The sequence below is a fragment of the Staphylococcus sp. 231237_7MaSpsaltlick genome, from assembly GCF_043107035.1.
This window is the reverse complement of sequence record NZ_JBICNX010000006.1, coordinates 288,358-346,028: the sequence shown is the minus strand read 5'-3', so window position 1 is coordinate 346,028 and position 57,671 is coordinate 288,358. Positions and strand designations below refer to the sequence as shown.

The window sequence follows — 57,671 nt, the reverse complement described above, 5'->3', positions numbered from 1 at the left end:
GTAATCCATAGATTGCAGAAGTATAGGTCCAACCTTGTTGGTGCTCTCCAAAATTCATAACGAAAAACGTTGTAAATGTCGTAATACATAAAACACTAATATTTGAAAATATAAATCGAATGCTCCCTAAGGACACTCTATCTTTTTCGTCATTAGTCATAAATGATACTAATGATGAATAAGCTACGTTATTTGCTGTATAAAAAATAACAGAAATCAAAAAGTATATAATAAAAATATATGCAACTTTACCGGAATAGCCAATAAAATCAGGAACATTGAATAGCATAAATGTTAAGACGCCTAAAATTGGAGCTGTCCAAAAAATCCATGGTTTTGCTTTACCCATTTTCGTATTTGTATTGTCTATTATGCTACCCATAAAAACATCGGAAAAACCATCTGCAAATCGGCAAATCAGTATAATAGTTCCAATTACAGAACCAGCAATTCCTACAACATCAGTCATATAGATAATGATAAAAGATGCTATAAAAGTCCAACTATAATTTGCCCCAAAATCCCCTACACCAAATACAATTTTTTCAGTAGTTCTTAACTTTGTCGTACCATTCGTTTGAATTTCATAAGTATTAGAACTACTTTCTGTACTCACGATTTTATCCATTAAATTCCCCCTTTTTATGAAAAATAGTTAGTTTGTTTAATAAACTAACTAACTTTAAGTGGAATTTTACCATTTTAATCACTTTTTGTAAACGCTTTCTTTTTATGCTATAACTTCTTTTTATTTACTACACAAAAAAACGCACATCTTATCAAAGATGTGCGTCAATTTCATTATATGTCTACTACGAGAATTTTAAACTTTGCAATTTATCTCTCACGACACTATCACAAAGCTTATTCTTCAATAATTTTTGGACTATCTGAGACTGCCTCGACGTAGTAGGTCTTAATTTCGTCTTTATGTTTTACTTTAATTTCCCAGTTGGCTTCTAATACTTGAACGTTCGGTTCTTTAACAACGGTATAGTAGCCTAATCTTGCATTGGTTACTTCGTCATTACGTTTCAAGTAACGATTATAGTACAAGGCTTCTATTGCGCTTCTAGCTGTAATAACTTGTTTCTTATCGTTATTTGCACCTTTCGATGGCTCAATTGATTTCATAGCTGTTTGTGTATAACTAGACGCTTTGCCACTATCATTCACGTTAAATTTCAGGCGTGCTCGATTATTGTTCATAATAGGATAATTATCATACGTTTGTTCAAAGGTTACGCTATCGTCATCAATCTTACTCATTTCGTAATCTTCGCCTTTATATATATGATCTTTAGCGTAGGTCTTTAATCCTGTATATTGATCATTACTAACGTCTATTGCATCACTAATATCGCCTTTAAGTGTACCGCCAGACTTAGCGCTAGAAACGTCAGAATGTGATTTAACGTATGAACTGAAATCGTATGAGCGCGCAGTGAGTAACTGCATTTTCAAGTCTTTAACGCTAGGTAAGTGTTCTGGGATTTGAATTTCTTCTTGTTTAAAGTTTACTGCATTTTCGTCATCACTATCATTAATATGTGATTTATTAACTTTATCAACATAGATAATCACGAGGCTAATGTTAACTAGAATAAAGACGAAAATAAAGAGTGTTTTTGCGCGTTTCCAGTTCATTTATTCTAGCCTCCCATCTGTATATGGTCGCCATTTTCCTTCGTATTCGATGTACCATTGTGGTTTGAACTCACTATTACGTTGAATTTCAATATTGCTTTTATCTGGTTGATTTTCCATTTTGTAACCAATCGTCATATCGGTTACCTTTTCAAAATCAATACTAGGATTGTTAGCTAATTCTGAACGTACGGTTTCAGCACCAGGTAACCGCTTCTCAGACTCACCACTATCAATGGTTACATTGGTCTTAAGCAATGCACGTGCATAACTAAAGACACCTTTGTCGCCCCATGCAATCTTGATATTGTTCAGATCATCATCGTTAAATGTTGGACGTCCATTGAGGAACATTTGATATGTTAGGTCACCTTTCTTGTTATCTGTACTAAATAGTCTAAAGTCGTCGGTGAAACCTCCGTGATTGTTGAGGTAATCAAATGTACTTGGAATGCTGTCTTTCATGTTTGTTGAACGATTTTCATCTTCTGACAAGTTAGTATAGCGATATTTTTCAGTTTCATCGTTATAATTGGCCACACCGGTATTATTATTGTAAGTCGTAGTACCGCTTTTCGAACTGCGCACGACAACGGAATCATTAAATAGGATGGCATTCATTGTATCTACACTAATATGATTATAGATTGTATGATATGATTTCATCTTTTTCGGTGAACTTGGCGCAAAGATATGTGTTGCCTTATCTATCGTGTCTTTGTTGGTGATAATTTCTGTATAAGGTTGTAGACTCGACTGCATTGCTTTCAATTGTTTAGTGAATTTGCTTTGCTTAGCAGTCGTAGCCATACGTACGACGTTGTGTCTATCTTTGCTTATCGCATATAGTTTCACTTTACCATCTATACTCTTATCGATTAGTAAACGGTTAAATTTGAAATTATTTGGTACTTTAGCGTTTACGTTTAGTACTTGACCTAAGTAGGTCGCTAAAGGCATGTCGTATGTGAAATCTAACACGAGAAAATCATCGCTTAAATCTGGAATAATCAGATTGTGATTACTATGCATTTGTTCTGATTGTGTCACGCGTTGATTCTTTAATGGTTTAATAATGTCTTTGATGTTTTGTCTTGTTGCTTCCATGCCTTTGGTCTTTTCACCTTGTGAATGAATCACTTGGTAAGGTGTGACTACTTGTTCCATACCATCTTTCATTGGTTTCCCAATTGTATGTGGTCTATCTTCGCTACTGTCTTCTTGTTTATCGACATTCGTCAAATCAGGTGAGAAGTTCCAGGTCATATAAGTGAGCACGGCACTCATAAGAACAAGGATTAGTAAGATAATGGATTTAATGAACTCTTTACTCCGCATCCCAATCACCATCTTCTAATACTTCACATGGCAGTGTAATAAAGATAGATGTACCTTGTCCTTCTACACTGTTAGCCCAAATACGTCCATGATGCGCTTCTACTATTTCCTTGGAAATAGCTAGTCCTAAGCCTGTACCACCCATCTTACGTGTACGTGCTTTATCCACTCGGTAGAATCGATCAAAAATCTTATCTACCTTATTGATTGGAATACCAATACCGTTATCCTTAACTCGAATAGTCATACGGTTATACAAGGCATTCTGTTTCACGTGAAACTCTACACGCTTTTCGCCACGTGAGTATTTCATTGCGTTAGTAATGACGTTGTCGAACACTTGGGTCATCTTATCTGGATCAATTTCTGTGAAGATTGTTTGATTTGGAATTTCTCTAATGAATGTCGTATCTTTAGCTGCCATTTCATGTCTATTAATAATCTTATTAATAAACATGTTAAAGTCGACAATTTCTTTCGTAATTTGATCTGATTCATTATCCATTTTAGACAATTGTAGTAAATCATTTACTAAACGAATCATACGTTCTGTTTCTTCTCTAGTAACTGAGAGGAATTGTGGTGCTAAGTTATCGTCTTTCCACGCGCCTTCTTCTAATGCTTCAATGTAACTATTCATAGATGTCAATGGTGTACGTAATTCGTGTGAAACATTGGCTACGAATTCTCGACGTTCGCGTTCTACTTGTTGTTGTTCAGTAACATCATGTAGCACGGCGATGTACCCCGTTACAAAGCCAGTCTCTTGCACGATTGTACTGAAGTTAACACGCGCAATAATACCTTCAGCCTCATTAATATCTAATAAGAAGCTGTCGTTATTTTCATGAATTTCATCTAGTGAAAAGTCTTCCTCTAACTTTAAGACATTTAACATATAATGTCCGATAATATCTTCTTTAACGGTGCCCATCATTGTCAGTGCCATATCATTAACGATACGTACACGTCCACGACGGTCGGTCGCAATAATACCATCACTCATGTGAGTAATGACTGAATCTAGACGACGTTTTTCACTTTCGGTATTGGCTTGTGCTTCTTGTACTCGTTTTGACAAATTGTTAAATGCGAGTGCTAGTTCACCGATTTCGTCATTACCGTAAATCTTCACACGTTGCGTGTAATTACCTTTCGACATTTCTACCGTTTGGTTTCTCATATCAGTAATTGGCTTGGTAATCGTTCTCGCGATAAAGAATCCAAGAATAACTGTGATTAACAACGAAATACCTGTACCGACAATAAAGATTTGCGTAATGTTACTCAGTTGATTAAATACGTCGTTAATATCTGCTTCTATATAGACGTCACCTATCGTACCATGATTGGATGTCTTAACAGGTAAGTTATAAACCCATACACGTTGTTTACCATTACCGTAATCCTTTAATACTTGGTGGCTATTGATTTCTCCTAAAGAAAGTGCTTTTTGGATGGAGCTATCGTTCGCTTTTTGATTAATTAGACTGTGGGTAGACTGCTTTGAAGTGGCCATAATAATTTGATCTTTATCAATAAAACGGATTTCTTCTATTTCTTGTCTATTAGCGTACTCGTTTAATAAGTTTTGAACTTCTTTTTGCGCATTGACGCCGTTACCACTGTCTGTGTCATATACTTTTTCTATATTAATCTCAATTTGTTTCGCATATTGCGAGATATTGTTTTTAAATGTTTGTGTTAATTCTTTTTCTAGACTATTGGTAAAGTATAGACCGATAATTTGCATACCGATAATTATCAGCAATACATAGACGATAACAAGCTTCGTGTGTAAGGATTGAAAATGTTTGAGCCAATTCATCGATGACGTCCTCTAATCATGTTGTTGTAAGAAATACCCGACACCACGACGTGTCACGATATATTCAGGATGAGATGGATCGTCTTCAATCTTCTCACGTAAACGTCTAATCGTTACATCCACTGTACGTACATCACCAAAATAGTCATAGCCCCATACGGTTTGTAAAAGGTGCTCACGTGTCATAACTTGTCCCATGTGTTTAGACAAATAATGGAATAATTCAAATTCACGATGTGTTAATTCAATATCATCGCCACGTTTTTTAATAGAATAAGCATCTGGGTATATGACGATGTCTTTGATGACGATTTCGTTTGATGTATCATTCACCTCTTGTGCTGGTTGTGAATAGTGTCGGCGTAAATTGGCTTTAACACGAGCGATTAATTCACGTGTACTAAATGGCTTCGTCACATAATCATCTGCGCCAAGTTCAAGACCTAACACTTTATCTATTTCTGAATCTTTTGCTGTTAACATAATGATTGGCATTTCGTATTTCTTACGCACTTCGCGGCATACTTCCATACCATCTCGACCTGGTAACATAATGTCGAGTAATACGATATCTGGTTCTTCATCATATATTAGGTCTACCGCATCATTTCCGTCGTAGGCGCAAAATACTTCGTAGCCTTCTTTTTTTAAATTAAATTCAAGAATATCTGCAATTGGTTTTTCATCATCGACTACAACAACTTTTCTAGCCATATTTATAAACCTCATTTCTAAATTGTAGTACTTTTTATTTCAGAATCTACACAGTTCCTTATTATATAATTTACCATTTATAAAGGTCTAATTCTATTGTTGTAAATAAAAAGTTATATTTGTAGATTGTAAAATTATAACATTGTTATGAACAAATAGATATTTTCCGTCTATTCATAAGTAAATACAGTCTATATAATTATCAATCTTCCTTCGAGTTTATTGCTTATAACCAAAAATAAGGGCATGAACACACAGTATTTAACGTAGTCGTCGTTACTGTATATTCATACCCTTAAAATTGAGTCATTTTCAAAATATTAAGCTTGTGGTGTCTTTCTTACAAACAATGAAAGTATCCAGCCAATTATGGTCAATATTGTAATGAAGATGAATGTAAATTGGACGCCATGAGCTAATACCACTTCTTGACCTACACTTGGATGCGCTAACCCAAATGACTTCATTGCAGTAGTGTAAATTGTAATGGCAATTGCAGTTCCTGCTGAGCCACCTACTTGAATCAATGTTGTAATCGTCGCTGAACCATCTGCGTATAAATCATGTGGTAACTGGTTTAACGCATTGGTTTGTGCTGGCATCATCACCATAGTTATACCAAAGAATAGAACCATAATTAATAAGATAATCAGCCAAACAGGTGTATGTACAGTAATAGTTAATACAAATGTGAGCGCTGCTATAAACATCAACAAGTAGCCTATAATGCCGAAATAGCGTGCACCGAAGCGGTCAAATAGTGATCCTACAATTGGCGAAAGCACTAAATTCACTGCGTTGCCTGGTAATAAAATTAATCCGGCGATTACAGCACTAAAGAGTAATGCCCCCTTCAAATAGAGTGGTAGTAAAATCCCTGTCGATAAAATACATAGAGTGGTAATAAATACCATTGCCGCTCCAAGCACGAACATCGGATATCTAAATACATTCAAATTGAGCATCGGTGAATCAATCTTGAATTGACGTATCACAAACAGCGCGAGTGTCATCACACCAATGACTAATGGTAAGCAGACGATGAGTTCGGTAAATGCTGCTTCTGCCATTGAACTTAATGCAAAGATTAATCCTGCGAAACCTATTGTCGATAAACAAATGGATAAAATGTCAATTTTTGGCTTGGATATTTCACCCACGTGTTCTGTTTTGGAAATGGCTAAGACTAACACGATAAGATATAACACTGCGCTTATCCAAAAGATATAATGCCAGCTTGATGCGGAAATAATAATTCCTGAAAGTGTTGGTCCTAGTGCTGGTCCTGCTGTAATCACAAGACCCATAATACCCATAATGGCACCACGTTTTTCAATAGGGAAAATTAACATTAAGACGGTCACCATTATTGGTAGTAATATACCTGTGCCTAAAGCCTGAATGATACGTCCAAGTAATAGTAAAGTGAAGTTGGGTGCCATAGCACCAATCACAACGCCTAATAAAGATAAGAGAATGCCGAAAATAATAAGTGATTTCGTGCTAAACCACTTAATGAGATAGGATGAAGCTGGTACAAGACATGCCATGACGAGCAAATATCCTGTCGTTAACCATTGTACTGTTGCTGCAGGGACTTGAAAGTCTTCCATAATGTCGGTAAGTGCCATATTAAGTGCTGTTTCACTGAAGAGTCCCATAAATCCACCAATCATTAAGACAAGTGCGTACATTTTGGGATTTTTTACGTTAACTTGTGTTGCCATTTGATATACTCCTTTTTATGGTAAACGAAGGTACAAGTATACATGTGCGTATGTAAGTTTTATATTCATGTTTGCGCAGTCAGCATTAGTTTAATTTCACATTTTACTTCTGACTTTTATTTAGAATATACATACACTACATAAATTATGACTTATTCTATATTTCCATTCATTTATTCATCGTGCTATGAATAGCATATATAATAGAAATTCTATGCTGGCGGTTGTGAAAATTTGTCATACCGATATTTATTATCATTTCTAATCGAGACAATCACACTTAATCTACACTTTAGTGCGTAGTTTCACACATAACATAAAATTTCATAAATGATCTATGTATTCATCAGACTGACCTACTTACTTTAGCAAAATTTCGTATTTTTTGTCAACCTAGTTGACAAAAATAAAATAAAGAAAATGAGCATGTCTAACAGGTTCAAATTCTGTTAAATATACTCATCGCTATTCTGTATCAAATGATTGTAATTGCCAATCTTGTTGTAATAAATCTTGCAATTGGGCTAATTCTGATATACCAATCACTTTGCCAATATGCATGATTAATCGTTCTTTATTTGCTATATATTGCTCATAGTATGTGACACCCAGTGGCGTCAAAGTTACACGCTTTTCCTTTTTATTATTAGGTACAGCTTCAATTTGAACGACTGCCTTCTGCTGTAATTGCTTCACTACTTTATGAATAGCTTGTCGTGTTAAATTAATGGTACGTGTAAGTTCTGCTAAGGATGGACTACCATATTGGATAATTGTAATTAAGTACCACTCTGAACTGCTAAAATGGATTTTAGATAATTGTTGTGTCGTCAGATACTCAACCTTTTGTCGAACCTCATTGTGTCGATCACTAATGAGATTAATCAAATCAGTATTTGTTGATCGTTTATGTTGATTCATATGTACACACCTTTCCCTCATCTTTAACTTATAGCATTAATAATCTATTCTCTCATCATTTTAGGGATTTTCTCGTTTAAGTTCAAATCAAATTTTATGATTATATAAAAAAATGCCCATCCTATTGGATGGGCAATACGGTCTCGACGGGAATCGAACCCGCGATCTCCTGCGTGACAGGCAGGCGTGTTAACCGCTACACTACGAGACCTAAAAAAATGGTGACTCCTACGGGACTCGAACCCGTGTTACCGCCGTGAAAGGGCGGTGTCTTAACCGCTTGACCAAGGAGCCTGTCTTAAGCACAAAATAAATTATAGCAACTCTCATCATGAAAGACAAGCTCTTTTTTAAACTTTTTTAAGTATAATTTTCTAACTTAATTGTATAAAGTGTGCAAAACGTATTTTTTACTGGTTATCGTCTTTAATTCAACGACTTCCAAGCTTTTTTGACAAGCATTTTCTAACTTATTAACAATCAAGTATGTACTGATTACATATCTCTTACATATGATATAACATACAATACATCAAATTGTGCCGTCATCTATCATCAATGCATAAACGATGCTTAATAATTTATTTTTTAAAATTAAAATTACTAAATGAATATAAATTATTAGAAAATAAAATTTATTTCATCTAGAATTAATACGGTAACAAATTAAAGCTTTTTAGGAGGAAATTAAATGGCACGAGTATTATTTATTAATCCTGGTCCTTCTGGACATATTAATCCAACTGCTGCGTTATGTAAGGAATTGGTGGCACGTGGTGAAGAAATTGTATATTATGCGAGTGATCAATTTCAAGATAAATTGAACGACACTGGTGTAGAGATACGTACATTTAATACGGATGAAATGATTGAAGCGTTTAGAGAATTTGGCAAGGATAATTTATACCAAGTAGTGAATGGTTTATTAAATACTGTTGATATGATGTTACCTCGCCTTATTGAAGAAACTAAAGATGAGCATTATGATTATATGATTTATGACTCGATGTTTGGTTGTGGTAGATTATTAGCTCAGAAGTTAAATATTCCTGCAATTTCATCAGTGACATCATTCGCACATAATAAAGAAAGTTTCGACCAATTTTTAAATGCAATTGCAGCTACAATCGATTCAGAAGATATCGCGAAATCTGATGCACACTTTGAAACTTTAAGAAAGCAAATTGAAGCTAAATATGATGTTTCTGTACCGAATCGTTTTGAAGTCATGTATAATCCAGGAGATTTACACCTATCTTATATTATGAAAAAATTCCAACTCGACTATCAATCATTTGATAATTCTCAATTTTACTTTGCTGGTCCTTCTGTTTTAGAACCTACAGATTCAGGATTTATGGATGAACTTGATACAAGTCGTCCAGTTATTTATATTTCATTAGGTACAATTTTTAATCAAAATATTCCATTCTTTAATAAATGTTTTACAGCTTTAAAGGATATTGACGCTACTGTAGTCGTTTCAATAGGGAATGAGAACAGTTTGAATGATTTCAATGAAGTACCATCCAATTTTATTATCAAGCCAACAGTGCCTCAAGTAGAGCTCTTACAGCATACCTCATTATTCTTAACACATGCGGGTATGAATAGTACAAATGAAGCCATGAAAATGGGTGTGCCGATGTTAGCATTTCCTCAAAGTGCTGACCAACCCGTCGTTTCTAAGCAAATTGAAGATTTAGGATTAGGACAACGTTTAGATGCTGAAACAATGACACCTGCTGAATTACAGCAAACGGTACAAGCCATGTTAGAACACCTAGAACAATATAAAGCAAATATCGCTAACATTAAGGATGATCAACACAGTGATAAACCAGGTTATGTCTTGGCTGCTGATCGTATTTTTGAATTTCGCAATGAGTTTTGTCCCCAAGTTTAATTATTAAAAACTAAAAACACCTTGTAATTTCCATAGGCACTTTACTTTATCAAGTGACTGGATACTACAAGGTGTTTTCTTTATTATTTAATGATTTATGCTTCCCATAAATCTTCTAATAAGTTTGTTTGATTACGGTCTGGACCTACTGAGAAGATTGAAATCTTCACGTTACATAGTTCAGAAATGCGCTCTAAATATCTGCGTGCATTATCTGGTAATTCATCTAGTGAACGACAGCTTGTGACATCTTCTGTCCAACCTGGTAATGTTTCAAAGATTGGTTTACAACGTTGTAAGTCCTTTAAGTTTGCTGGGTATTCAGTGATTTCTTCTCCATCTAATTCGTATGCAGTACAAATCTTAACATTTTCAAGACCTGTTAATACGTCAATAGAGTTGATAGATAAATCTGTGATACCACTTGCACGGCGTGAATGACGTAATACAACAGAGTCAAACCAACCCACACGACGTGGACGTCCTGTTGTTGTACCATATTCGCGGCCAACTTCACGGATATGATGTCCATCTTCATCAAATAATTCAGTTGGGAATGGGCCGTCACCAACACGTGATGTATAGGCTTTACATACGCCAATTACTTTTGATACGAATGTTGGACCAACACCGCCACCTACAGTTACGTTACCTGCAACTGGATTACTAGAAGTAACAAATGGGTATGTACCATGGTCAATATCTAACATAACGCCTTGTGCACCTTCGAATAATACCTTTTCGTCTGCGACAAATGCATCATCTAATACTTTTGCTGTATCTGTTACGAATGATGCTAAACGTTGTCCCGCAGCATAATATGCTTCGAAAATTTCATCAAATGAAGGACATGATTTACCAAACATACCTTTGAAATATGCATCTTTGTATTCAATATTCTCTTTTAATAATTTTTCAAATGTTTCTTTATCTAATAAATCAGCAACACGAATACCGATACGTTGTGCTTTGTCTACATAAGCAGGACCGATACCTTTTTTAGTTGTGCCGATTTTATTATCTCCGCGGCGTTCTTCTTCATATTCATCTTGTTTTAAGTGATAAGGTAAAATAACTTGAGCACGATTAGAAATACGTAAATTATCTGTAGAAATACCTCTTTCATTTAAACCGTCTAACTCTTTTAATAAAGCAACTGGATCTACTACAACACCGTTACCGATGACTGCAAGTTTTTCTTTATAGAAAATACCAGATGGTACTAAGTGCAATTTGTACGTTTCTCCACCAAATTTAATTGTGTGGCCTGCGTTATTACCGCCTGAAAAACGTGCAATAACGTCTGCTTGTTCTGCTAAGAAATCTGTGATTTTACCTTTACCTTCGTCTCCCCATTGTGTCCCAACGACTACGATTGATGACATATGAGCACCTCCAAGTTTTTCTCAATTAACCACTAAGTATTCTACCAATAGCATAGTTATAATGCAAACAAAAATCGAACATTGATTTTTTGTAATTTTCAAAATTCTTTGTTGCAAGTAATTTTATTTCTATATAGCTTAATCATAGTAATACCAAGGTTTCAACTATCATTTTTAATATTTTACGACACATACTTCCATAACTTTAATATGAATAAATACAAACAAAAACCGTACGATTAAGAACAAAACTAATTTATCGTACGGGAAAATATTTTTTATAAAATTTTGTTAGCCCATTTCTGCATGGGCGTAATCGATGTCGGTAAATTTATTATATTGCTTCATAAAGTGTAATTTCACGGTACCCGTTGGGCCGTTACGTTGCTTGGCAATTATAATTTCTATTTCACCGTTTTCATCATTTGTCTGTGGTTCAAAGTTTGCATCGTCATCGTCGTCTTCATCCTCGCCACGATTATAGTAATCATCACGATATAAAAAGGCTACGATATCGGCATCTTGCTCTATCGAACCAGATTCACGAATATCACTCATCATTGGACGTTTATCTTGTCGTTGTTCAACACCACGTGATAACTGACTCAACGCAATAACCGGACATTCAAGTTCTCTGGCAATCGCCTTTAATGTACGCGATATTTCAGATACTTCTTGTTGACGATTATCTGAAAATCGTGAACCACTACCGGAAATTAATTGTAAATAGTCAATTACAATCATATCTAAGCCGTGTTCTTGTTTGAGACGGCGACATTTTGAACGTATATCGGTAATACGAATCCCTGGTGTATCATCGATAAATATCTTCGTTCTTGATAGTTTACCAACGGCAATCGTAAATCGATTCCAGTCCTCTTCGGTCATTGAACCTGTTCTTAAGCGGTTCGAGTCTACGTTACCTGAGCTACAAATCATACGTGTGGCCAATTGATCGGCACCCATCTCGAGTGAAAAGATTCCAACTGAATAATGATCTTCATGTGTCGCAACTTTCTGCGCGATATTCAGTGCGAAGGCAGTCTTACCAACTGATGGACGTGCCGCTAAAATAATTAAATCGCTGCGATTAAACCCTGCAGTCATCTGGTCTAGGTCACGATAACCTGTCGGGACACCAGGTGTTTGACCACTGTTTTGATCTAATACTTCGGCATTTTCATATACTTCACCAAGTACATCACGTATATCTTTAAAACCATCACTTTCACGTGAAGATGATAGTTCTAAGATTCTTCTTTCTGCATCATTTAAAATTGCATCTAATTCAAGTTCGTCATTATAACCATCATTCGCAATACTATCTGCAGTTTGTATTAACTTTCGTTTGGTAGCATGCTTAAACACAATTTCTGTATAGTATTGTATGTTTCGAGTGGTCGGAACGCTACTGGATAGCTCGGCAAGATACTGCGGACCACCCGCTTCATTCAATCGCCCTTCTTGTGACAATTGATCCATGATTGTTACGACATCTATATCTTTATTATCTTCGTTGAGGTTCATCATCGCTCTAAAGATGTGTTGATGTGCGCCTCTATAAAATGACTCAGGAAGTAAGACTTCCTGAGTTGTGTTAATCAATTCTGGATCTATGATAATGGCACCTAATACAGACTGTTCAGCCTCATTGCTGTGCGGCATTTGATTTTGTTCATACATTCCATCCATTACGATTACACCTCATATTTCAATTCGTTATTATTGTTCAACTGTGTGCACACGAATTGTACCTTCTACTTCTTTGTCTAGCTTCACAGGTACGTTGGTATAACCTAACGCGTGGATACCGCTTGGTAGATCCATTTTACGTTTATCAATTTTGATATTGTGTTGGTCTAGTAAGGCTTGTGCGATTTGCTTTGTACTTACAGAACCGAACAATTTACCACCTTCACCTGTTTTAGCTGATACTTTAACTTCGATTTCAGTTAATTGTTCTTTTAGCTTTTTAGCGTCTTCAATTTCTTGTTGGCGTTCAGCTTCTGCTGCTTTATTCTTTTGTTCTAATTGTTTTAAGTTTCCTGGTGTTGCTTCAATTGCGTAATTTTTCTTCAATAAGAAGTTATTTGCGTAGCCTACTGGTACTTCTTTAACTTCGCCTTTTTTACCTTTACCTTTAACGTCTTGTGTGAATATTACTTTCATGTATTCTCACTCCTACTCATTTGTTCTGTTATTGCTTCTTGAAGTTGATCGATTGCTTCTTCTACAGTTACACCTTTAATTTGTGTTGCAGCGTTTGTTAAGTGACCGCCACCACCTAAGGCTTCCATCGTTAATTGAACGTTAACTGCACCTAAAGAACGGGCAGACATACCGACGACGTCATCTTCACGTTTGGCTACTACATAAGAAGCATCTACGCCATCTAAACTTAACAGCTCATCGGCAGCTTGTGCAACCGTGACGGGATGATAAATTTTATCTTCCGAACCATGTGCGATGGCAACACCATTGTCTTGTAACTTAACTGTTTGAATCAATTCAGTTCTATTAATATATGTGTCGATATCATCTTTCAAGAAATGCTGTGTCAGAATTGTATCCGCACCATGCGCTCTTAAATAACTTGCTGCATCAAAGGTTCTAGAACCTGTACGCAACGTAAAGTTACGTGTGTCAACGATGATACCGGCAAACATAATTGTCGATTCGAGACGTGTTAAACGTTGCTCAGTTGGTTGATATTCTAATAATTCTGTCACTAACTCTGCAGTAGAACTTGCATATGGTTCCATATACACTAGTAACGGGCTAGAGATAAAGCTTTCACCACGTCTATGGTGATCAATAACCACTTTACGATTGGCCTTGTTTAGAATGTTTTCATCTAGTACCATCTCTGGTTTATGTGTATCGACTACAACAAGCGTTGTCTTAGAGGTCATGATATCCCATGCTTCATCAGAAGTAATAAATCGCTCTTTAAGTTCAGGCTTTTCATTGACCGCTTCCATTACACGTCGTAAGGTTGGATCGATATCTGATTCATTCAATACTATGTAGGCATCTAAGTTATTCATCATTGCAAAGCGTGACACACCAATTGCACCACCGATTGCATCTAAATCAGGTCGTGTATGACCCATGATAATGACTTTGTCACCTTCCATTAAGATATCTTTCAAGGCATGTGAGATAACTCGAGCTCTAACACGCGTACGTTTTTCCATTGGGTCAGTCTTACCACCGTAGAAACGTACATTACCGTTCATATTTTTAATTGCAACTTGGTCACCACCACGGCCAAGTGCTAAATCTAAGCCGGATTGCGATAGTTCACCTAAGTCGATAAGATTTTCAGAGCCTTCACCGACACCAATACTCAATGTCAGTTGAGCACGATAACCCACACTCTTCTCACGGAGCTGTCCTAAAATGCTAAAGTTAGCATCTTCAATTTCCTTTAAAATACGTTGATTTAAATAAGCGACAAATTGGTCTGAACTATAACGTTTAAAGTAAACATCATGTTCCTCTGCCCATCTACTGATTACACGTGTTACCATCGAGTTGATTTCAGAACGCTGTGTATCATTCATATTCTGTGTAATTTCATCGTAGTTATCTAAGAACAATGTCGCGATAATTGGTTTAGATTCTTCATATAAATCATTTGTCTGTACTTCTTCAGTTATATCGAAGAAATACAATACATGTTCACTTTCTGAATAACGCACACGATAGTGGTATTCATTCTCTTCAATTTCTACTTCTTGTGTTTTTTCTAATTGCTTTAAAATATTTGGATATACTTCATTAACTGGATCCGAAATCACATTACGACTCAAACGATCCGACATAAACTGGTTCATCCACTCTATGTTTTCATTTTCATCTAAGATAATCATACCGATAGGTAACGTCTTAATAGCAATGTTGTTACCTGCAGAAATATGTCCACTGAGATTATTGACGTAATAGTCTAATTTCCGAAAAGCTTGTCTTACCATCCAGGCTGTCGCTATGATGACAAACACTAAAACAACGGTCGCAATTCCTGCGACTAATTGGTTAAAGATAAACCAAACAACAACGAGTGCGATTGCTGTGAGTGCCAAAATAATAAATGGTAAAATCAACGCTTTTTTAGTGGATTGACGGTTCATTTTTCCACCCCAAATCATTTTTTAATGATGCTTTTCAGGTTAAAGCATAAATCTACCAATCCAATGAGTCCCACGATATGTGTAAATGGCGTTAATATTGTCCCAATCACCATTAAAATAATCGTAAGTGCAAGCGGCATTGATTTTGCTTTTCCAAAAAAGTGAATAACACTCAACCCTTGAATATACATACATAATGATAACACAATTTCAAAGTTTAATACGACACTTTGAAAAGTACCCGATTGGGTAGCAAACATAACACAAAACAGCACAATAATATAGATGACTAATATCGAGCGTTTCATCTGCCATGCATATAATGGTTTGAAGATTGGTGTAGCAACTTTGAATTTACGTAAGATTGGAAATGTAATAATAAGATTAATCAATATAAGTAGAAAAACTGCAATCACAATATAACTCGGTAATTGTACTGCAAATTGGCGGAAACCTTCTTCAAGAATCATTTTAGAATCTCCGGAGACTGCCGACTCTGTTATAAGTTGATGCATTTGTTGTTTCACTGGATTGATGATTGCAGAGGCTTTTGGTAATTTATCAAAAGTCTGTAATAACATAATCGCGATAAGTGAAACGATACTCATAAATGTAGTTGTAACATATAAAATACGTTCTTTTGACGTACGTTCTTTTAACAATTGGCCTACGATAAAGCTCAAGAAAATAATGAGGACCAATATACTTAGCACAAATATATTACCTAATAATGTTGTTAAGACAACCGATATAACCGCTGCTAAGCCAAACGACTCGTTTGATTTGTGCCATAAGATGATACCTGGTATCGTAGCAAATAATGCGAGTACCAGTCCTAGCGGTGGTAATATATGTAAAGCTAAAGCTACTACTATGAAAGCAATTATGCTAAGAATAGTTGCTTTAGGATATATTTTTGAAAACAAGTTCGCCACTCCTATACTATTTTTGACTATAACTACCATTTTAACCAATTTAAATCTTTTACACAATTTTACCGACCCATTTTATATAGAAGAATTAATGATCTGATAACATCTTTTAACATCCCCTTTGATTTACTGCAAATTCAGAAATCGTCTCTATCAAACTAGATTACTGATTACATGGATTAATGATTATTCCATCATTGCTTTTTGCCTTCTAAATTCCATACTTCTCGAATCTATTATTTCAACTTTTTTAAAATCAAAAAGGGCAATGCCTAATAACAACTCACAACGAGTCAGATGTCATTATGCACTGCCCATATTTCAATAAATATTCAATAACCTCAATATTATTTACGTTTAAATTTAGATAAGTTTAAGAAATGATATAAATTAGGTGCCCAATCATTAAAATTAAGCAAGAAACCATCGTGCCCAACATTATCAGGAACAAAGAAATGTTTATGGTATTTAAAGCGTTCTCCTACTGCCTTAACTAAATCATCTGGGTAGAGTAAATCATCGGTGAAACCCATTGTCATGACCTTTGTATCAAGTGAGCCAAACACAGCATCCACGTCATCTCTTCCTCTATCTAAATCATGGCTATCTAAGACGTCGAGCAGTGTTAAGTAACACTCAGACGCGAAATGTTGTTTAAATTTATCGCCTTGGTGTTTCTGATACGCAACTACTTGATCAGGTGTGAAACGTTTGTCATAACTTTTTGATGAACGATAGGTTAAGAATCCTAACTGTCTTGCGATACTCATTCCTTCTTTGTTATCAAGCAGAATAGCCTGTCTTGCGATTTCATTGAATGCACGACTATAAGATGACGTTCGATCAGTAGCAGCTAGGATTACTGCTTTCTCTACTTCAAATTTACGGTTATACAAAAGTTCCATCGCCTGCATGCCACCTAAAGAGCCACCGATTAATATATTAATCTTTCGATACCCTAGTGTTTCGATACCTAGTTCAATAGCTTTGACAATATCTCTCAACGTTAATTGTTTAGGAAAATCTACATCATTGAGTGCAGAACTTGAACCATATGGACTACCAATAACATTAAATGTTAAGAACTGATAATCATGAATTGGCATGTATCCACCATCAATAATTTCACGCCACCATCCAGGATCTTCATTCGTACCATATGTCAGATGATTGCCTGTTAATGCATGGCAAACTACTACAAGCGGTTGCCCTTGAAAACCCACATGCTCATAGCGTAACTTCAAATTTGCTATCGTTTCACCAGATTCAGTCGTAAATGGTCCCAATTCTAATGTATCAACCGTATAATTTGTCATTTTTTACCTCCTACTTAAATAAAAAAACTCCTCACTCTAAAAATAAGTAAGAAGTTTAACTATACTTATCATTCGAGTATCTCGTTGGTATTAGCACCGTACTACATCTTATATAGCCGGTTGCTGAAGCTTCAACGGGCCAAGTCCCTCTGCTTCTCGAAATAAGATTTTATTTTATTTATATGCATCTCATATAAAAGATGTCATAATTTTCTAATTATTGTCATTCTAACGGATATTAACTCTTACATCAATGAATTATTTAAAATAGCCATCTTAAGAGTGCCATTATTAAAATGCCCCCAATAATTGTAAAGGTTAGACTACGTGTGATAACTGCAATTAAGATTGTAGGTATCATCGTTATAATAAATGGGAAATTTAATGTGTAGCCAAGCCCATTGTCATGTTGCTCTATAACGCCATCTATAATTAATGCCGTGAATAGTGTAATTGGAATAAATGAGAGCCATTTGACGACCTTTTCAGACAACTGTATTTTCGTGATTAATATAAAAGGGATAACCCTTGTTAACCATGTAACTAACCCACACAACAAAATGATAATAAGCATATGTAGAGAAGTCGTCATTTATCCATCACCACCCCAAGCATTGCCGCAACAACTGAAGCTAAAATAATCGCTAAGTATGACGGCATAAATAAACTGAACAACAACATCATAACTACAACACAGATAATTAAGACAAAGTAAATTCTAATATGTGAGCGCTTTACCGCTTCAAATTGAGATACCGCTAGAAAGATAAACATTGCTGTGATTGCAAAGTCTAACCCTAAAGCATCCGGATGTTGTATGTATTTGCCAAATATAGCACCTGCAACAGATGACACTGTCCAAAATAAATACGCTGTAATATTTAAACCGTGTAGCCATCTATCATTTATCTTCTCACCTTTTAAATGTGGCGTGATAGCTACACCAAATGTCTCATCAGTTATAAGCGAAGAAAGCCCTAACCGATTTAACAATCCATAATCTTTATAATTCGGAGCTAATGTCATGCTTAATAAAAACATTCTCGAGTTAACTATGAATGCTGTAAGTACAATAGCCGTTATGGGTGTCCCTGAGATGACCAATGTGCAAATTATAAATTGAGCAGCACCAGCGTAAATCACTAAGCACAATAATATAATTTCAAGAATACTAAAGCCAGAGGCTACAGCAACAATTCCAAATGATAATCCAACACCAGCATAGCCTAACAAAGTGGGGATACATTCTTTAACGCCTTGTTTAAATGTGATATGTTCTTTCATCATCTCACCCCTTGTTGATGTATTTTGATATTCACATTCTATTACAAACATTTAAAAACAACCATATCTTTTAGACTTCGGTATGTGTGACGTAAGACAAACCACCGTCTAAAAACATTGCTATTCCTTCAATTTTAAATTATTTTATAGACTCGAATTAATTTAGACCAACTGGCAGAAATAGGTCTAACAACCCTACTATTTGTTTGATTTTTAACCTTTTTTATATCATTACACCTCCCCTACCCTCTTATGATAATGGAAAATTGCTTAGTTCCTATATTTTAAAAAATAACTAACTAGACCAAAAGTTGGTTCAATATTTTGTATTAGTGTGGTTCGTCTATATAAAAGCTTGGTCGATATGTCTTATTGCTAAATCACCATACTGACAAAACGCAAATTGTATAAATCATGACAAATAAAAAAGGCAATCTCAAAAGAAATTGCCTTTTCATTTGTCAGAAAACTGTACATCTCCGACGTTTCATTTATTATTTCATTTTAATTATTTAACTGGTCTAATTACAGTCTTGCCACCCATATAAGGAACAAGAGCTTCTGGAACAGTTACTGAACCATCTTCATTTTGATAGTTTTCGACAATAGCAGCAAAGGTTCTACCTACTGCTAAACCACTACCATTTAACGTGTGTACTAATTCTGGCTTGGCATTTTTATCACGTTTAAATCTAATATTCGCACGTCTTGCTTGGAAATCAGTAATGTTTGAACAAGAACTGATTTCTTTATAATCATTATAGCTTGGTAACCATACTTCTAAATCAAATGTCTTACTTGAACCAAAGCCAATGTCTCCAGTACATAAGATTACACGTCGATATGGTAAGCCTAATTCTTCGAGAATTGCTTCAGCGTGTGTTGTCATTTCCTCTAATGCCTCAAATGAATCTTCTGGCTTTTCAAAGCGAACCATTTCAACTTTATCAAATTGATGCAAACGAATTAAACCACGTGTGTCTCTACCTGCTGATCCTGCTTCACTACGGTAACATGCTGACTGTGCAGTAAATTTCGCTGGTAATTCATCTGGACCAATAATTTCATTACGGTAGTAGTTCGTTAATGGTACTTCCGCAGTTGGAATTGTGTATAGACCTTCCTTTTCAACTTTAAATAAATCTTCTTCAAATTTAGGCAATTGACCTGTACCATACATTGAATCAGCATTTACTAATTGTGGCACCATCATTTCAGTATAACCATGTTGTGTTGTATGCTTTGTGACCATATAGTTCATTAACGCACGTTCTAGTTGCGCACCTTCGCCTGTTAAAAATACGAAACGGGCACCTGATACTTTTGCAGCACGTTCAAAGTTAACCATTTTTAAATCTTCTACTAAATCCCAATGTGCTTTTGCATCAAAGTCAAATTCACGAGGTGTTCCCCAACGTTTAAGTTCAACATTATCCTCATCTGAAGCACCTTCAGGTACATCATCTTGAATTACATTTGGAATGCGTGACAATTTATCATTTAATTCTTGATCAACTTGGTTTAAAGTATCATCCAATACCTTAATTTCATCACCTAATTTACGCATTGCAGCAATGGCATCATCTGCATCTTCTTTATTACGTTTCTTTTGCGCGATTTCACCACTGACTTTATTACGCTCAGCTTTCATTTCCTCAGCTTGTGCAATAAGTTGACGACGTTTGTCATCTAATTCTAAAACATCATCCACAACACTTTCTTCCATACCACGTTTTACAACTTTTTCTTTAACAAAATCAGGTTCACTACGGAATAATTTTATATCTAACATATGATTTCATCCTCTCATCAAATTTATATCTATTGGATAGTAACAAAAAAAGACCACATCCCCTAATTACAAGGGACGTGGTCTTGACGCGTTGCCACCCTATTTAACAGTCATTATAGACTGCGCTCTCACTAAAATAACGGCTAAAACCGATTGTTCACATATAAGTAGGTAGATTCATATTAAACATGATTACTTGTTCTCACTAACCACAAGCTCTCTGAAATCACGATATTAATACTACTTGTCCCACGAACAATATCTTATTAAGTTGTTTTAAATATAGCAAATAACATTATTATTTTCAAGAGAGAGCTTATTTATAACAACTTATTTTATTCATTATATGCAGCATCACGTAAATATTGTGCAACTGCTTCAATATCTTTATGAAATTGTCGATCTTCTGTAATTGATGGACAAATATGACGTAAAGTTTGATATTTTTCATACGTTTTAGGTGACAGTTTATCGATGTCTTTATACTCAACTGCTTGCAAGCCTATAATTGCTTCAATTGCTAAGACACGTCTTGCGTTTTCAATAATTTGATATCCGTGACGTGAAGCAATTGTCCCCATAGATACATGATCTTCTTGATTGGCAGAAGAGGGAATTGAGTCAACACTAGCAGGATGGGCAAGTGTTTTATTTTCTGAGACTAAACTAGCAGCGGCATATTGCATAATCATAGCACCACTTTGCAATCCTGGTTTAGGGCTTAAGAAAGCAGGCAATCCGTTATTTAATTGTGGATTGACTAGGCGTTCTAAACGACGTTCTGAAACATTAGCTAATTCGCTCACTCCGAGCTTTAAGAAGTCTAATGCGAAGGCTACGGGCTGACCATGAAAATTACCCCCAGATATCACAAGTGTTTCATCACCTTCATCGAAGATAAGTGGGTTGTCGTTCGCAGCGTTCATTTCAAATTCTAATTTTTCCTTAACATAATTCAATACTTGGAAACTAGCTCCGTGAATTTGTGGAATACAGCGTAAAGTATAGGCATCCTGAACGCGTATTTCACCTTGACGTGTTGTCAATTCAGAGCCTTCTAGCCAGTCTAACATACGCTCTGCTACTTCCATTTGTTCTTGGAAGTTTCTAACTTTATGTACATGCTCATTATAGGCATCTACTATGCCGTTTAAAGCCTGATGTGTAAACGCAGCAATCCATTCAGATTGATAGGCTAAACTTTCCGCTTCAATATAACTGATTACACCTTGCGCAGTCATCGCTTGAGTCCCATTAATCAATGCTAAACCTTCTTTAGCTTGTAATTGTAACGGTTGATGATTCAATTTATTTAAGACGTACCGACTGTCTACTTCCTCTCCATTGAAATAAACACTACCTTCACCGATAAGTGCTAAAGCTAAATGAGATAGTGGTGCTAAATCTCCTGAAGCACCAAGTGATCCTTGTTGCGGAATGACAGGTATAATTCGATTATTGATATAAAATATGAGTTGTTCAATTAAATCGACCGTCGCTCCAGAACGCCCCTTTAATAAGGTATTTAATCTCAGCAACATCATCACTAATGCAACTTCTTCAGAAAATGGTTTACCAATACCACAAGCATGAGAACGAATGAGATTTACTTGAAGTTGATTGTATTCACCTTCATCGATACGTACATCACTAAACAATCCAAAACCTGTTGTAATTCCATATATTGTTTCTTTATTAGCGATTATATCTTCAACAGTTGCACGACTTTGTTTAACACGTTCATAGGCTGCAGCTGTCACTTCAACTTTATCTTCATCACTTAAGAATTGTTTAATATCCGAAATCGTCAATGTATCCCCAGTTAATTGTAATGTCATTTTCCCATCTCCTTTATTTTAAGTGCTATAACAATTAACACGAGTATACGCTTACAATTTTCTATAAACAATAGCTTTTGAAATATCCGTAATATGGTATTAAATTACTGATTTAATAGGGTAAAGTTTTACTTAATATTAATTTATCGTAAACAAACATTTTCTTATCACTTTAACTATTGACTAAAGGGCAAAGCAGGTTTAATATACTCTATTGTATTTATAAAAACGAATTAAAAATTAGGTCTTAGACGATATTTTTTATAAGAACAAGTGGGGTAGCAAGAATATAAAAAATAACTACATGACAACCTTCCAATTAGTGAATTAATTGGGTTATCTATATTAAATAATCTGAATGACTATATAACTCAAAAAGGAGGTTTCAATTTGGAAACTTTATCATCAGTAAACATTCCTAAAAGAAAAGATGAAACACATAAAGGTGATTATGGTAAGATTCTTTTAATAGGTGGTAATGTGAATTTAGGTGGTGCAATCATGTTAGCTGCACGTGCCTGTGTATATAGCGGCAGTGGTTTAATCACGGTAGCAACACATCCTACCAATCATGCTGCATTACATTCTCGTTGTCCAGAAGCAATGGTTATTGATATCAATGATACTAAGATGTTAACTAAAATGATCGAAAATACGGATTGTATCTTAATCGGTCCTGGTTTAGGTTGTGATTTCAAAGGAAACAATGCTATCACATTCCTATTACAAAATATTCAACCACACCAAACGCTTATTGTAGATGGAGATGCCATTACAATCTTCAGTAAATTGAAACCAGAAATTCCAACATGTAGAGTCATTTTCACGCCGCATCAAAAGGAATGGGAACGTCTAAGTGGCATTCCAATTGAAGAACAAACTTATGAGCGTAATCGAGAAGCGGCTGATCGCATTGGAGCAACAATCGTCTTAAAGAAACATGGCACTGAAGTTTACTTTAAACAAAATGAATACAAATTACCAATCGGTACACCAGCTATGGCAACTGGTGGTATGGGTGATACATTAGCAGGTATGATTACTAGCTTTGTTGGACAATTCAATGATATTGAAGAAGCGGTAACAAGTGCTGCATATGTGCATAGTTTAATCGGAGAACAATTATCAGAAAAGATGTATGTTGTTCCACCTTCAAGACTAATCAGTGAAATACCTTGCGTTATGAAATCATTAGAAAATTAATATAATCCATATACAAGGACCTATCATCTAACATATGATGATGGGTCTTTTTATTAATATCAGTGCTACCAACTTTATATTTACACATGTAAACACAAACGATTCAACACCTCTAAAAACGTTGATTAATAGCCTTTTAGCACCTTTGTCATCAACCTTTCATATTGTTGTCTACTGTAAACACAACAACATAATCTTCTTTCTATACTTAATCAGTATGACGCTATTTCATAGCCACATTCTAATTAGTTAATTGTATTGTATGTTTTTCCTAGATCCCCGTAATTGTCCTTATCTAAGACATATATAAACTGTTCTTGTAACAAACATACATGCTACATCGTTAATCACGATGCCATCTCATTTACATCAACAAAAAAAGGCAGTTCCCAAATCTGGAAACTGCCTTCTATCTTTATTTTATTTAATTAGTTATTCTGTATCGTCATTATTGTCGTTGTCAGCGTTCTCTATATCTTCATTGACACGATCCATAAAGTCTTGTCTTAATTCTTGACGCTCGCCATCTTCACCATCTACGGATTCATCACTATTGTCTGTTACTTCTGTATGAATTGTATTACCTGGTGCGTCACCTTCAATCATTGCTTCTGAGCTTACATCAGTTGCTTCATCAGAACCTTCAGCTGTCGTTGCTTCTGTATCTGCAGATTCTTCGTCATCTTCACTGACCTTAGCTACTGTTGATACATATTGTTCGTCGCTCAATTTAATCAATCTTACACCTTGAGCAGCACGACCATTTTGAGAAATATCTTGAACATCAATACGGATGATTACACCTGAATTAGTCACAACCATCAAGTCTTCCTCACCGTTGACTGTCGTAATACAAACGATATTACCATTTCGTTCTGTGATTGTTGCAGTCTTGATACCTTTACCACCACGGTTGGATAGACGATAGTCATTTACTGGTGTACGTTTACCGTAACCATTTTCCGTAACAACTAAAATTTCATCATTACTGTCCGATTTTGCCACATCTAAACCTACAACGCGATCTCCTTCTCTTAAGGTAATACCTTTAACACCAGCTGCAGTACGACCTAATGGACGCAATGCGCTTTCTGGGAAGCGAATCAATGACGCATGTGATGTACCGATAAGAATATCATCTTCACCATCAGTTAAACGAACTGCAATCAGTTCATCGTCATCTTTGAAGCCGATAGCTATCTTACCGTTTTTGTTAATATGAGAGAAATTACTCAATGCTGAACGTTTAACGATACCTTTACGTGTCGCAAATACTAAGTAATCTTCTTCACTTTCTAAATCTTTAACGGCAATCATTGTACTAATGGCCTCATCGTTATCTAATTCTATCGCATTAACAACAGGGATACCTTTAGATTGACGTGATAACTCTGGTACCTCGTAACCTTTAAGTTTGTATACGCGACCTTTATTGGTAAAGAATAACACGTTATCATGTGTACTTAATGTCACAAGTTGACTCACGAAGTCTTCTTCTAACGTATTCATACCTTGGACGCCTCTACCTCCACGATGTTGTGCTCTATACGTAGAAACTGGTAAACGTTTAATATAGTTATTGTGACTTAAAGTGATAACAATTTGCTCTTCAGGAATTAAATCCTCATCCTCAATATTGTCTAAACCACCTAATTGTATTTCAGTACGACGATCATCACCGAATTTCTCACGTACTTCAATAAGTTCATCACGAACGATTTGTAATAACTTTTCTTCATCAGCAAGAATTTCTTCCAATTCTTTAATGTAAGCAATTAAGTTATTATACTCTTCTTCGATCTTGTCTCGCTCTAAACCAGTTAAACGTCTCAAACGCATATCAAGTATTGCTTGCGCTTGTCTTTCAGTTAATTTAAAGCGTTCTTGCAAGCTAGCCATAGCTACTTTATCAGTATCAGATTCACGAATCGTCGTGATAATTTCGTCGATATGATCTAACGCAATTCGTAAGCCTTCTAAGATATGGGCACGGTCTTGTGCTTTTTTCAAATTATATTCTGTACGTCTTCTAACGACGATTTTTTGATGCTCTAAGTACTCTACTAAAGCTTCTTTCAAATTAATCAGCTTTGGTCTACCCTTTACAAGCGCAATCATATTTACACCAAATGATGTTTGTAATGGCGTTTGTTTATATAAATTATTTAAAATAACACTCGCATTCGCATCTTTTCGAATATCAATAACCACTCTTACGCCTGTACGTAAACTCGTTTCATCACGTAAGTCTGTAATACCTTCGACCTTCTTATCACGTGCTAATTCAGCAATTTTTTCAATCATTCTTGCCTTGTTTACTTGATAAGGAATTTCTGTAACAACGATACGTTGGCGACCGCCACCGCGCTCTTCAATTTCAGCACGTGCACGCATTTGTATTGAACCACGACCTGTTTCATATGCACGGCGGATACCACTTTTACCCATAATTAAACCGGCAGTAGGGAAATCAGGACCTTGGATATCTTCCATTAATTCTGCAATCGTGATATCTGAGTTATAACTTAAACTTAAGATACCATTGATAACCTCTGTAAGGTTGTGTGGTGGAATATTTGTAGCCATACCAACCGCAATACCTGATGCCCCATTGACCAATAGGTTAGGGAATCTAGCAGGTAAGACTGACGGCTCTCTTTCGTTACCATCATAGTTATCGATAAAGTCGATTGTATCCTTATTCAAATCTTTCAGTAATTCTAACGTAATCTTCGTCATACGTGCTTCCGTATAACGCATGGCAGCTGCGCCATCACCATCCATCGAACCAAAGTTACCTTGACCATCAACTAAAGGATATCGATAGCTGAAATCTTGTGCCATTCTTACCATTGCTTCGTAAATAGATGAGTCACCATGTGGGTGATATTTACCCATTACATCTCCGACAATACGTGCTGATTTCTTATATGACTTGTCAGGTGTCATACCTTGTTCATTCAATCCATATAAAATACGACGATGTACTGGTTTTAAACCATCTCTAACATCTGGTAAAGCACGTGAGACGATAACACTCATCGCATAATCTAAAAACGATTCGCGCATCTCATTCGTAATATTCCGTTCATTAATTCTTGATTCAGGTAATTCAGCCATCAAGATATCCTCCTTCAAAAATTCAGTTCATCGGTTTAGAAATCTAAGTTTGCATAAACTGCGTTATCTTCAATAAACTGTCTGCGATTCTCTACAACGTCACCCATTAACATTTCAAATGTTTGGTCTGCGTCAATCGCATCTTCTAATGATACTTGTAACATCGCTCGGTTTTCTGGATTCATTGTAGTTTCCCACAATTGATCCGCGTTCATCTCACCAAGACCTTTGTAACGTGCAATAGACCATTTTGGATTAGGATCTAACTCTGCTTTAAGTTTTTCTAATTCACGATCATTGAACACATAATATTTTTGTTTACCTTGCGTTAATTTAAACAATGGTGGTTGTGCAATATAAACATAACCCGCTTCTAATAACGGTCTCATAAAGCGATAGAAGAATGTTAATAATAACGTTCTAATATGGGCACCATCGACGTCTGCATCCGTCATGATGATGATCTTATGGTAACGCGCTTTACTCAAATCAAATTCTCCACCAATTCCAGTACCAAATGCAGTTATCATAGAGCGTATTTCATTATTATTTAAGATACGATCTAAACGTGCCTTCTCAACATTTAATATCTTTCCTCGTAAAGGTAAGATTGCTTGAGTTTCTGAGTCACGACCTGATTTCGTAGACCCCCCGGCAGAGTCACCCTCAACAATAAAGATTTCACTGCGTTCAGGATCTTTACTAGAACAGTCTGCAAGTTTACCTGGTAAACTTGAAACCTCTAATGCCGATTTACGACGTGTCACTTCACGTGCTTTTTTAGCAGCAAGTCGTGCACGAGACGCCATAATTCCCTTCTCAACGATGATACGCCCAACTTGTGGATGCTCATATAAGAATCTTTCAAATAACTCAGAGAATAGCTTATCAACAATTTGACGTACTTCAGAGTTACCAAGTTTCGTCTTAGTTTGCCCTTCAAATTGTGGATCACCGTGCTTGATTGATACAATTGCTGTCAATCCTTCACGTGTATCCTCACCAGATAAACGTTCTTTATCTTCTTTCATCACTTTGCTATTAAGACCATAACTATTTAACACACGTGATAACGCACGTTTAAATCCTTCTTCGTGTGTACCACCTTCATATGTGTGAATGTTATTTGCATAAGTTAATAAATTAGTAGCAAAACCACTATTATATTGCAATGCGATTTCTACTTCTACATCATCCTTTGATTGATGAACATAGATAGGTTCTTCATGAAGTGGTTCTTTGTTTTCATTTAGCATTTCAACGTAAGATTTAATACCACCATCATAGTGATAACTATCTTCTCTTACTTCTTCTTCACGCTCATCTCTGAGCACAATCGTAATACCTTTATTTAAGAAAGCAAGCTCTCTAATACGTTGTTGTAATGTTTCGTAATTATAAGTCGTCGTTTCAGTGAAGATTTCTGGGTCTGCTTTAAAGCGTATTTCAGTACCTGTATTTTCATCTGTTTCGCCAATCACTTTCAAGTCGAATTGTGGCGCACCTTTTTTATATGCTTGATGATAAATCTTTTCGTCTTTATGTACATAAACTTCAAGATCTTCAGACAATGCGTTTACTACAGACGAACCTACACCGTGTAATCCACCAGAGACTTTATAACCGCCTCCACCAAATTTACCACCAGCATGAAGTACTGTTAAGATAACTTCAACCGCTGGACGTCCCATCTTTTCGTGCATACCTACAGGGATACCACGACCATTATCGGTAACTCTTATCCAGTTATCCTTTTCGATGATAACCTCAATCTTGTCTGCATATCCGGCAAGCGCCTCATCGATACTATTATCAACGATTTCCCACACTAAATGGTGTAGGCCCTTTTCAGAAGTAGAACCGATATACATACCAGGTCGTTTACGGACCGCTTCGAGTCCTTCTAATACTTGAATCTGTCCAGCACCATAATCTTCCGTGTTATTCACATCTGACAATGCTTCCACCTTCACTTTCTGTTACTTTATAATTTCGCCTTGATTTATGCGATAAAGTTTAGCGTTCTTCATAATTTCATGATCTATTCCATCGACTGATGTTGTCGTTACAAATGTTTGAACCTTATGTTGTATCGTGCTTAATAAGTGCGTTTGACGCGAATCATCTAACTCACTCAAAACATCGTCTAGCAATAGAATTGGATACTCACCTACTTCGATATTCATCAACTCTATTTCTGCTAATTTAATCGATAAGGCAGTCGTTCTTTGTTGACCTTGCGAACCATATGTCTGTGCATCCATACCGTTGACATCAAATCCAAGGTCATCACGATGTGGACCGTATAAACAGACACCTCTATCTTTCTCACGTTCCATGTTGTCGTTAAGCAATGTTAAGACTTCCTCTAGACGTTCCGAATCGCTTCTGTCGTCTTCATCCAACTTTATACTAGGTAAATACTTTAAAGACAAGGTTTCACGTTCATCCGTGATTCCCGAATGAATCGGTTTAGCCAATGATTCTAATTCTCGTATAAAATGCTTACGACGCTCAGTTACTTTCAGCGCATATTCCGCAAACTGTTGATTTAAGACCTCTAGCATAGTAGTGTCTGTCTTTTGTCCATATTGCAACTGCTTAAGATAGTTATTCTTTTGCTTTAAGATACGTTGATATTGCGACAAATCATTGAGATACACTGCAGAAATTTGCCCCAATTCCATATCGATAAATCTACGTCTCACTTGAGGCGAACCTTTAACAATATTTAAGTCTTCCGGCGCAAATAATACAACGTTTAAATGACCAATATACTGAGTTAGTCTACTTTGTTCTAAGTGATTGATTTTTACTTGTTTGCCTTTTTTGGTGATGTACATCGTCAATGGCATATCGCCATATCTATAGCTAAGTTCACCCTCTATTTTAGCATAGTCATTGTCAAAACGTATGAGTTCCTTATCATTTGATGTACGGTGACTCTTAGCTAGTGCAAGTGTATAAATAGATTCTAGTAGATTCGTCTTGCCCTGCGCATTCTCACCAATTAAGATATTGACTTCAGGATGACATTCTATAGAAATGGACTCATAGTTTCGATAATGCTCTAGCTGAAGCGTCTTTAATTTCATTCTTCACCTTGTTGAATGATTAAAAACGAACCGACTTCAGGTATCTCTAGGCTATCTCGATGATTTAGTTTTTTACCTCGACGTGTTTCACGTTCGCCATTTATCATGACTTCAAAATCTTGTAAGAACCATTTTGCTTGGCCTCCAGATTCGATAATACCTTCTGTCTTTAGAAATTGTCCTAATGTGATGTCACCATCAACAATTACTTCTTCAACCAAATCAACCACTCCATTTCTTTATAAGCTCATTAATATATTATACATTTTTTAGCGCTAAATTTCATGCAAAATACAGTTGGAAATCGCTTTCTTTCAATATATTTTAACTATTTTCAGCATCTGCTTTCGAAATGTGCTTATCTCGATTGTTTTACACTTAATATTATAACAAATTTTAAGTCAGTTTATTCATTTTCTTTATAAATACTATTTATTTCAAAATGCTAATTATTTAATTTAAAATTATCTCGTTTTTATAACGAGTATTCACTTGTAATAATTCACCAATTCATAGAGGCATTTTAAGCATGTTTTTAGCTTCATTTTAATAATTAGGTATGATTTATCCATTTTATTTAGAAAATAACTCACATACCCTTTATATTGCTTTTAAAATATATCCTCTCAATAAATAACAACTTATTCTTTTATCATTCACAGTTTCAAATCTAATTTACACAAAAAACAGATCTAGACATTTTCCGTCTAGATCTGTTTGGATACTACTTATAATTTTATGCTCAAATTTAATACGTTCTGATTGGTAAAATTAATTGTGTCACAGAATCGTCTTCTTTTGGTTTTAGAATAAATGGTTTCATTGTCCCAAAGAATTCTATTTCAACATCATCATTATCGATTGCTTTTAATGCATCCATCATGTACTTAGAGTTGAATGAAATCTTCAGATTACCACCTTCAACATTGTTTGCACTTACTTCTTCTTTAACTGTACCAATTTCAGGTGAAGTTGAAGATAGTTCTACAAGTTCATTACCTGTGCTTAATTTAATAACGTTATTACCGCCTTCACGTGCCAATAACGAAGCACGATCAATGGCATGATAGAAGTCACCGTTATTAATACCTAACTTGAATTCATAGTTCTCAGGGAATAAACGTGATGTATCTGGATAATGCCCCTCTAATAAACGTGAAATAAAGTTTACATTTCCAACTTTGAATAATACTTGGTTTGAAGCAAAGAAGATATCAATGTCTTCTTCACTATCAGTCATAATTTTATTTAGTTCTGATAATGCTTTACCTGGAATAATGACATTTTTATTTTCTGAACTATCTTCCAATGCGACTTTTCTCACGGCTAAGCGATGCGAATCGGTAGCTGTGCATATTAATTCATTTTCTTGTATAAGCCAATTCACACCAGTAAGTACTGGGCGTGTTTCTGACGTGGACACTGCGAAATTTGTTTGTGCTATCACGTTTTTAAGCACTTTTACTGATAATTGAATTGCATCATCTCTTGATACTTGTGGTAGTAATGGATATTGGTCAGGATCTAATCCACTTAAATTAAATTCTGAATGACCAGATGTAATTAATGTTTGGAATTGTTCATTTGTAGAAAGTTTAACTTCCTTACCTGGTAATTTTTTAATAATGTCTACGAAGAAACGACCAGGAAGTACAACAGATCCAGTTTCTGAAATATCAACAATATCTTCTCCGTCAACTTGTTTAGGGATTGTAATCTCAATTGAAATTTCTGAATCAGATCCAGTAAGTATTACTTCGTTATCTTTAGCGTCAATTTTTATACCAGTTAAGATAGGTAATGTAGTTCTTGGTGAGATGGCTTTAAGTGTGTCATTTAATTGATTAATAAAATAATCTCTTCTAATTGTGAATTCCATCATTTTTAAACTCCTTCCAGTCGTTTATAAATAAATTATATAGGTTTTAAAACCGTAGTAATAGTAGTAGGGCTTGTGAATTAGTGGATAACCGAAATTTTTTCAATGGTGACATCGTTTAGCTACTGTGGATAACTTGTGTGTAGTGTGTATTACTTTTGCACATTATCCACATTTTAAAAAATGTCTGTTATTAACGTTATTCCTCAAATTCACATAATTAATCTGTTATATTACAGCTTTTTTATTGATTTCTAATTTCTTTTTCAAGATTTTCTACTTCTTGTTTAAACGTCGGATCATTATTAATATCTTTGAGTATCTTTTCATGTGCATGAATTACCGTGGTATGATCACGACCTCCAAATTCCTCTCCAATTTTCGGTAGTGAGAAATCAGTCAACTCACGCGATAAATACATTGCAATTTGGCGTGGGTATGCGATTGACTTGGTACGTTTCTTAGCACTAAAGTCTTCGATTTTCACACTATAGTATTGGCCAACGATTTTTTGTATATCTTGAATTGTAATTTTTTTTGATTTTGGTGCTTGAATAATATCTTTTAGTGCAGCAGCTGTTAATTCAGTCGTAATTGGTTGTCCCTGTAATTTAGAAAAGGCTAGTACACGCGTTAATGCCCCTTCTAATTCACGAATATTCGATTGAATTTGATTAGCTATATAAGTTAATGCTTCTGATGGAATATTTAAGTTTTCTTCTTCGATTTTTTTATGCAAAATCGCCATTCGAGTTTCATAATCTGGTGGTGTAATATCAACGATTAAGCCCCATTCAAAGCGTGAACGCAAGCGATCCTCTAATTTAGCAATTTCTTTAGGTGGTCTATCACTAGAAATGACGATCTGCTTATTCGCTTGATGTAATTCATTGAATGTATGGAAAAATTCTTCTTGTGTTTGCTCTTTATTTTGTATGAATTGAATATCATCAATTAGCAAAACATCGATATTACGGTATTTCTCTCTAAATTGTTCTGTTTTGTTATCACGTATCGATTTAATAAATTCGTTCGTGAATTTTTCACTAGATGTGTAAATGACCTTCGCATCTGGATTATTGGCTAATACATAATGACCAATGGCATGCATTAGATGTGTCTTTCCTAATCCTACGCCACCATAGATAAATAGTGGATTGTATGCTTGTGCTGGTGCTTCTGCAACAGCCAAACTTGCAGCGTGTGGAAATCTATTGCCCGGACCTATGACAAATGTTTCAAAAGTATTATGCATATTAAATTGTTCATCGCCAATTCTTGCTTCATCAACACCAGATTCATATGTGTCTTTAGGTTGATGCGATTGATTTGAATTTTGTTCAGAAGAACCGGATTGCATATTTGCTAATTCGTCTTCTGAATAAAATACTGGCATAATTTCATGACCAATTGCCTCATATAATGCGGTTTGAATAATCTCAACATAATGCGATTTTAACCAATTGGCTACAAATGGATCATCGATAACAATGACTGCCTCATCATTTTCTAATGAATGCAGTTTGGTATCTTTTAGAAAAGTTTGATAGCTAGGATAACTTACTTTTTCTTGAGCCAAGGTAAGGACTTTTTCCCAAATTTCATGTTCTGACATAATTAACAAACTCCATATATAGTAAATTTTAAAAGTTATACACAAAAATCAGTGCAGTGGATAAACTAAATAACAAGGTGTTGATAATTATCCACAAGTTAATCACAATCAGTGGATAACTATGTATGATGATAACTATATCCACAGCATTTTGTATATAATTTAATAAATCAAACCCTTGATGTATCAATAACTACATGACTTATCCACATAATTATACTTTTTAACATCAACCTCTGTCAAATAGCTGTGAATTTGTTATTAAACTATCTAAAAACTTGTGAATGACCTATAAATTATCCACAGTAAGAACGATTTGTACTGTGTATAAGTGGATAACTTTGCGAAAGAAATAGTATAACAGAAAATAAGCATCTTGTGGGCTTGGGAAATAATTTATAAATACTGTATGAAAAATGTATAATGGTCAAACTAATCGTTTGCGGAGTGATTTATTAAGGATAAATTACTGTAATGTCGGTATTTTTATGTAAGCTGCATCTATAATCGTGATAAAAAACTTCCATATAATAGGAGAAACAGAACAATAACTGCTCATACTGCAATTAAATTCGTGCTTGCTTTATAAAATATATTTTGTTATATTGTAGTAGTTGCTTGAATTATGACTAGGAATTTATAAAGTTAAATCAAGACTTAAAGCAGAAGCGTATATCAATTTATCTATAATAACTGTTAGATAACCGAATAAATATGGAGGTGTTTTTACATGGTAAAACGTACTTATCAACCAAATAAACGTAAACATAGTAAAGTTCATGGTTTCAGAAAGCGCATGAGCACAAAAAATGGCCGTAAAGTTTTAGCGCGTCGTCGTCGTAAAGGCCGTAAAGTTTTATCAGCATAAGATCACTGACTCATCAGTGGTCTTTTTTTTAGGTTTTAAATAAAGTAAGATACGCATTAATATCTGTAGCTAGTCAATATATTAAATGGAATGTTTGATTTGAGTTAGTTCAAAATGTTACAGAAGAAGATAAGCGAGTGATGCATTGGTGGAAAAAGCATATAGAATTAAAAAAAACAGTGATTTTCAAGCTATTTATAAAAAGGGAAAATCAGTAGCCAATAGACAATTTGTTGTTTATACCAAAGTAAATAAAGAGTTATCACATTTTAGGCTGGGTATTAGCGTTTCGAAGAAGATTGGCAATGCTGTTGTTAGAAATAGAATCAAGCGAGCAATACGTGAAAATTTCAAAGTGCATAAAGAAGACCTTATACCAATTGAAATTATTGTTATAGCGAGACACCCAGCAAAAGATATGGATACATTACAAATACAATCAAGCTTGGAACATGTTTTAAAGATAGCTAAAGTTTTTAACAAAAAGATATAATTTCATGATAGGGTAGGGGAGCATATAGAGAAAGTGATTATTTTAGACGGAAGTAAGACTTCGTTCAGACAAACGTAAGACTAACTAACTGTATATCACTAAGCAATATGTTCGCTTTTTTTCATGAAAATCATTACAATATTATAATGAAATTTTTTACTTAACTAGACTGGTAAGGGAGGCGAGATGGATGATGGATTTAGACACGATTACGAGTATTTCAACACCAATGGGTGAAGGTGCAATAGGGATTGTGCGTTTATCTGGTTCAGATGCATTAACAATTGCAGATAAGTTATATAAAGGTCAGAAATCACTTAAAGATGTAGCTACTCATACGATAAATTATGGTCATATCGTAGATCCAGAATCAAATGAAGTAGTTGAGGAAGTAATGGTATCGGTGTTAAGGGGACCAAAGACCTTTACACGAGAAGATATCGTAGAAATAAATTGTCATGGCGGTATTTTAACAATTAATAGAGTGTTGGAATTAACTATGACATATGGTGCACGCATTGCTGAACCTGGTGAATATACGAAACGTGCATTTTTAAATGGCCGCATTGATTTATCACAAGCAGAAGCGGTGATGGACTTTATTCGTTCTAAAACCGATCGAGCATCTAAAGTTGCAATGAATCAAATTGAGGGTCGTTTAAGTGATATGATTAAGCGACAGCGTCAATCCATTCTCGAAATCCTTGCTCAAGTCGAAGTCAATATAGATTATCCAGAATACGATGACGTAGAAGATGCGACGACAGAATTTTTACTAGAGCAATCAACGCAAATTAAACAAGAAATTAATAAACTATTAGAAACTGGTGCACAAGGTAAGATTATGAGAGAAGGTTTGTCTACAGTCATTGTTGGTAAACCGAATGTTGGTAAGTCTTCAATGCTTAATAACCTGATACAAGATAACAAAGCGATTGTGACAGAAGTTGCAGGAACTACACGAGATACGTTAGAAGAGTATGTAAATGTCAGAGGAGTTCCATTAAGATTAGTTGATACGGCAGGGATTCGTGACACAGAAGATATCGTTGAGCGTATCGGTGTCGAACGTTCTAGAAAGGCACTGAGTGAAGCGGATTTAATCTTATTTGTCTTAAATTATAATGAAACATTGTCGGAGGAAGATCGACAGTTATATGAAGTAATTAAGAATGAAGATGCAATTGTCATCGTTAATAAGATGGATTTGGAACAACGTTTAGATATGGAAGAAGTTAAAGCAATGATTGGAGATACACCACTTATTCAAACTTCAATGTTGAAACAAGAAGGTATCGATCAATTAGAATTACAAATTAGAGATTTATTCTTTGGTGGAGACGTTCAAAATCAAGATATGACATACGTTTCAAATTCCAGACATATCTCATTATTAAAACAAGCGAGAAATTCAATTCAAGATGCTATAGATGCTGCTGAATCTGGAGTACCAATGGATATGGTACAAATTGATTTAACAAGAACATGGGAATTATTAGGTGAAATTATTGGTGAGTCAGCAAGCGATGAATTAATCGATCAACTGTTTAGCCAATTCTGTTTAGGAAAATAATTAAGGAGGAACAATTATGGCTCAAAAATATGACGTAATAGTAATTGGAGCTGGACATGCGGGAATAGAAGCTGGACTTGCTTCAGCACGTCGCGGTGCAAAAACATTAATGTTAACAATTAACTTAGATAATATTGCATTTATGCCATGTAACCCATCTGTAGGTGGACCAGCAAAAGGTATCGTTGTACGTGAAATCGATGCGCTAGGTGGTCAAATGGCAAAAACAATCGATAAAACGCATATCCAAATGCGTATGCTGAATACAGGTAAAGGTCCAGCGGTAAGAGCATTACGTGCTCAAGCGGATAAAGTATTATATCAACAAGAAATGAAAAAAGTAATTGAAGATGAAGAAAACCTAGATATTATGCAAGGCATGGTTGATGATTTGATTATTGAAGACGATGTAATCAAAGGTGTACGTACGAATATCGGTACTGAATATTGGGCGGAAGCTGTAATTATTACTACAGGTACTTTCTTACGTGGTGAAATTATCTTAGGTAATATGAAGTATTCAAGTGGTCCAAACCATCAATTACCTTCTATTTCTCTTGCAGATAACTTAAGATCATTAGGGTTTGAAGTTGTACGTTTTAAAACAGGTACCCCTCCACGAGTTAATGCAAAAACGATCGACTACTCAAAAACAGAAATCCAACCAGGCGATGATGTAGGAAGAGCATTTAGCTTTGAAACTACTGAATATATATTAGATCAATTACCATGTTGGTTAACATACACTAATGGTGAAACACACCAAGTGATTGATGACAATTTACATTTATCAGCTATGTATTCAGGTATGATTAAAGGTACAGGTCCAAGATACTGTCCATCAATTGAAGATAAATTTGTACGTTTCAATGATAAACCACGTCATCAATTATTCCTAGAGCCTGAAGGACGTAATACAAATGAGGTATATGTACAAGGCTTATCAACAAGTTTACCAGAACATGTTCAACGTCAAATGTTGGAAACAATTCCAGGCCTAGAGAAAGCAGATATGATGCGTGCAGGTTATGCAATTGAATATGATGCATTAGTGCCTACACAATTATGGCCGACTTTAGAAACTAAAAAAATTAAAAACTTATACACAGCTGGTCAAATTAATGGTACATCAGGATATGAAGAAGCGGCAGGTCAAGGTTTAATGGCTGGCATTAATGCTGCTGCTCGAGTTCAACAAAAAGAAGAAGTGATATTAAGCCGTTCGGATGCCTATATTGGCGTACTTATCGATGACCTTGTTACAAAAGGTACAAATGAACCATATCGTTTATTAACATCTAGAGCAGAATATCGTTTATTATTAAGACATGATAATGCAGACTTAAGATTGACGGATTTAGGTTACGAAATTGGTATGATTTCAGAAGAACGTTATGCACGCTTTAATGAAAAGAGAGAAATGATTCGTAATGAACAAGAACGTCTTAAAGGTATTCGTGTTAAACCTAGTGAACATGTACAATCAATTATTGAAGCACAAGGTGGTTCACGTCTGAAAGATGGTATCTTAGCTTTAGAATTATTACGTCGTCCTGAAATGACATATGATTTAATTCTTGATATCCTTGAAGAATCACATCAACTACCTGCAGATGTTGAAGAACAAGTTGAAATTCAAACGAAATACGAAGGCTATATCAATAAGTCATTACAACAAGTTGAAAAAGTAAAACGCATGGAAGAAAAGAAAATTCCAGAAGACTTAGATTATAGTAAAGTAGATAGTTTAGCTACAGAAGCTAGAGAAAAATTAGCAGAAGTTAAACCGTTGAATATCGCACAAGCATCACGAATTTCTGGTGTGAATCCTGCTGATATTTCAATTTTACTTGTCTTCTTAGAACAAGGTAAAATTCAAAGGGTGAACAATTAACATGGGCGTAGAGTGGTTAACTAAGCAACTGAGTACACATGGGATAGAACTTTCGGAACAACAACAGCAACAGTTTCAAACGTACTATCAAATGCTTGTCGAATGGAACGAAAAAATGAATTTAACGAGCATTACAGAGGAACACGAAGTATATTTAAAGCACTTTTATGATTCGATTGCACCGAGTTTTTATGCGGATTTTTCGCAATCAATGTCATTATGTGATGTAGGTGCTGGCGCTGGTTTCCCAAGTATCCCGTTAAAAATTATTTTTCCAAACTTAAAGGTAACAATAGTAGATTCACTCAATAAACGTATTCAATTTCTTAATCAATTAGCAGATGCCTTAGGATTACAAGATGTTAGTTTCGTACATGATAGGGCGGAAACATTTGGTAAAGGAGTCTACAGGGAGTCTTATGATATCGTAACAGCAAGAGCGGTGGCTAGACTTTCAGTATTAAGTGAATTATGTATACCGTTAGTGAAAAAGGGTGGTCAATTCATCGCATTGAAATCAGCTAAAGGTGACGAAGAGTTAGAAGAAGCTGCTTTTGGAATCGGTGTGTTCGGTGGAAAGGTCATAGACACAATTTCATATGAATTACCTGAGGATGCTGGTGATAGACAGATGATGATCATTGAAAAAAGAAGTCAAACGCCAAAAAAATATCCAAGAAAACCTGGTACGCCAAATAAGTCACCATTACTAGAAAAGTAATAACAGTTAATAACAATTAATTTAGAGGGAGCGCATAAATTATGAAGAAACCTTTTTCTAAATTATTTGGTTTAAAAAATAAAGATGACATAGTTGGTTATATTGAAGAAGATTATAATAATAACGTTGAATCTATTCATATTGAGCGCATTGTGCCAAACCGTTATCAACCAAGACAAGTATTTGAGCCAAATAAGATTAAAGAACTCGCAGAATCTATAGAAGAACATGGTTTGTTGCAACCGATTGTCGTACGTCCAATTGAGGAAGAAATGTTTGAAATTATTGCAGGCGAGCGTCGATTTAGAGCTTTACAAAGCATTGGCAAGACACATGCTGACGTAATCATTAGATTTTTAGATGATGAAGAAACAGCAGTTGTTGCATTGATTGAAAATATTCAACGTGAAAATTTATCAGTTATTGAAGAAGCGGAAGCATATAAAAAGCTGCTAGAAATTGGCGATACAACACAAAGTGAATTAGCTAAAAGTGTTGGTAAAAGTCAGAGCTTTATTGCTAATAAATTACGTTTGTTAAAGCTTGCGCCAAAGGTAATTGAACGTTTAAGAGAAGGAAAAATTACGGAACGTCATGCCCGTGCATTACTAAGTTTATCAGAGGAAGATCAAGAAATCTTAGTAGAGACAATTATTAGCCAAAAATTAAATGTTAAACAAACTGAAGCACGTGTGAAACAAAAGGTTGGTCCAGAAAAGGTGAAAGCGCAACGCTTTGAGTTTGCTAAAGATTTAACTGACGCACGTGAGACTGTTGGCAAGAGTATCGAGTCTATTGAACAAAGTGGTATTCAAGTTGAGCATCAAACAAAAGATCATGAAGATTATTACGAAATCAAGATTAAGTTATATAAGCGTTAGTACACTTCAAATAGTAAAATGTTAGCAAAAAGTTTGGGATACAAATTCCAGAAAAATAGCTCTCAGATGAATTCAATTTATCTGAGGGCTCTTTTTTTATTAATTCGTATTTGGTTCGCTTTCCTAGGGGACAGCTTCAGCCTGTAGTCTTCAGCTCGTCCTGTTCCCTCAGGAGTCTCACCAAAATACGTTGTATTCATAAATGATTTTCACAGTAACATACGTTTAAATCTGTGCATTAAATTTGTCTTGTTCGTATTGGGATATAAATCATTAAATCATTAAATTGTTAATACTTCATCTGTTGGTTTTAATTAATTCGTATTTGATTCGCATTCCTAGGGGACAGCTTCAGCCTGTAGTCTTCAGCTTGTCCTGTTCCCTCAGGAGTCTCACCAACAATACTTCGTAAAGCAGCATTATGTTTTTACATTAAAATAATAAACTACATTAACATCTTCGGAATTAAATATGTCTTGTTTGTATTTGCAAATTCATCCTACCTTATTTACTGGTTATTTGATTGATATTAAGTTCGTATTGTTGGCTCGCATTCCTAGGGGACAGCTTCAGCCTGTAGTCTTCAGCTTGTCCTGTTCCCTCAGGAGTCTCACCAATATCCTTCCTATCAATATCTAAATGCATATTAAAAACACTTTGAATCAAATTGTTTATAGCTAAAGTATGATGTGATTTCAGGACATACTCATTAACCATTATTCTCTCATAGTAATTTTAACTAGTAATATCATTGCACTTTTTATTGGTAAAATAAGCATTTAAATAATCAAAATACTACAAGTTTAATTATTCCCTGGAAAATAAAATAAGGCTATTGTGTAATAATACAAACTATGATTAAATTAAGAAAACGCTTACATGTTAAAGGGGGAGTTTAATGATTACGTTTATCGTAGCTATCATTTTACTGGTTGTAGGTTATTTTACTTATGGTAAATATATTGACAAAATGTTTGGACCTAAAGAAGACCGACCAACGCCAGCATATGACCAAAGGGATAATGTGGATTATGTACCAATGAAAACTTCTTCTAATTCATTGATACAATTATTAAATATTGCGGGTGTAGGGCCAATATTTGGTCCAATTATGGGGGCATTGTATGGACCAGTCGCATTTATCTGGATTGTTGTAGGTTGTATATTCGCTGGTGCTGTGCATGATTATTTAACTGGCATGATATCTATTAGAAATAAAGGTGCACATCTTCCTGAATTGGCTGGGAAATTTCTAGGTCAAGTGATGAAACACTTTGTTAATATCTTTTCTATTTTATTATTATTGTTAACGGGTACTGTATTTGTTACGAGTCCAGCATTATTATTACATAATTTAATGGATGGACGTATTGCATTAGGTATAATCATTTTTGCAATATTTGTTTATTATATTCTATCTACAATTTTACCAATTGATAAAATTATAGGGCGTATTTATCCAATATTTGGTGCACTTTTATTAATTAGTGCAGTGGGGGTTGGTTTCCGACTAATTCAAACAGGAGCGCCAATACCAGAACTTAATTTACAAAATATGCATCCAGATGGTGCACCAATCTTCCCATTGTTATTCTTTACAATTACTTGTGGTGCATTATCAGGATTTCATGCTACACAAACACCTATTATTTCGAGAACTACGAATAAAGAAAAGAATGGTCGCTTTATATTCTATGGGATGATGATTGCAGAAGGTATTATTGCGATGATATGGGCTGCAGCAGGTATGAGTTTATTCAATGGTTATGATGGATTGAATGAAGTGTTAGCTAAAGGTGAGGCAGCTTTAGTCGTAAGTAAGGCTTCGCATCTGTTATTAGGCTCAGTGCTTGGTACGATTGCTGTATTAGGTGTTATCATTTTACCAATTACGAGTGGAGACACTTCCTTTAGAAGTGCGCGTATGATTATTGCAGATTATTTGAATTATAGTCAGAGTAGTTTACTAAAACGTATTATAATTTCTGCACCATTATTTATAATTAGCTTTGCATTAACACAAGTTGATTTCACAATCTTATGGCGATATTTCTCTTGGGCTAATCAGACGACTGCTGTCATTGCCTTATGGGTAGGAGCAATGTATTTACTTATAGCTAAGAAGAACTTCTGGGTTGCAGCGATTCCTGCTGTATTTATGACTTGGAATATATTTGTATATATTTTGAGCCAAAAAATAGGTCTAGGCTTAGATCTTAACATGAGTTATGTTATAGGTTTTGTACTAACTGCAATTTGGATTGCGTATTTCATTTACCAATATAGAAAAATGACAGCTTTAGTAGGCCAATTTGAACTTGATCATCCGATTCAAACACAACAACAAATTGTCTCATAAATTAATATTTGTGTGGCATAAATAATATTATCGAAAGATGAAGGACAATTGCTAATTGCAAAGCAGTTGTCTTTTGTCTTGTGAAATAATGTTTTAGTTAAAGCACCGATAAATACATATCTTTATAGTTAAAGATAGATGCAAATAGGACAAGATGTATAGGAAAAGTTAAAACTACCAACTATTAACTGTTATGTTTAGCCAAATCAAATACGACAAAGCATGATTTATAGCTGCAATATATTGAGGATTTTTATAGTAATGAAGTAACAAGGTTGATGTTTCACGAAAAACATCAGCCTATTTTAGGAGTAGTTGTACGATGGCTAGTATGTTATAACGTCATTCGTATTCGCTTTTGTTGAGCTGTAACTTAAGAGATGATGGATCAAATTTTAAGTGATAATCAAAAAATATAAGTGTGTAATCAGTTACTGAAAGTATATTATTAAAGTTTTTTACAGATGTATTACGTAGTAATTTCTAAAAAATTACAATTTCATTGTATATTATTTTTATGAGGGAAAATTCGTGATTTTTATTATAAAACTTGTTATGATGTTGAATCGTAAGTGATTAAGTGGAAATAGTAAATATTTAAAGGAATAATTTAACTAGAAAATAAAATTTAATATATATGATTTAAACTGAAATGTTCAAATAACGTCTTTTATAAAACAAATAGAAGTGTAATTTAATCAAATAACGTAAAATCAAGATACAAAAATTCAAACTGGTATATCAGTCATTCCTTAAATATTCATGAATATATCATTCAATGTACTGCTCATACTATATCAGACTTAATACCTTAATTATGAAAGCAGAGGTTTAAATATGTTAAAAGCTACAACAAGTATTATAGAAAATGATAAATATGAAGTGCAGGCAATTAACGCGCATTATTTGAAACGTATTGAAAAAAGTAATAAAGCAGAACGTTATTTTTGTATAGCACAAAGTGAAAAATTAACATTATCAGCACTGTCAACTTACGTTAAATCAGCGAAATCAGTGATGGCTCAATTAGGAGAAGCGAATACAAGCGCTACATTAACTGATGCAGGTAATGATATTTATCAAGCAACATTTGTCTACTTTGAAGATTCACTCGATACTTTAAAAACAGCCACTGAAAATTTAAGTCTGTTAGATTCTAAAGAAGCGAAAAATCACATTTTAACAAATGAATAATATAAATTCGTGAGCTTTGGTCGTAAAGGCCTATGCTCAATATACGAGAGCTAGTCTGTAATAATGGGCTAGCTCTCTTACTATTTGAATTCGAATTTATTATGATGCAACAATACTTTTTCTAAGTTAATGGGGAGTACGTTGGCGAATTGCCTATATTACATATAAAATAGAATAAAATTATAAACAGATTGGTAAGGTGAATAGATTATGGAAATTGCACATCTTAATGAATTTATAATATTAGCTCAGTACAAGAATTACTTTAAAGCTTCACAATCACTTTACATTGCGCAATCTACGTTATCGAAACATATTGTTGCTTTAGAAAATGAATGCGGCTATCAACTCATAGATCGTAGCAACAAGCAGATTAAATTGACTGAAGCGGGAGAATTATTTTTACATTATGCGCAGTTAATTGTACAAAATCATCAGGAAATGCAAGAACATTTACAGCAACAGACAGCATCGGAAATTACGTCAATTAATTTAGGAACGTCGCGTGTAATGATTGAATATGGAATTACTGAAATCGTCTCTGAAACAATGAAAGCACATCCAAATTTAAGATTTAAGGTACATGAAGGATTTGAACCAGACTTACATCAAATGATTGAAGAGGGACGTATTGATATTAGCTTTCTAAGAGAACGGACACCTGCAATTGGAGAGTACAGTTATACTTATGTACAAGAACGTCTATGTGCTGTAGTAGATAAATCACATGCATTTGCTACAGAATCTGAAATATCGTTAAATATGCTTAAAGATATTGAATTATACATGACACCGGATTTTACTTTAGAACATGAATTGTTTCTTTCACTGTGTAAGCGCGAGCAATTTTATCCAATGATTTCCTTTACTGCACCACGTATAGAAAATTTATTAGAAATGGCACATATTGGTGAAGGTGTGGCGTTAATCATGGAGCAACAGGCACGTTACTTTGCAGATGATTGTATTAAGATTATACCTTTTGAACCTAATATCACGACATATATCAATATGACTGTGCATGACCATGTCACTATAAATGATGGGATTGCAGCGTTTATTAATTTAGTTAAATTAGAGAGTATAGCTACTTCTGAAAATGAATAACTGTATAATAATGCCATAGAGAATCGTCTGTTAATTCCAATATAGAATGAATTTGCATGCAAAGTTGAATTGATAATGCTTCCATAAATATTTTATGATTAATTTTAATTTCAAAATGTTTAAGGAGGCAACAAATGAAAAAAATAATTATTTCTGTTTTAAGTGCGACTCTGTTGTTAGCAGGATGTAGTTCTCATGATGGACAACAATCTAAAAAGCAATCTAATAATAGTGTCGATACTTCAAAAGTGAAAATAAAAAACTACAATCAAGCAACATCGAAATTAAAAATAGATAATACGAAGTGGAAGTATGATAGTAAACATAAAGTATACTATCAATTGAATGTGAGTTACGTCACTAAGCCACAAGCTAAAGATGTCGAAAAGATGGGTATTTATGTTCCTGCAGCTTACTTTAATGGTAAGAAGAATAATAAGGGTAACTATACAGTCACGGTTAATAAGACAAATAAAGTTAAAGGTTATACTGCAAAGACGGCACCGATCGTTTATCCAGTAAACACACCAGGTTATGCCGCGCAAAGTGCTCCAGAATCATATAGTTATAGTACGATTTCAAAATATATGAAATCTGGCTTTATCTATGTTCAAGCAGGATTAAGAGGTCGTAGCATGTCTATGGGCGACCAGCAATCTAGTAAACAAAAAGTGGATTATGAAATTGGCGCGCCTTGGGGTGTGACAGATTTGAAAGCAGCGGTACGTTACTATCGATTTAATAGTAATGCTTTACCTGGTAATAGTACTAAAGTTTATACATTTGGCCATAGTGGAGGAGGAGCACAAAGTTCAATTATGGGTGCTTCCGGAGACAGTAAATTATATTACAAATATCTGAAAAAAATCGGTGCTGCTATGACAGATAAAGATGGTAAATACATCAGTGATAAAATAGATGGCGCAATGGCTTGGTGTCCAATAACAAGTTTAGATCAAGCAGATGCAGCATATGAATGGAATATGGGCCAATATTCTAATTCAGGTAAAAGAAAAGATAATACATTTACTGGTCAATTATCTACTGATTTAGCAGCAAGTTATGGTAAATATTTAAATAAATTAAATCTAAAAGATGGCAATAAGCAATTAACATTGAAAAAATCTAAAAATGGTGAATATACTAACGGTTCATATGTAAAATATATGAAAAAAGAAATAGAAAAATCGGCGACAGAATTTTTAAATAATACGAAATTCCCATATAAACAAAGCAATAGTCAGCAAGCTGGTATGACAATGCCAAGTGAAGGCCAAAAGCAAAATAAAAAAATGCCACAAATGATGGGTCAACAAACAAGTAAGACCTATAAAACAATAGATGATTATTTAAAATCCTTGAATAAAAAAGGAAAATGGATTACTTATAATAAGAAAACCAAGCAAGCACATATTACTAGCTTGAAGGATTTCGCTAAATATTATAAAAAACCAACAAAAAATGTACCTGCATTTGACGATTTAAATAAGAGTCAAGCTGAGAACGAAGTATTTGGTACGTCTGGAAATAATAGTAAGTTACATTTCGATAGGACTGTTGCTCAACTCTTAACAAAGAACAAAACAGAATATAGTAAATTAAGTGGTTGGAAAGCTAAATACGCTAAAGCATATAAAGATGATTTAACGAAAAAGGATGCATTAGGATCATCTATTGCGACAAGACAAAATATGTATAATCCAATGTATTATTTATCAGATGCGTATAGTGGCTATGGAAAATCCAATGTAGCTAAAAATTGGAGAATTAGAACAGGTATTCAACAAGGTGATACATCACTTAATGTAGAAACGAACTTAGCTTTAGCTTTAAAACAAATAGTTGGAAAAGGGCATGTTGATTTTAAAACAGTTTGGGATAAACAACATACAATGGCTGAAACTTCAGGAGACCCTGAGACAAACTTTATTAATTGGGTTAAAAAAGTAAATAAAAAATAGTGGATTTACTTAACGAGGCACAATATGAGAGATATTATAGGTGGAATTTAACCTTTTTTCAGAATAAGTTCTTATTTAATATAAACTTGCAAATTTTCATTTAATCTATATAATTTAAGAACGAGGATTAAAGGGGATGAAAGTTATGAAAAAGAAAAACCAACAATATAATATCAAAGACGATTATATGGATTCTAGAGAAGAATTAGAAATTCATGCTTTACGTATACAAGAGTTGGAACAAAATCAAGCTAAAGGTAAGATTTTCTATGTGATTCCATTATTCGCTTTATCAACGGCTGCTATTGTAATTGCAGTATATAGCTATTTAAAGCATAAAGCATAAATATTAACGATATCAGGTTACACAAAGGTTTATGACTGATAAACTAACATCATTAGTAAAAAGGCTAATCGAGAGATTAATTTCCTCGATTAGCCTTTTTTAAATTGCCGGTAGTTAGCTAGCACCTCATCTTATAATTACATTTGTATTTCTTCTTTAGCATAATAGTATGATGATTCTACTTTTGGTGCTTGGAAAATTGATAATAAAATGAACAATCCAACCTTTCCAAGAATCATTACGCAAATAATTACAATTTTAGAAATCGTAGAAAGATCGGCAGTGATACCTGTCGATAATCCAACTGTACCAAATGCTGAAACCACTTCAAATAACAATTTTATAAAGGGAATATGGGGTTCGGCAATGGTAATAATAAATGTTGCGATACCAATTGAAAACATACCTAAAACAAATATTAATATGGCATTGTTTACTTGATGTTTGAGTAAAGATCGTTTGAAAATTTGTGGATGTTCAATGCCCATCATTCGTGAATAAATGTAAACGAGAATAACTGTGAAAGTTGTCACTTTGATACCACCAGCAGAACTCATTGGTGCAGCCCCGATAAACATCAGTACGATAAACACGAGAATAGTCGGATTCGTAATCTTACTCATATCGACAGAGTTAAATCCAGCAGTACGTGTAGAGACGGACTGGAAGAATGATTTGAATAACTGTTCATGAACGCTAGAGCCTTTGAGTACATGATGATACTCTAATAACCAAAATGCAATAGTACCACCAACAATCAATGTAAATGTCGACACGAGTACAATTTTAGTGTGTAATTTTAGCTTGGTGATTTTACGAGTTTTAATAACATCTAAGATAACGATATAACCTATTCCCCCTAAAATAATAAGTGCGGGTACAATGATGTTAATCATTGGATTACCACTATAGGACATAAGATTATCTGAAAACAGTGAAAATCCAGCATTATTAAATGCAGAAACGGATGTGAATAAACTGATGAAACTACCACGGGCTAAACCGTAATTTGGTATAAATACTAAATTTAACATTAAGAATCCTAAGAACTCTACGCCAAATGCAAATGCGATCATTTGGATCGTTAACTTTAATAAACTAGCATTTTTATCACTGTTCCATGTAATCATTAATAAACTACGTTCATTATATGTGATTTTTTTACGACTTAAGATCAGTACAAATATCGATAGCGTTACAATTCCTATTCCTCCGATTTGTATGAGGAGCATAATGATGGTTTCTCCTAAGGCATTAAATTGTTTCGGTACATCAACGGTAGAGAGTCCAGTTACCGTGAACGCGCTACTAGCGACGAAAAAAGCATCGATTAATGATATTGGCTTCTTACCGGTTACAGGTAAATATAACAGTAGGGAACCAATTACTGTAGTTGTTAAAAATAGTGATAAATATAAATAAGTTAATTGAGTAACATTTTTCAACTTTAATCACCTTGTTTTAATAGATATATAGGATAGTACGCCTATAATTTATTTATAGCAAGTATTATTTCAACTTTATTTTAAAATAGTATTTTCTAATGTAGCTTAATAATAAAAAACACCTTCGAGGATCATCACTGCTAAGTGAATAATCGACGAAAGTGTTGAACCGTACTGCATAATAAATAGTTTATAGATTAATTTAAACTTGTGCCGCCACCGTTTAATCCATCTTTAATATATTGATTGACTTGATTATTATATAAAAATTGAAGGTGCGTAATGCCTGGAAGACGAATATTCTTACCACCGTTTAAGTATGAAAGGTTTGCAGCAACCACACCATCTGAAAGGCTATAAATAGAAGTATATCTAATCTTATTGTCTTCTCCAGGACCATTAATTGCTTGATTTGTAGTTAAACCATTTGCACCTGCTAAAGTTACGACATTAGATACTTTAGTTTCTCCACCTAAGTTTTTGATGAAATACATTGTATTTGCGCCACCCATGCTGTGTGCGACGATATCAACTTTTTTAGCACCAGTTTTTTGTAACACACTATCGATATATCTTTTTAGTTGTGGCCCATTTGTAGAATTAGATCCTTGTTTATTGTAGAATTCCACCGCATAGAATTGATTTCGGTCCCAACCTTGAGAAGCCAAATAATTTTTAATGCCATAGAAATTTGATGCACTGCCACCAATACCGTGTACAAAGACGACAGGGTTATGCTTTGTTGTAGCTGCTTCAGTATTAGGGGTAAAGCTAGTTAACGCTGAAAATGTAAGTAAGACACTTAAAACAAAAGTTATTATTATTTTTTTCATATCCTATATCTCCTAAATCTATATTTAAGATAATAATAAAATTAAAATTAAAGAATATCAATATAATTTTTATTAAAAAATTGTTAATTATTTATAGATATAGTTTTAGAATAAAAAAAGCGATTTAAATATTTGAATATTAAAGAATTACATTAAAAATGGCTACGCTCATATTATAAATATAAGGTAGCCATAAATATTTGTTTTTACTGCTTATATAAGGGGAGTAATTCATACGAAAGTTATAGTTCTTTTATTAATCATAGCATTCCATTTTTAATATAGAAAAAGCACTAATAATTATGATTTAGCACCATATACACTATTTTTAATTTCAGCTTTATATATTAATCTTAACGCGATTAACATAATAATTAGAGCGGCAACTCTTTTCACATCAAAGTGAATGGTTAAGCCTTCAAACCAACCAAAATGATCAATGACCATCCCCATTGTTAACTGTCCAATAACGGCAGATATATTGGCAGATATAACACCAATTTTCGGTATGGCTACAATAGTTAAGAATAAATAACCAACACCAAACCAAACTGCAGCAAGTTGCCATTTAGGTGCGTGAAAGAATTCTAAAAAGCTACCATGCCCAAAGAATAAAGTGATAATAAATAAAATAAAGCCACCAGTAATAAATGTTAGAAATGCACTTTCTAATGTTCCAGCCTTCTTACTAAAAGAGCCATTAACTGCTGATTGTGTACTTAACGTAATGCCTGCAATGAGTGTACTAATTACTATAAATATTTGCATCATAAACCTCCTAATATATTAATGTTAAGGCGATTATCATTAATATAATCGCGATAATTTTTTCGATGCGCAGGGGCTTTTTCTCACTGCCGAGCAAGCCGTAATGTTCAATAATGGCGCTCATTATCATTTGACCAACTACGACACTACCCATCGCAAGTCCAACACCAATTACAGGAATTGCAAATACTAAGACGGTAAGGTAGACTACCCCAAGTAATCCTCCAGTTAGTTCCCATTTGGGTGCTCTAACGGTATAAGATAGTGATCCCTTCCCTAAAAATAATAAGGCGATTGCTAAAATGATTGAACCAACAGCAAAGTTATATAAACTACTTTCCAACTTTCCAATATGATCACCTAAAACAGCATAAATAGAACCTTCAATACTTAAAAATATACCAGCGACAATCGCGATGATATAAAAAACAAACTTCTTCATTAACTTTCCTCTTTTCTTTATTTCGCGAATTAACGAATTGTTATCGTAAAAAAAGAATCTCTATATTAAAGATCCTTTTTCATAATATTGACTAATTGATTAATATTGGCTTCATTTCTTCTATAGTATGTCCATTGACCATGTCGTTCTGATTCCAATAATCCCACTTGTTGCATCATTTTCAAATAATGAGAGACGGTTGATGGGGACATATTAGCCTTTTCCTGAATGTCACCAACACAAACGCCACCTTTTTCACTCATGTTCTTATTGAGATGAGCAGTAGGCTTATCAAAATGTTCTAGTGGGTTCTTTAGCCAAATTAAAATATCTACGCGTGTGCGGTTACTCAATACTTTAAAAACATCTACTATATTTTCCATGTGAATTATACTATTCGATAATTTTCGAAATGTCAAACATAAAATTTAATAATATAAATCAAGCATTAATAATTGTAGTTACTTAGTATATTAAATCGTATCTTTGAGTTGTTGATACATATCTGAAGTAACTTGGTCTAATTCCTCTTTCGTCATTGTTAGACGTTCCTTAGACGACCCATATCCAATGTGATGTTTATCTTGAACTAAACCTTCAAAGATTTCATTGATAAAGTCTGTCGGATCTGCGCCAAATGTATGGATACCTTTACCACCTAAGTCTGTATTCACAGCTGGAGGAATGACTTCATAAACATTAGTGTTTGTTTCAGAGAGTTGATGTCTTAAACTAGTGGAAAACGAACTAACCGCTGCTTTCGTTGCAGAATAAATAGGTGCAATTGCCATCGGTGAAAAGGCTAACCCAGACGAAACATTAATAATACTAGCTTCATTATTACTTTTAGCGAAATATTGACCAAATAATATTGAAAATTGAACTGTAGCATCAAAGTTAATATCTATTTCCGTCTTTAGTGATTCCCAGTCATTTTTGGCATCTGCAGTTAAAAGGTTGAAACGATTTTGAATTCCTGCATTATTGACGATAACGTTGACATCTGGATAATGCGTCGTTACCCACTCAAACAATGCAACTCTTTCATCAGCATGTGTAACATCACATTGCTTGGTAATGATTTCAGGAAATTCAGCTTCTAATGTAGTCAGTTTTTCAGTATTACGGCCACACACGATGATTTGATTGTCATTATTGTAAAATTTCTTAGAAAATTGATAACCAATGCCTGATGCGCCACCTGTAACTAAAATTGTGTTACCTTTTATATTCAATATAAACACCTCTATTTAAAAATTAAGTGTGAAAAGTATATTACGTTTAAAGTTGAATTTCTAATAATCAGTTTTTATAAATTTAGCAAAATGTGTTAGGCATATTTAAGTTTTATTAAAGTGTAGAGATAACCATTTATATTATGTAATGACTGAAATAAAAATATTTAATGACGGATTAATATAACTTTTTAAAAAAATGCGAATTTATGGTATGTTTGCACAACGACAGGAAGTCATTATGAACAGGAGAATGGGAAAAATGAAAGTAGCTTTAGTAACAGGCGCGAGTAGTGGTATCGGTTATGAAACTGCTAAGTATTTAGCGAAAAAAGATTATATTGTTTATGCTGGATCCAGAACTGTAGAAAAAATGCAGTCCTTAAAAGCTTATCATGCGCATATTGTAGAATTAGATGTTACAGATCAACAACAAATTAATGCAGTAGTAAATGAAATTGTAAAAAAAGAAGGTAAAATAGATGTCCTAGTGAATAGTGCAGGATATGGTTCATTAGGGGCAGTTGAAGATATTGAATTAGATGAAGCGAGAAAGCAGTTTGAGGTAAACTTATTTGGTTTATCAGAAATGATTAAAGCAGTTTTACCGACGATGCGTGCGCAACGTAGTGGCACAATCGTTAATGTCTCATCAATAAGCGGTCGTTTGCCTAGCTATTTTGGGGCATGGTATAACGCATCTAAACATGCTTTGGAAGGTTATAGCTCAAGCTTACGTTTAGAGCTTGAAGCGTTTGGTATCAAAGTTGTTGTAATTCAACCGGGAAGTATTAATACAAATTGGGGGTTAATCGCTGCGGATAATTTAACAAAAGTATCACAAGGTGGTGCATATCAAGAGAAATCTGCAGTTATAGCAGACATGTTACGTACACAATTTAACTCTAACCAATTGCCACAACCATCTGTTGTAGCAAAACGCATAGTTAAGACAGTGGAGCATCAACATATACGTCAACGATTTATTGTTGGGAAATTTGCAAAATGTTTAGTTTTTGTGAACAAAATTTTACCAAGTAAATTATATAACTGGATTATCCAAAGAAGTATGTAAGTCAAAATTCATTACAAAAGGGTGATAAATCCTTTTGTAACAGTTTTTTTGAGTAAATATAAACATTAATGTAGATTTATTAATTTAAAAGCTGTAGTGATTTGTAGAAAATGAATATATGTTTCGCAAAACTTTTTAATATAAAAAGTACTTTGAATTATTGAAAATTCAAGATATAATAGTCAAAGCGTAGAGAAAAATTTAATATATTGAATAGTTATAAACTGTAGATATACTTTTTTCAAAGATTAACAATGATACTTAGTCTTTGATGGGAGTATATCCTTTTTATTAAAAACGTTTTCATTATTAAAAAGCAACGCCTTTTAAGCTTTATAAATACATATCGTATGCTTATGTTATATATTTTAGAGTTAACACATAATTATTATTTTTAGGACAAATAGCTATGTGCATGACTGAGGAAGTGAATTTTTAAAGGGCGCTCCTTTTTAATATTTGTGAGGAGGAAGAGTGTGAAATTTTTTAAAAAAGTTAGTTTGCCTATGCAAATAGTCATCGCTTTAATTTTAGGGGTAATTGTAGGAAGTATTCTACATGGCAACAAAGATGTTATTAATTATATTCAACCATTCGGGGATATATTTTTAAATTTAATTAAAATGATAGTTGTACCGATTGTATTTTGTTCATTAGCAATATCTATTTCAAACGTTGGTGATACAAAGACAATTGGACGTTATGGTGGTAAAACATTACTGTACTTTATTTTCATGACAACTTTTGCAATCGCTTTAGGTTTAATCTTTGGGAACTTATTTAAACCAGGTAGTGGTTTGAATGCAGATTTATTACCTAAAGGTGATATTTCAAAATATGAAAGTACTGCAAAAAGTGCAGAAGGTAGTACATATGGAAACCATTTAATAGATACGGTAGTAAATATCGTTCCAACCAATATATTTGAGGCATTATCTTCAGGTGAGTTATTGCCAATTATCTTTTTCTCTGTGTTCTTTGGTCTTGCTTTGGCAGCAATTGGCGAAAAAGCGAAACCAGTTAAAGACTTTTTAGGTGGCGCATTAGAAGCTGTATTCTGGATGATTGGTAAGGTCTTATTATTAGCACCAATCGCTGTTTTTGCTTTTATTAGTACAACGATTATTACTTTTGGTATTTCAGCGTTAATACCATTATTTAAATTATGTTTAACAGTTGTTATTGCGATGTTCTTCTTTATCTTCATCGTACTGGGCATCGTATCACGTTTATGTGGCGTAAAAATTGTCAGTATCATGAAATTATTGAAAAACGAGCTCATGCTTGCATTTTCTACGGCAAGTTCAGAAGCGGTATTGCCAACTGTTATGAGAAAAATGGAACGCTTTGGTGTACCGAGAGATATTGCATCTTTCGTATTACCAACGGGTTACTCATTCAACCTTGATGGTGCAGCGATGTACCAATCTATTGCAGCATTATTCGTTGCACAACTCTACGGCGTACATTTAAGTATTGGCGAACAAATTATCTTAATGATTACTTTGATGTTAACTTCAAAAGGTATGGCAGGTGTACCTGGTGCCTCTATCGTAGTATTGTTAACAACATTAGGATCAGTCGGATTAAATCCACAAGGACTTGCATTAATTATTGGTGTGGACAGAATCTTAGAAATGTTGAGAACATGTGTTAACGTATTAGGTAACTCAGTGGCAAGTGTTGTAATTGCAAAATCAGAAGGCGTATATGATAAAAAACGAGGAGAAGAATATTTGAAAGGCCAGGCATAGTTTGGTTGATTAAGTAGACTTCAACGAACAAATATAAGTGATGAAAGAGGTAGTTTCCTGAAAAGTAGGAAACTACCTCTTTTTATATAATTCAGTATTAATAGCGGTGATTTTTTGGTATTAAATACCCATTAATGTTTATGATTTGAGCGAGTCAAAGAAGTGTTACTTTTTTTAGTTTAAATAGTTACAAAACAATCTATTATTTGAAAACGTTTTTTTGCTACGTTAATATATTTTTTAACAATTTTATATCATGAAAAATATAATTTTGATGAATCGTTGATATATGTTTGGTGAGATGTTGATCAATTTTAGAAAGATTAACGAGTTGAGAAGATTGTAATTTTTATGGTATTGAATTGAAATTTAACTTAGAAAGGTTGCATGAGATGGGCGAAACTTATCGTATACACAGGATAAAAGAAAATTGGGGTATTATCATAGCGATTATATTTATCGCTTCCACTTTACGTGCGCCATTAACCTCTGTAGGGCCAGTGGTTAGTGAAATTACGGAAGTATTGAAAGTGAGTGATAGCGTGGCTGGATCGTTAATTACGATTCCTTTAATAATCTTTGCCATTGTTTCACCGTTAGTTTCAAAGATAACGGCGCATTTAACAGTATCCAGGACTATTTTACTATCCACTTTATTACTCAGTGTTGCACTGATTGTTCGAGTAATTGGTGACATTAATGTATTTTTATTAGGTACTGTGCTGTTAGGTATCGGTATTGCTTTTGGTAATGTATTATTGCCAAGTTTTGTGAAATGGTATTTCCCAACGCAAATTGGCATTGCTACAGGTATTTATAGTGCCACTATGCATTTCACTGCCGGCATTGGTGGTGGTTTGAGCTTTCCATTATCTACAATTTCACCTCTTAGTTTCAGAATTTCACTCTCGGTTTGGTTTGTTTTAGCAATTATTGCAATTATTTTATGGCTACCAAAGGCCGTACACGTCTTCCACATTGAAAAAGCTACGAAGCAACACAGTCCAACGACTTCCCACTGTCATAAAAATGTCTTTAAATCAAAATTATCATGGATGATAGCAATCACTATGGGGTTTCAATCAATGATTGTTTATACAGTTGTCGCATGGGTGCCTTCTATTTTAATGGATAGAGGCATAGAACCCACCACTGCTGGTTACTTATTTATGATAAATCAATTTGCACAAGTACCTATGACATTTACCTTTCCTATTATTGCAGACAAATTGAAAGACCAACGTATTTTAGTTTTTATCGTATCATTCTTATTTTTAATTGGTTTTGGTCTGTTATTTACTCACAGTTTCATATTATTAGTTATTGGCATTATTGTCTCTGGATTAGCTATGGGCGCATGTTTTAGTTTGTGTATGACGTTTTTTTCAATAAGGGCACGTACGAGTGACGGTAGTGTTTCTTTGTCAGGCTTTGGTCAATCATTAGGTTATTTTATTGGTGCTATGGGTCCTATTTGTGTAGGGTTTACTTATGATGTAAGTGGAGGTTGGCAAATAGGTATTACCTCCCTGTTAGTCATGTCATTACTTTTTGCAGTATTTGGTTACTTTGCTGCTGAAAATAAAGTGATTGAAGATGAATAGTTGCTCTATTTATGATTTATTTTGAGAGGAGTATTTGAAAAATGACTAAAATTAAAGTACACCATTATGATGCATTCAGTAATACACCAAATAAAGGTAATCCTGCAGGGGTAGTCCTAAATGCTGATGGTTTGTCTGAACAAACAATGCAAGATATCGCACAACAAGTAGGATTTAATGAAACGGCATTTGCACTAAGTTCCGATTCTGCTGATATTAAAATACGGTACTTTACACCTGGACAAGAAATGAATTTATGTGGTCATGCTACTATGGCAACATTATATGCTTTAAAATCAGTTGGACAATTACCAGACAAAAAAGATTTCCGCATTGAAACCAAAGCAGGAATATTAGCTGTTCAATTAGAAGTTGATGCTACACAGCATATCAATATTACAATGCAACAAACTGTTCCAGAATTTAAATTATTCACTGGTTCAAACGCAGATTTAGCGACTGCACTAAATATAACTGAGGCAGACATTGTTGATGATTTACCTATTGTATACGGTAGTACAGGATTGTGGACGCTTATCGTTCCTGTTAAGTCATTAGCTGCAATGCAACAAATGAAACCTCAAACTGCTAAATTTCCAGATATTCTAACGGATATGCCAAAAGTATCAATTCATCCCTTATGCTTTGAAACTTATGATGCAGAGGCAGATATGCATGGTAGACATTTTTCATCTCCGTATTCTGGAACTGTGGAAGATCCAGTTACTGGAACAGCTTCTGGCGTGATGGGAGCATATTATGCAGAATTTGTTGACCATGAGCCTCAAGACACCTATCAGTTTGTGGTCGAACAAGGACAAGAAATAGAAAGAGATGGTAGGGTTATTGTCAGTGTATCAAGAGATGAAAAGAATTATAATGTTCAAATTACTGGAACAGCAATATATGTTACTACTATGGAAATTATTTTGAATTAGTACATAAGTTGATAACGCAGGAAATTTTGATAGGCAGATTATTGTGGACAAGTTAAAATAAAAACGCCAATTGCTATTTTAAATAGATTGGCGTTTTTATATAATAAGTGATATTTATGTTTCAAATTTATTGTTTATTAAATATCTGTATAACTTTTAATTTCAAAGTCGGAGAGTAGATCATCATAGTCAAGGACGTATTGTGAACGAATTGTATTTCCTGATTTATCTTTTTTCTCAGTTTCAATCGTTACGGTGTCTCCATTTTTACTGTACTTGGTTACTTTAGGATCTGAATATTCAACATCATCTCCAGATTCAACTCTGTCTTCTATATGATCAGCTGCTTTAGAATCACTCTTAAAGTAACTAGATACATAAGAAAATTCTTCTTCCTCATATGCTTCATTTAAAGCGTCTGTATAATCTTCCATAAAGGTTTGAACATCTTCTTTTATTTCGGCATTCTTTTGATGTTTTTCAATCTGATCTTTATTAAACTTCAAC

47 protein-coding genes, 2 tRNA genes, 1 riboswitch and 1 other annotated feature (2 of these 51 only partly in view) are annotated in these 57,671 nt (G+C 34.3%); of the genes, 17 read left to right on the top strand and 32 right to left on the bottom strand.

The features are described 5' to 3' along the window. From ACF91D_RS14395 to ACF91D_RS14355, 9 genes are all read right to left on the bottom strand, one after another. Positions 1-628 carry the 5' end (the start) of an MFS transporter gene (locus ACF91D_RS14395; protein WP_107591294.1) on the bottom strand. The gene continues 812 nt to the left of window position 1, outside the view, so the window shows 628 of its 1,440 coding nt (coding positions 1-628); its start codon is at positions 626-628; its stop codon lies beyond the left edge, outside the window. Between the two features lie 236 nt (positions 629-864). After that, positions 865-1,647, bottom strand: a complete 783-nt coding sequence (locus tag ACF91D_RS14390) for a two-component system regulatory protein YycI (protein WP_107526798.1) — start codon at positions 1,645-1,647, stop codon at positions 865-867. Further along, the gene (locus ACF91D_RS14385) at positions 1,648-2,985 is read right to left on the bottom strand and encodes a YycH family regulatory protein (RefSeq protein WP_042737810.1); all 1,338 of its coding nucleotides are present in this window, start codon (positions 2,983-2,985) and stop codon (positions 1,648-1,650) included. It abuts the gene before it with no gap. Next, positions 2,975-4,813, bottom strand: a complete 1,839-nt coding sequence (walK, locus tag ACF91D_RS14380; protein ID WP_107512266.1) for a cell wall metabolism sensor histidine kinase WalK — start codon at positions 4,811-4,813, stop codon at positions 2,975-2,977. The genes ACF91D_RS14385 and walK overlap by 11 nt, the downstream gene beginning before the upstream one ends. Positions 4,814-4,825: 12 nt before the next feature. Beyond that, positions 4,826-5,527, bottom strand: coding sequence for a response regulator YycF (yycF, locus tag ACF91D_RS14375; protein WP_042737808.1), 702 nt, complete (start codon positions 5,525-5,527; stop codon positions 4,826-4,828). Positions 5,528-5,847: 320 nt separating this feature from the next. Continuing rightward, positions 5,848-7,254 (bottom strand): DHA2 family efflux MFS transporter permease subunit, encoded by a 1,407-nt coding sequence (locus ACF91D_RS14370; RefSeq protein WP_107589831.1) that lies wholly within the window; start codon positions 7,252-7,254, stop codon positions 5,848-5,850. Positions 7,255-7,719: 465 nt separating this feature from the next. Then, a complete protein-coding gene (locus ACF91D_RS14365) occupies positions 7,720-8,175 on the bottom strand; it encodes a winged helix DNA-binding protein (RefSeq protein WP_107589830.1) in 456 nt (151 codons plus the stop codon). Between the two features lie 138 nt (positions 8,176-8,313). Beyond that, a tRNA-Asp gene (locus ACF91D_RS14360) sits at positions 8,314-8,386 on the bottom strand. 8 nt (positions 8,387-8,394) lie between these two features. After that, positions 8,395-8,469: transfer RNA gene (locus tag ACF91D_RS14355), tRNA-Glu, on the bottom strand. Between the two features lie 397 nt (positions 8,470-8,866). On the opposite strand from ACF91D_RS14355, the gene ACF91D_RS14350 reads away from it, so the two are divergent. After that, positions 8,867-10,081, top strand: a complete 1,215-nt coding sequence (locus ACF91D_RS14350) for a macrolide family glycosyltransferase (protein WP_107589829.1) — start codon at positions 8,867-8,869, stop codon at positions 10,079-10,081. 95 nt (positions 10,082-10,176) lie between these two features. On the opposite strand, the gene ACF91D_RS14345 is transcribed toward ACF91D_RS14350, so the two are convergent. From ACF91D_RS14345 to hutH, 10 genes are all read right to left on the bottom strand, one after another. Further along, complete coding sequence (locus ACF91D_RS14345) at positions 10,177-11,466, bottom strand: adenylosuccinate synthase (RefSeq protein ID WP_107589828.1); 1,290 nt, start codon at positions 11,464-11,466, stop codon at positions 10,177-10,179. Between the two features lie 291 nt (positions 11,467-11,757). After that, complete coding sequence (gene dnaB / locus ACF91D_RS14340) at positions 11,758-13,158, bottom strand: replicative DNA helicase (RefSeq protein ID WP_107589827.1); 1,401 nt, start codon at positions 13,156-13,158, stop codon at positions 11,758-11,760. A 30-nt stretch (positions 13,159-13,188) separates the two neighbouring features. Further along, positions 13,189-13,635: a 50S ribosomal protein L9 gene (rplI, locus tag ACF91D_RS14335; RefSeq protein ID WP_107589826.1), complete on the bottom strand. Its 447-nt coding sequence runs from the start codon at positions 13,633-13,635 to the stop codon at positions 13,189-13,191. Further along, entirely contained in the window at positions 13,632-15,599 is a 1,968-nt protein-coding gene (locus ACF91D_RS14330) for a DHH family phosphoesterase (RefSeq protein WP_042737803.1), read from the bottom strand. Before ACF91D_RS14330 ends, rplI begins: the two co-directional genes overlap by 4 nt. A 14-nt stretch (positions 15,600-15,613) precedes the next feature. Next, entirely contained in the window at positions 15,614-16,540 is a 927-nt protein-coding gene (locus ACF91D_RS14325) for a DUF2232 domain-containing protein (protein WP_182476701.1), read from the bottom strand. 338 nt (positions 16,541-16,878) lie between these two features. Next, positions 16,879-17,847: a homoserine O-acetyltransferase MetX gene (metX, locus tag ACF91D_RS14320; RefSeq protein WP_042737801.1), complete on the bottom strand. Its 969-nt coding sequence runs from the start codon at positions 17,845-17,847 to the stop codon at positions 16,879-16,881. Positions 17,848-17,909: 62 nt separating this feature from the next. After that, a riboswitch (SAM riboswitch) is annotated at positions 17,910-18,015 on the bottom strand. 94 nt (positions 18,016-18,109) lie between these two features. After that, on the bottom strand, positions 18,110-18,439 hold the full coding sequence (locus ACF91D_RS14315) for an AzlD domain-containing protein (protein ID WP_107526794.1): 330 nt from the start codon (positions 18,437-18,439) through the stop codon (positions 18,110-18,112). After that, complete coding sequence (locus ACF91D_RS14310; RefSeq protein ID WP_107526793.1) at positions 18,436-19,131, bottom strand: AzlC family ABC transporter permease; 696 nt, start codon at positions 19,129-19,131, stop codon at positions 18,436-18,438. The genes ACF91D_RS14315 and ACF91D_RS14310 overlap by 4 nt, the downstream gene beginning before the upstream one ends. Positions 19,132-19,639: 508 nt before the next feature. After that, positions 19,640-20,923, bottom strand: a complete 1,284-nt coding sequence (gene serS, locus ACF91D_RS14305) for a serine--tRNA ligase (protein WP_107526792.1) — start codon at positions 20,921-20,923, stop codon at positions 19,640-19,642. A gap of 68 nt (positions 20,924-20,991) precedes the next feature. Continuing rightward, positions 20,992-21,189 (bottom strand) — a binding site (T-box leader). A 69-nt stretch (positions 21,190-21,258) separates the two neighbouring features. After that, complete coding sequence (gene hutH / locus ACF91D_RS14300; protein ID WP_392437234.1) at positions 21,259-22,761, bottom strand: histidine ammonia-lyase; 1,503 nt, start codon at positions 22,759-22,761, stop codon at positions 21,259-21,261. Positions 22,762-23,151: 390 nt separating this feature from the next. On the opposite strand from hutH, the gene ACF91D_RS14295 reads away from it, so the two are divergent. After that, on the top strand, positions 23,152-23,964 hold the full coding sequence (locus ACF91D_RS14295; protein ID WP_042737796.1) for an NAD(P)H-hydrate dehydratase: 813 nt from the start codon (positions 23,152-23,154) through the stop codon (positions 23,962-23,964). Positions 23,965-24,396: 432 nt separating this feature from the next. On the opposite strand, the gene gyrA is transcribed toward ACF91D_RS14295, so the two are convergent. From gyrA to dnaA, 6 genes are all read right to left on the bottom strand, one after another. Continuing rightward, positions 24,397-27,084, bottom strand: a complete 2,688-nt coding sequence (gyrA, locus tag ACF91D_RS14290) for a DNA gyrase subunit A (protein ID WP_107526790.1) — start codon at positions 27,082-27,084, stop codon at positions 24,397-24,399. 35 nt (positions 27,085-27,119) lie between these two features. Next, a complete protein-coding gene (gyrB, locus tag ACF91D_RS14285) occupies positions 27,120-29,051 on the bottom strand; it encodes a DNA topoisomerase (ATP-hydrolyzing) subunit B (RefSeq protein WP_182475074.1) in 1,932 nt (643 codons plus the stop codon). A gap of 12 nt (positions 29,052-29,063) precedes the next feature. Further along, a complete protein-coding gene (recF, locus tag ACF91D_RS14280; RefSeq protein ID WP_042737793.1) occupies positions 29,064-30,179 on the bottom strand; it encodes a DNA replication/repair protein RecF in 1,116 nt (371 codons plus the stop codon). Next, positions 30,176-30,409 (bottom strand): S4 domain-containing protein YaaA, encoded by a 234-nt coding sequence (gene yaaA, locus ACF91D_RS14275; RefSeq protein ID WP_182475075.1) that lies wholly within the window; start codon positions 30,407-30,409, stop codon positions 30,176-30,178. The genes recF and yaaA overlap by 4 nt, the downstream gene beginning before the upstream one ends. A 518-nt stretch (positions 30,410-30,927) precedes the next feature. Next, positions 30,928-32,061, bottom strand: coding sequence for a DNA polymerase III subunit beta (dnaN, locus tag ACF91D_RS14270; protein ID WP_107589824.1), 1,134 nt, complete (start codon positions 32,059-32,061; stop codon positions 30,928-30,930). Positions 32,062-32,302: 241 nt separating this feature from the next. Then, positions 32,303-33,673: a chromosomal replication initiator protein DnaA gene (dnaA, locus tag ACF91D_RS14265; protein ID WP_042737791.1), complete on the bottom strand. Its 1,371-nt coding sequence runs from the start codon at positions 33,671-33,673 to the stop codon at positions 32,303-32,305. A gap of 730 nt (positions 33,674-34,403) precedes the next feature. Here dnaA and rpmH point away from each other — a divergent pair. The 11 genes from rpmH (at position 34,404) to ACF91D_RS14210 (ending at position 47,070) form a co-directional block, all read left to right on the top strand. After that, positions 34,404-34,541 (top strand): 50S ribosomal protein L34, encoded by a 138-nt coding sequence (rpmH, locus tag ACF91D_RS14260; RefSeq protein ID WP_000240855.1) that lies wholly within the window; start codon positions 34,404-34,406, stop codon positions 34,539-34,541. A gap of 148 nt (positions 34,542-34,689) precedes the next feature. Beyond that, positions 34,690-35,034 carry a ribonuclease P protein component gene (rnpA, locus tag ACF91D_RS14255; protein ID WP_042737790.1) on the top strand — a complete coding sequence of 115 codons (345 nt, stop codon included), beginning with the start codon at positions 34,690-34,692 and terminating at the stop codon, positions 35,032-35,034. Between the two features lie 193 nt (positions 35,035-35,227). Next, positions 35,228-36,607 (top strand): tRNA uridine-5-carboxymethylaminomethyl(34) synthesis GTPase MnmE, encoded by a 1,380-nt coding sequence (mnmE, locus tag ACF91D_RS14250; protein ID WP_107527087.1) that lies wholly within the window; start codon positions 35,228-35,230, stop codon positions 36,605-36,607. 16 nt (positions 36,608-36,623) lie between these two features. Further along, positions 36,624-38,501 carry a tRNA uridine-5-carboxymethylaminomethyl(34) synthesis enzyme MnmG gene (gene mnmG / locus ACF91D_RS14245; RefSeq protein ID WP_042737789.1) on the top strand — a complete coding sequence of 626 codons (1,878 nt, stop codon included), beginning with the start codon at positions 36,624-36,626 and terminating at the stop codon, positions 38,499-38,501. 1 nt (position 38,502) lies between these two features. Next, positions 38,503-39,222, top strand: coding sequence for a 16S rRNA (guanine(527)-N(7))-methyltransferase RsmG (gene rsmG / locus ACF91D_RS14240; RefSeq protein WP_042737788.1), 720 nt, complete (start codon positions 38,503-38,505; stop codon positions 39,220-39,222). Between the two features lie 41 nt (positions 39,223-39,263). Beyond that, entirely contained in the window at positions 39,264-40,103 is an 840-nt protein-coding gene (gene noc / locus ACF91D_RS14235; RefSeq protein WP_107512976.1) for a nucleoid occlusion protein, read from the top strand. Positions 40,104-41,001: 898 nt separating this feature from the next. Then, positions 41,002-42,462 (top strand): carbon starvation CstA family protein, encoded by a 1,461-nt coding sequence (locus tag ACF91D_RS14230; protein WP_107589823.1) that lies wholly within the window; start codon positions 41,002-41,004, stop codon positions 42,460-42,462. A gap of 837 nt (positions 42,463-43,299) precedes the next feature. Beyond that, positions 43,300-43,656 (top strand): hypothetical protein, encoded by a 357-nt coding sequence (locus ACF91D_RS14225; RefSeq protein WP_107589822.1) that lies wholly within the window; start codon positions 43,300-43,302, stop codon positions 43,654-43,656. 210 nt (positions 43,657-43,866) lie between these two features. After that, positions 43,867-44,763: a LysR family transcriptional regulator gene (locus tag ACF91D_RS14220; protein WP_107589821.1), complete on the top strand. Its 897-nt coding sequence runs from the start codon at positions 43,867-43,869 to the stop codon at positions 44,761-44,763. Between the two features lie 134 nt (positions 44,764-44,897). Continuing rightward, on the top strand, positions 44,898-46,724 hold the full coding sequence (locus ACF91D_RS14215; RefSeq protein ID WP_107589820.1) for a subtype A tannase: 1,827 nt from the start codon (positions 44,898-44,900) through the stop codon (positions 46,722-46,724). Between the two features lie 145 nt (positions 46,725-46,869). Beyond that, positions 46,870-47,070, top strand: coding sequence for a hypothetical protein (locus tag ACF91D_RS14210; protein ID WP_042737781.1), 201 nt, complete (start codon positions 46,870-46,872; stop codon positions 47,068-47,070). A 137-nt stretch (positions 47,071-47,207) separates the two neighbouring features. On the opposite strand, the gene ACF91D_RS14205 is transcribed toward ACF91D_RS14210, so the two are convergent. From ACF91D_RS14205 to ACF91D_RS14180, 6 genes are all read right to left on the bottom strand, one after another. Further along, a complete protein-coding gene (locus tag ACF91D_RS14205; protein ID WP_107589819.1) occupies positions 47,208-48,515 on the bottom strand; it encodes a TrkH family potassium uptake protein in 1,308 nt (435 codons plus the stop codon). Positions 48,516-48,712: 197 nt separating this feature from the next. Continuing rightward, complete coding sequence (locus ACF91D_RS14200) at positions 48,713-49,348, bottom strand: esterase/lipase family protein (protein ID WP_107589818.1); 636 nt, start codon at positions 49,346-49,348, stop codon at positions 48,713-48,715. Positions 49,349-49,648: 300 nt separating this feature from the next. Beyond that, positions 49,649-50,116 (bottom strand): DMT family transporter, encoded by a 468-nt coding sequence (locus tag ACF91D_RS14195; protein WP_107513419.1) that lies wholly within the window; start codon positions 50,114-50,116, stop codon positions 49,649-49,651. Positions 50,117-50,126: 10 nt separating this feature from the next. Next, complete coding sequence (locus ACF91D_RS14190; protein WP_042737777.1) at positions 50,127-50,558, bottom strand: DMT family transporter; 432 nt, start codon at positions 50,556-50,558, stop codon at positions 50,127-50,129. Positions 50,559-50,623: 65 nt separating this feature from the next. After that, positions 50,624-50,941, bottom strand: coding sequence for an ArsR/SmtB family transcription factor (locus ACF91D_RS14185; RefSeq protein WP_042737776.1), 318 nt, complete (start codon positions 50,939-50,941; stop codon positions 50,624-50,626). 90 nt (positions 50,942-51,031) lie between these two features. Continuing rightward, complete coding sequence (locus tag ACF91D_RS14180; RefSeq protein ID WP_042737775.1) at positions 51,032-51,793, bottom strand: SDR family oxidoreductase; 762 nt, start codon at positions 51,791-51,793, stop codon at positions 51,032-51,034. A gap of 262 nt (positions 51,794-52,055) precedes the next feature. Between ACF91D_RS14180 and ACF91D_RS14175 the strand changes: the two genes are divergently transcribed. The 4 genes from ACF91D_RS14175 to ACF91D_RS14160 all read left to right on the top strand — a co-directional run bounded on the left by ACF91D_RS14175 (position 52,056) and on the right by ACF91D_RS14160 (position 57,164). Next, on the top strand, positions 52,056-52,868 hold the full coding sequence (locus tag ACF91D_RS14175; protein ID WP_107527955.1) for an oxidoreductase: 813 nt from the start codon (positions 52,056-52,058) through the stop codon (positions 52,866-52,868). Between the two features lie 506 nt (positions 52,869-53,374). Next, positions 53,375-54,622, top strand: a complete 1,248-nt coding sequence (locus tag ACF91D_RS14170; protein WP_042737924.1) for a dicarboxylate/amino acid:cation symporter — start codon at positions 53,375-53,377, stop codon at positions 54,620-54,622. Positions 54,623-55,014: 392 nt separating this feature from the next. Next, positions 55,015-56,226, top strand: coding sequence for a CynX/NimT family MFS transporter (locus ACF91D_RS14165; RefSeq protein ID WP_107527330.1), 1,212 nt, complete (start codon positions 55,015-55,017; stop codon positions 56,224-56,226). Positions 56,227-56,267: 41 nt separating this feature from the next. Then, the gene (locus ACF91D_RS14160) at positions 56,268-57,164 is read left to right on the top strand and encodes a PhzF family phenazine biosynthesis protein (RefSeq protein ID WP_107589817.1); all 897 of its coding nucleotides are present in this window, start codon (positions 56,268-56,270) and stop codon (positions 57,162-57,164) included. Positions 57,165-57,301: 137 nt separating this feature from the next. Here the strand turns inward: ACF91D_RS14160 and ACF91D_RS14155 are convergent, their stop codons facing one another. Continuing rightward, positions 57,302-57,671: the 3' portion of a TcaA NTF2-like domain-containing protein gene (locus ACF91D_RS14155; RefSeq protein ID WP_107589816.1), read on the bottom strand. It continues 971 nt past the right edge of the window; the window shows 370 of its 1,341 coding nt (coding positions 972-1,341); its start codon lies beyond the right edge, outside the window — the gene reads right to left on this strand; its stop codon occupies positions 57,302-57,304.

What these genes read in the sequence shown, in the direction of transcription:
- serS (WP_107526792.1), bottom strand. Translation starts at nt 20,923, where the DNA reads ATGTTAGATATAAAATTATTCCGTAGTGAACCTGATTTTGTTAAAGAA.
- ACF91D_RS14350 (WP_107589829.1), top strand. Translation starts at nt 8,867, where the DNA reads ATGGCACGAGTATTATTTATTAATCCTGGTCCTTCTGGACATATTAAT.
- ACF91D_RS14315 (WP_107526794.1), bottom strand. Translation starts at nt 18,439, where the DNA reads ATGACGACTTCTCTACATATGCTTATTATCATTTTGTTGTGTGGGTTA.
- ACF91D_RS14165 (WP_107527330.1), top strand. Translation starts at nt 55,015, where the DNA reads ATGGGCGAAACTTATCGTATACACAGGATAAAAGAAAATTGGGGTATT.
- mnmG (WP_042737789.1), top strand. Translation starts at nt 36,624, where the DNA reads ATGGCTCAAAAATATGACGTAATAGTAATTGGAGCTGGACATGCGGGA.
- hutH (WP_392437234.1), bottom strand. Translation starts at nt 22,761, where the DNA reads ATGACATTACAATTAACTGGGGATACATTGACGATTTCGGATATTAAA.
- mnmE (WP_107527087.1), top strand. Translation starts at nt 35,228, where the DNA reads ATGGATTTAGACACGATTACGAGTATTTCAACACCAATGGGTGAAGGT.
- dnaN (WP_107589824.1), bottom strand. Translation starts at nt 32,061, where the DNA reads ATGATGGAATTCACAATTAGAAGAGATTATTTTATTAATCAATTAAAT.
- ACF91D_RS14185 (WP_042737776.1), bottom strand. Translation starts at nt 50,941, where the DNA reads ATGGAAAATATAGTAGATGTTTTTAAAGTATTGAGTAACCGCACACGC.
- ACF91D_RS14370 (WP_107589831.1), bottom strand. Translation starts at nt 7,254, where the DNA reads ATGGCAACACAAGTTAACGTAAAAAATCCCAAAATGTACGCACTTGTC.
- recF (WP_042737793.1), bottom strand. Translation starts at nt 30,179, where the DNA reads ATGAAATTAAAGACGCTTCAGCTAGAGCATTATCGAAACTATGAGTCC.
- ACF91D_RS14390 (WP_107526798.1), bottom strand. Translation starts at nt 1,647, where the DNA reads ATGAACTGGAAACGCGCAAAAACACTCTTTATTTTCGTCTTTATTCTA.
- walK (WP_107512266.1), bottom strand. Translation starts at nt 4,813, where the DNA reads ATGAATTGGCTCAAACATTTTCAATCCTTACACACGAAGCTTGTTATC.
- ACF91D_RS14200 (WP_107589818.1), bottom strand. Translation starts at nt 49,348, where the DNA reads ATGAAAAAAATAATAATAACTTTTGTTTTAAGTGTCTTACTTACATTT.
- rsmG (WP_042737788.1), top strand. Translation starts at nt 38,503, where the DNA reads ATGGGCGTAGAGTGGTTAACTAAGCAACTGAGTACACATGGGATAGAA.
- ACF91D_RS14385 (WP_042737810.1), bottom strand. Translation starts at nt 2,985, where the DNA reads ATGCGGAGTAAAGAGTTCATTAAATCCATTATCTTACTAATCCTTGTT.
- ACF91D_RS14310 (WP_107526793.1), bottom strand. Translation starts at nt 19,131, where the DNA reads ATGAAAGAACATATCACATTTAAACAAGGCGTTAAAGAATGTATCCCC.
- ACF91D_RS14215 (WP_107589820.1), top strand. Translation starts at nt 44,898, where the DNA reads ATGAAAAAAATAATTATTTCTGTTTTAAGTGCGACTCTGTTGTTAGCA.
- ACF91D_RS14345 (WP_107589828.1), bottom strand. Translation starts at nt 11,466, where the DNA reads ATGTCATCAATCGTAGTCGTTGGGACACAATGGGGAGACGAAGGTAAA.
- ACF91D_RS14175 (WP_107527955.1), top strand. Translation starts at nt 52,056, where the DNA reads ATGAAAGTAGCTTTAGTAACAGGCGCGAGTAGTGGTATCGGTTATGAA.
- rpmH (WP_000240855.1), top strand. Translation starts at nt 34,404, where the DNA reads ATGGTAAAACGTACTTATCAACCAAATAAACGTAAACATAGTAAAGTT.
- metX (WP_042737801.1), bottom strand. Translation starts at nt 17,847, where the DNA reads ATGACAAATTATACGGTTGATACATTAGAATTGGGACCATTTACGACT.
- ACF91D_RS14330 (WP_042737803.1), bottom strand. Translation starts at nt 15,599, where the DNA reads ATGAACCGTCAATCCACTAAAAAAGCGTTGATTTTACCATTTATTATT.
- dnaA (WP_042737791.1), bottom strand. Translation starts at nt 33,673, where the DNA reads ATGTCAGAACATGAAATTTGGGAAAAAGTCCTTACCTTGGCTCAAGAA.
- ACF91D_RS14230 (WP_107589823.1), top strand. Translation starts at nt 41,002, where the DNA reads ATGATTACGTTTATCGTAGCTATCATTTTACTGGTTGTAGGTTATTTT.
- dnaB (WP_107589827.1), bottom strand. Translation starts at nt 13,158, where the DNA reads ATGGATGGAATGTATGAACAAAATCAAATGCCGCACAGCAATGAGGCT.
- ACF91D_RS14195 (WP_107513419.1), bottom strand. Translation starts at nt 50,116, where the DNA reads ATGCAAATATTTATAGTAATTAGTACACTCATTGCAGGCATTACGTTA.
- ACF91D_RS14365 (WP_107589830.1), bottom strand. Translation starts at nt 8,175, where the DNA reads ATGAATCAACATAAACGATCAACAAATACTGATTTGATTAATCTCATT.
- ACF91D_RS14225 (WP_107589822.1), top strand. Translation starts at nt 43,300, where the DNA reads ATGTTAAAAGCTACAACAAGTATTATAGAAAATGATAAATATGAAGTG.
- rplI (WP_107589826.1), bottom strand. Translation starts at nt 13,635, where the DNA reads ATGAAAGTAATATTCACACAAGACGTTAAAGGTAAAGGTAAAAAAGGC.
- noc (WP_107512976.1), top strand. Translation starts at nt 39,264, where the DNA reads ATGAAGAAACCTTTTTCTAAATTATTTGGTTTAAAAAATAAAGATGAC.
- gyrA (WP_107526790.1), bottom strand. Translation starts at nt 27,084, where the DNA reads ATGGCTGAATTACCTGAATCAAGAATTAATGAACGGAATATTACGAAT.
- ACF91D_RS14220 (WP_107589821.1), top strand. Translation starts at nt 43,867, where the DNA reads ATGGAAATTGCACATCTTAATGAATTTATAATATTAGCTCAGTACAAG.
- ACF91D_RS14170 (WP_042737924.1), top strand. Translation starts at nt 53,375, where the DNA reads ATGCAAATAGTCATCGCTTTAATTTTAGGGGTAATTGTAGGAAGTATT.
- ACF91D_RS14160 (WP_107589817.1), top strand. Translation starts at nt 56,268, where the DNA reads ATGACTAAAATTAAAGTACACCATTATGATGCATTCAGTAATACACCA.
- ACF91D_RS14210 (WP_042737781.1), top strand. Translation starts at nt 46,870, where the DNA reads ATGAAAAAGAAAAACCAACAATATAATATCAAAGACGATTATATGGAT.
- yycF (WP_042737808.1), bottom strand. Translation starts at nt 5,527, where the DNA reads ATGGCTAGAAAAGTTGTTGTAGTCGATGATGAAAAACCAATTGCAGAT.
- ACF91D_RS14190 (WP_042737777.1), bottom strand. Translation starts at nt 50,558, where the DNA reads ATGAAGAAGTTTGTTTTTTATATCATCGCGATTGTCGCTGGTATATTT.